At 39.1% G+C, this 57,671-nt stretch carries 60 protein-coding genes and 1 other annotated feature (2 of these 61 cut by a window edge); of the genes, 54 read left to right on the forward strand and 6 right to left on the reverse strand.

Translation table 11 applies throughout. From position 1 onward, the window contains the following. The 3 genes from EM808_RS06250 to dtd form a co-directional block, all read left to right on the forward strand. Positions 1–192: the final stretch of an adenine phosphoribosyltransferase gene (locus EM808_RS06250; protein WP_127737330.1), read on the forward strand. Its footprint begins 321 nt before the window's first position; the window shows 192 of its 513 coding nt (coding positions 322–513); the start codon falls outside the window, past its left edge; its stop codon occupies positions 190–192. A gap of 300 nt (positions 193–492) precedes the next feature. Continuing rightward, positions 493–2,688 carry a RelA/SpoT family protein gene (locus tag EM808_RS06255; protein ID WP_127737331.1) on the forward strand — a complete coding sequence of 732 codons (2,196 nt, stop codon included), beginning with the start codon at positions 493–495 and terminating at the stop codon, positions 2,686–2,688. Between the two features lie 11 nt (positions 2,689–2,699). Then, the gene (dtd, locus tag EM808_RS06260; RefSeq protein WP_127737332.1) at positions 2,700–3,140 is read left to right on the forward strand and encodes a D-aminoacyl-tRNA deacylase; all 441 of its coding nucleotides are present in this window, start codon (positions 2,700–2,702) and stop codon (positions 3,138–3,140) included. A gap of 33 nt (positions 3,141–3,173) precedes the next feature. On the opposite strand, the gene EM808_RS06265 is transcribed toward dtd, so the two are convergent. Further along, on the reverse strand, positions 3,174–4,709 hold the full coding sequence (locus EM808_RS06265) for an N-acetylmuramoyl-L-alanine amidase (RefSeq protein ID WP_127737333.1): 1,536 nt from the start codon (positions 4,707–4,709) through the stop codon (positions 3,174–3,176). Positions 4,710–4,907: 198 nt separating this feature from the next. On the opposite strand from EM808_RS06265, the gene EM808_RS28500 reads away from it, so the two are divergent. From EM808_RS28500 to EM808_RS06420, 32 genes are all read left to right on the forward strand, one after another. Continuing rightward, entirely contained in the window at positions 4,908–5,084 is a 177-nt protein-coding gene (locus EM808_RS28500; RefSeq protein WP_164849586.1) for a hypothetical protein, read from the forward strand. A gap of 76 nt (positions 5,085–5,160) precedes the next feature. Further along, positions 5,161–5,413: a binding site (T-box leader), on the forward strand. Between the two features lie 100 nt (positions 5,414–5,513). Beyond that, entirely contained in the window at positions 5,514–6,788 is a 1,275-nt protein-coding gene (gene hisS, locus EM808_RS06270) for a histidine--tRNA ligase (protein WP_127737334.1), read from the forward strand. A 30-nt stretch (positions 6,789–6,818) separates the two neighbouring features. Further along, the gene (gene aspS / locus EM808_RS06275) at positions 6,819–8,597 is read left to right on the forward strand and encodes an aspartate--tRNA ligase (protein ID WP_127737335.1); all 1,779 of its coding nucleotides are present in this window, start codon (positions 6,819–6,821) and stop codon (positions 8,595–8,597) included. 521 nt (positions 8,598–9,118) lie between these two features. Continuing rightward, positions 9,119–9,880, forward strand: a complete 762-nt coding sequence (locus tag EM808_RS06280) for a tRNA threonylcarbamoyladenosine dehydratase (RefSeq protein ID WP_127737336.1) — start codon at positions 9,119–9,121, stop codon at positions 9,878–9,880. Positions 9,881–10,024: 144 nt separating this feature from the next. After that, positions 10,025–10,789, forward strand: coding sequence for a hypothetical protein (locus EM808_RS06285; RefSeq protein ID WP_127737337.1), 765 nt, complete (start codon positions 10,025–10,027; stop codon positions 10,787–10,789). A 5-nt stretch (positions 10,790–10,794) separates the two neighbouring features. Continuing rightward, on the forward strand, positions 10,795–11,175 hold the full coding sequence (locus EM808_RS06290; protein ID WP_127737338.1) for a GntR family transcriptional regulator: 381 nt from the start codon (positions 10,795–10,797) through the stop codon (positions 11,173–11,175). Beyond that, a complete protein-coding gene (locus EM808_RS06295) occupies positions 11,172–11,867 on the forward strand; it encodes an ABC transporter ATP-binding protein (RefSeq protein ID WP_127737339.1) in 696 nt (231 codons plus the stop codon). The genes EM808_RS06290 and EM808_RS06295 overlap by 4 nt, the downstream gene beginning before the upstream one ends. 14 nt (positions 11,868–11,881) lie before the next feature. Then, on the forward strand, positions 11,882–12,799 hold the full coding sequence (locus EM808_RS06300; RefSeq protein WP_127737340.1) for an ABC transporter ATP-binding protein: 918 nt from the start codon (positions 11,882–11,884) through the stop codon (positions 12,797–12,799). Beyond that, positions 12,799–13,752, forward strand: coding sequence for an ABC transporter permease (locus EM808_RS06305; RefSeq protein ID WP_127737341.1), 954 nt, complete (start codon positions 12,799–12,801; stop codon positions 13,750–13,752). Before EM808_RS06300 ends, EM808_RS06305 begins: the two co-directional genes overlap by 1 nt. A 123-nt stretch (positions 13,753–13,875) precedes the next feature. Further along, positions 13,876–15,171 carry a replication-associated recombination protein A gene (locus EM808_RS06310; RefSeq protein ID WP_127737342.1) on the forward strand — a complete coding sequence of 432 codons (1,296 nt, stop codon included), beginning with the start codon at positions 13,876–13,878 and terminating at the stop codon, positions 15,169–15,171. Positions 15,172–15,187: 16 nt separating this feature from the next. Further along, positions 15,188–16,306, forward strand: coding sequence for an o-succinylbenzoate synthase (gene menC / locus EM808_RS06315; protein WP_127737343.1), 1,119 nt, complete (start codon positions 15,188–15,190; stop codon positions 16,304–16,306). Between the two features lie 114 nt (positions 16,307–16,420). Further along, positions 16,421–17,563, forward strand: a complete 1,143-nt coding sequence (locus EM808_RS06320; RefSeq protein ID WP_127737344.1) for a M20 peptidase aminoacylase family protein — start codon at positions 16,421–16,423, stop codon at positions 17,561–17,563. A 255-nt stretch (positions 17,564–17,818) separates the two neighbouring features. Then, positions 17,819–18,505 carry a YczE/YyaS/YitT family protein gene (locus tag EM808_RS06325; RefSeq protein WP_127737345.1) on the forward strand — a complete coding sequence of 229 codons (687 nt, stop codon included), beginning with the start codon at positions 17,819–17,821 and terminating at the stop codon, positions 18,503–18,505. Beyond that, positions 18,502–18,921 carry a cysteine metabolism transcriptional regulator CymR gene (cymR, locus tag EM808_RS06330; RefSeq protein ID WP_127737346.1) on the forward strand — a complete coding sequence of 140 codons (420 nt, stop codon included), beginning with the start codon at positions 18,502–18,504 and terminating at the stop codon, positions 18,919–18,921. The genes EM808_RS06325 and cymR overlap by 4 nt, the downstream gene beginning before the upstream one ends. A 103-nt stretch (positions 18,922–19,024) precedes the next feature. Next, a complete protein-coding gene (locus tag EM808_RS06335) occupies positions 19,025–20,170 on the forward strand; it encodes a cysteine desulfurase family protein (protein ID WP_127737903.1) in 1,146 nt (381 codons plus the stop codon). 63 nt (positions 20,171–20,233) lie between these two features. Then, positions 20,234–21,349: a tRNA 2-thiouridine(34) synthase MnmA gene (gene mnmA / locus EM808_RS06340; RefSeq protein WP_127737347.1), complete on the forward strand. Its 1,116-nt coding sequence runs from the start codon at positions 20,234–20,236 to the stop codon at positions 21,347–21,349. Positions 21,350–21,506: 157 nt separating this feature from the next. Beyond that, positions 21,507–22,154 carry a tetratricopeptide repeat protein gene (locus tag EM808_RS06345; RefSeq protein ID WP_127737348.1) on the forward strand — a complete coding sequence of 216 codons (648 nt, stop codon included), beginning with the start codon at positions 21,507–21,509 and terminating at the stop codon, positions 22,152–22,154. A 35-nt stretch (positions 22,155–22,189) separates the two neighbouring features. Then, positions 22,190–24,604 carry an SF1B family DNA helicase RecD2 gene (gene recD2 / locus EM808_RS06350; RefSeq protein WP_127737349.1) on the forward strand — a complete coding sequence of 805 codons (2,415 nt, stop codon included), beginning with the start codon at positions 22,190–22,192 and terminating at the stop codon, positions 24,602–24,604. 234 nt (positions 24,605–24,838) lie between these two features. Next, on the forward strand, positions 24,839–25,027 hold the full coding sequence (locus EM808_RS06355; RefSeq protein WP_127737350.1) for a hypothetical protein: 189 nt from the start codon (positions 24,839–24,841) through the stop codon (positions 25,025–25,027). Positions 25,028–25,126: 99 nt separating this feature from the next. Then, on the forward strand, positions 25,127–26,206 hold the full coding sequence (locus EM808_RS06360; protein ID WP_127737351.1) for an AI-2E family transporter: 1,080 nt from the start codon (positions 25,127–25,129) through the stop codon (positions 26,204–26,206). Between the two features lie 360 nt (positions 26,207–26,566). Continuing rightward, positions 26,567–29,200, forward strand: coding sequence for an alanine--tRNA ligase (gene alaS, locus EM808_RS06365; RefSeq protein ID WP_127737352.1), 2,634 nt, complete (start codon positions 26,567–26,569; stop codon positions 29,198–29,200). 70 nt (positions 29,201–29,270) lie between these two features. Continuing rightward, on the forward strand, positions 29,271–29,537 hold the full coding sequence (locus EM808_RS06370; protein ID WP_127737353.1) for an IreB family regulatory phosphoprotein: 267 nt from the start codon (positions 29,271–29,273) through the stop codon (positions 29,535–29,537). Positions 29,538–29,542: 5 nt separating this feature from the next. Continuing rightward, positions 29,543–29,959 carry a Holliday junction resolvase RuvX gene (ruvX, locus tag EM808_RS06375; protein ID WP_127737354.1) on the forward strand — a complete coding sequence of 139 codons (417 nt, stop codon included), beginning with the start codon at positions 29,543–29,545 and terminating at the stop codon, positions 29,957–29,959. 13 nt (positions 29,960–29,972) lie between these two features. After that, complete coding sequence (locus tag EM808_RS06380) at positions 29,973–30,266, forward strand: DUF1292 domain-containing protein (protein ID WP_127737355.1); 294 nt, start codon at positions 29,973–29,975, stop codon at positions 30,264–30,266. A gap of 436 nt (positions 30,267–30,702) precedes the next feature. Then, positions 30,703–31,803: an endolytic transglycosylase MltG gene (gene mltG, locus EM808_RS06385; protein WP_127737904.1), complete on the forward strand. Its 1,101-nt coding sequence runs from the start codon at positions 30,703–30,705 to the stop codon at positions 31,801–31,803. Between the two features lie 238 nt (positions 31,804–32,041). Then, positions 32,042–32,686, forward strand: coding sequence for an O-methyltransferase (locus tag EM808_RS06390; RefSeq protein ID WP_285849495.1), 645 nt, complete (start codon positions 32,042–32,044; stop codon positions 32,684–32,686). 3 nt (positions 32,687–32,689) lie between these two features. Then, positions 32,690–33,619 carry a peptidase U32 family protein gene (locus tag EM808_RS06395; protein WP_127737357.1) on the forward strand — a complete coding sequence of 310 codons (930 nt, stop codon included), beginning with the start codon at positions 32,690–32,692 and terminating at the stop codon, positions 33,617–33,619. A 21-nt stretch (positions 33,620–33,640) separates the two neighbouring features. Next, positions 33,641–34,909, forward strand: coding sequence for a peptidase U32 family protein (locus EM808_RS06400; RefSeq protein WP_127737358.1), 1,269 nt, complete (start codon positions 33,641–33,643; stop codon positions 34,907–34,909). A 3-nt stretch (positions 34,910–34,912) separates the two neighbouring features. Next, positions 34,913–35,548: a uridine kinase gene (udk, locus tag EM808_RS06405; RefSeq protein ID WP_127737359.1), complete on the forward strand. Its 636-nt coding sequence runs from the start codon at positions 34,913–34,915 to the stop codon at positions 35,546–35,548. 299 nt (positions 35,549–35,847) lie between these two features. After that, positions 35,848–36,324 carry a transcription elongation factor GreA gene (gene greA / locus EM808_RS06410; RefSeq protein WP_127737360.1) on the forward strand — a complete coding sequence of 159 codons (477 nt, stop codon included), beginning with the start codon at positions 35,848–35,850 and terminating at the stop codon, positions 36,322–36,324. Positions 36,325–36,388: 64 nt separating this feature from the next. Beyond that, positions 36,389–38,158 carry a peptidoglycan D,D-transpeptidase FtsI family protein gene (locus EM808_RS06415; RefSeq protein WP_127737361.1) on the forward strand — a complete coding sequence of 590 codons (1,770 nt, stop codon included), beginning with the start codon at positions 36,389–36,391 and terminating at the stop codon, positions 38,156–38,158. Between the two features lie 132 nt (positions 38,159–38,290). Continuing rightward, complete coding sequence (locus EM808_RS06420) at positions 38,291–38,932, forward strand: YrrS family protein (RefSeq protein WP_127737362.1); 642 nt, start codon at positions 38,291–38,293, stop codon at positions 38,930–38,932. A gap of 56 nt (positions 38,933–38,988) precedes the next feature. Here EM808_RS06420 and EM808_RS06425 read toward each other — a convergent pair whose 3' ends face one another. Continuing rightward, positions 38,989–39,195, reverse strand: coding sequence for a DUF2536 family protein (locus EM808_RS06425; RefSeq protein WP_127737363.1), 207 nt, complete (start codon positions 39,193–39,195; stop codon positions 38,989–38,991). 183 nt (positions 39,196–39,378) lie between these two features. Between EM808_RS06425 and EM808_RS06430 the strand changes: the two genes are divergently transcribed. The 7 genes from EM808_RS06430 (at position 39,379) to EM808_RS06460 (ending at position 44,538) form a co-directional block, all read left to right on the forward strand. Next, a complete protein-coding gene (locus EM808_RS06430; RefSeq protein WP_127737364.1) occupies positions 39,379–40,017 on the forward strand; it encodes a class I SAM-dependent DNA methyltransferase in 639 nt (212 codons plus the stop codon). A gap of 16 nt (positions 40,018–40,033) precedes the next feature. Then, positions 40,034–40,729: a 5'-methylthioadenosine/S-adenosylhomocysteine nucleosidase gene (gene mtnN / locus EM808_RS06435; protein WP_127737365.1), complete on the forward strand. Its 696-nt coding sequence runs from the start codon at positions 40,034–40,036 to the stop codon at positions 40,727–40,729. Between the two features lie 156 nt (positions 40,730–40,885). Next, positions 40,886–41,809 carry a PLP-dependent cysteine synthase family protein gene (locus tag EM808_RS06440; protein WP_127737905.1) on the forward strand — a complete coding sequence of 308 codons (924 nt, stop codon included), beginning with the start codon at positions 40,886–40,888 and terminating at the stop codon, positions 41,807–41,809. Further along, the gene (locus tag EM808_RS06445) at positions 41,810–42,943 is read left to right on the forward strand and encodes a bifunctional cystathionine gamma-lyase/homocysteine desulfhydrase (protein ID WP_127737366.1); all 1,134 of its coding nucleotides are present in this window, start codon (positions 41,810–41,812) and stop codon (positions 42,941–42,943) included. Positions 42,944–43,504: 561 nt separating this feature from the next. Then, positions 43,505–43,750 carry a YrhC family protein gene (locus EM808_RS06450; RefSeq protein WP_127737367.1) on the forward strand — a complete coding sequence of 82 codons (246 nt, stop codon included), beginning with the start codon at positions 43,505–43,507 and terminating at the stop codon, positions 43,748–43,750. A 458-nt stretch (positions 43,751–44,208) separates the two neighbouring features. After that, the gene (locus EM808_RS06455) at positions 44,209–44,361 is read left to right on the forward strand and encodes a YrzI family small protein (RefSeq protein ID WP_127737906.1); all 153 of its coding nucleotides are present in this window, start codon (positions 44,209–44,211) and stop codon (positions 44,359–44,361) included. A 36-nt stretch (positions 44,362–44,397) separates the two neighbouring features. Continuing rightward, a complete protein-coding gene (locus EM808_RS06460) occupies positions 44,398–44,538 on the forward strand; it encodes a YrzI family small protein (RefSeq protein WP_127737368.1) in 141 nt (46 codons plus the stop codon). Between the two features lie 240 nt (positions 44,539–44,778). Here EM808_RS06460 and EM808_RS06465 read toward each other — a convergent pair whose 3' ends face one another. Further along, positions 44,779–46,716, reverse strand: a complete 1,938-nt coding sequence (locus EM808_RS06465; RefSeq protein ID WP_127737369.1) for a fructose-1,6-bisphosphatase — start codon at positions 46,714–46,716, stop codon at positions 44,779–44,781. A 297-nt stretch (positions 46,717–47,013) separates the two neighbouring features. Between EM808_RS06465 and sigK the strand changes: the two genes are divergently transcribed. Next, positions 47,014–47,736: an RNA polymerase sporulation sigma factor SigK gene (gene sigK, locus EM808_RS06470; RefSeq protein ID WP_127737370.1), complete on the forward strand. Its 723-nt coding sequence runs from the start codon at positions 47,014–47,016 to the stop codon at positions 47,734–47,736. A 58-nt stretch (positions 47,737–47,794) separates the two neighbouring features. On the opposite strand, the gene EM808_RS06475 is transcribed toward sigK, so the two are convergent. Further along, the gene (locus EM808_RS06475; RefSeq protein WP_127737371.1) at positions 47,795–48,106 is read right to left on the reverse strand and encodes a hypothetical protein; all 312 of its coding nucleotides are present in this window, start codon (positions 48,104–48,106) and stop codon (positions 47,795–47,797) included. 277 nt (positions 48,107–48,383) lie between these two features. Here EM808_RS06475 and EM808_RS06480 point away from each other — a divergent pair, with 277 nt between their 5' ends. From EM808_RS06480 to EM808_RS06495, 4 genes are all read left to right on the forward strand, one after another. Further along, entirely contained in the window at positions 48,384–48,842 is a 459-nt protein-coding gene (locus EM808_RS06480; RefSeq protein ID WP_127737372.1) for a hypothetical protein, read from the forward strand. A 75-nt stretch (positions 48,843–48,917) separates the two neighbouring features. Then, positions 48,918–49,694: an N-acetylmuramoyl-L-alanine amidase gene (locus EM808_RS06485; protein WP_127737373.1), complete on the forward strand. Its 777-nt coding sequence runs from the start codon at positions 48,918–48,920 to the stop codon at positions 49,692–49,694. A gap of 138 nt (positions 49,695–49,832) precedes the next feature. Continuing rightward, a complete protein-coding gene (locus tag EM808_RS06490) occupies positions 49,833–50,027 on the forward strand; it encodes a sporulation protein YjcZ (RefSeq protein WP_127737374.1) in 195 nt (64 codons plus the stop codon). Between the two features lie 167 nt (positions 50,028–50,194). Beyond that, the gene (locus EM808_RS06495) at positions 50,195–51,988 is read left to right on the forward strand and encodes a M3 family oligoendopeptidase (RefSeq protein ID WP_127737375.1); all 1,794 of its coding nucleotides are present in this window, start codon (positions 50,195–50,197) and stop codon (positions 51,986–51,988) included. 39 nt (positions 51,989–52,027) lie between these two features. On the opposite strand, the gene pssA is transcribed toward EM808_RS06495, so the two are convergent. Further along, positions 52,028–52,567 (reverse strand): CDP-diacylglycerol--serine O-phosphatidyltransferase, encoded by a 540-nt coding sequence (pssA, locus tag EM808_RS06500; protein WP_127737376.1) that lies wholly within the window; start codon positions 52,565–52,567, stop codon positions 52,028–52,030. A gap of 123 nt (positions 52,568–52,690) precedes the next feature. On the opposite strand from pssA, the gene EM808_RS06505 reads away from it, so the two are divergent. Then, on the forward strand, positions 52,691–53,476 hold the full coding sequence (locus EM808_RS06505) for a phosphatidylserine decarboxylase (protein WP_127737377.1): 786 nt from the start codon (positions 52,691–52,693) through the stop codon (positions 53,474–53,476). 40 nt (positions 53,477–53,516) lie between these two features. Here EM808_RS06505 and EM808_RS06510 read toward each other — a convergent pair whose 3' ends face one another. Continuing rightward, the gene (locus EM808_RS06510; RefSeq protein ID WP_127737378.1) at positions 53,517–53,657 is read right to left on the reverse strand and encodes a sporulation histidine kinase inhibitor Sda; all 141 of its coding nucleotides are present in this window, start codon (positions 53,655–53,657) and stop codon (positions 53,517–53,519) included. A 424-nt stretch (positions 53,658–54,081) separates the two neighbouring features. On the opposite strand from EM808_RS06510, the gene EM808_RS06515 reads away from it, so the two are divergent. The 6 genes in view from EM808_RS06515 to yqeK are tightly spaced (at most 28 nt apart) and all read left to right on the forward strand, a layout consistent with a single transcriptional unit that may run on beyond the window. After that, positions 54,082–54,597, forward strand: coding sequence for a YqeG family HAD IIIA-type phosphatase (locus EM808_RS06515; protein ID WP_127737379.1), 516 nt, complete (start codon positions 54,082–54,084; stop codon positions 54,595–54,597). 3 nt (positions 54,598–54,600) lie between these two features. Next, positions 54,601–55,704, forward strand: coding sequence for a ribosome biogenesis GTPase YqeH (gene yqeH / locus EM808_RS06520; RefSeq protein ID WP_127737380.1), 1,104 nt, complete (start codon positions 54,601–54,603; stop codon positions 55,702–55,704). Positions 55,705–55,732: 28 nt separating this feature from the next. Then, complete coding sequence (gene aroE / locus EM808_RS06525) at positions 55,733–56,563, forward strand: shikimate dehydrogenase (protein WP_127737381.1); 831 nt, start codon at positions 55,733–55,735, stop codon at positions 56,561–56,563. Next, positions 56,564–56,857 (forward strand): ribosome assembly RNA-binding protein YhbY, encoded by a 294-nt coding sequence (gene yhbY, locus EM808_RS06530; RefSeq protein WP_127737382.1) that lies wholly within the window; start codon positions 56,564–56,566, stop codon positions 56,855–56,857. Between the two features lie 27 nt (positions 56,858–56,884). Beyond that, on the forward strand, positions 56,885–57,457 hold the full coding sequence (locus tag EM808_RS06535) for a nicotinate-nucleotide adenylyltransferase (protein ID WP_127737383.1): 573 nt from the start codon (positions 56,885–56,887) through the stop codon (positions 57,455–57,457). Continuing rightward, positions 57,447–57,671 carry the beginning of a bis(5'-nucleosyl)-tetraphosphatase (symmetrical) YqeK gene (gene yqeK / locus EM808_RS06540; protein WP_127737384.1) on the forward strand. 345 nt of this gene lie beyond the right edge of the window, so the window shows 225 of its 570 coding nt (coding positions 1–225); its start codon is at positions 57,447–57,449; its stop codon lies beyond the right edge, outside the window. Before EM808_RS06535 ends, yqeK begins: the two co-directional genes overlap by 11 nt.

A 57,671-nucleotide genomic window follows, 5' to 3' on the forward strand; every position in this document is an offset into this window, starting at 1 on the left:
ATTAAACCAGGTCAAAGAGTGCTTATTACAGATGATTTGCTAGCAACAGGAGGAACAATTGATGCTACAATTAAGCTTGTAGAAGAACTTGGCGGTGTTGTAGCGGGAATTGCCTTCTTGATTGAATTGTCTTACCTGGAAGGACGCAAGAACCTTGACGGCTACGATATTTTAACATTAATGGAATATTGATGAATGACAAAGAGCGCTGAAAATGCGCTCTTTTTTTGTTTCTGTTTCTTTTGGGAAAAGAGTACATAGCGTGATTCGACTGCTTTCGACAAAAATTCTCTCTTTTTGCAAAAAAATTACATGGATTCTCTTTACATTCTTGCGCTTTTTTTTAATAATAGAAATAATCATTCTAAAATTGTTTTAATTCTATATATAAATTGCATGATGCAATATAAGGAAAAACATATAGCGGGATAGATAAATAGTCGGAATTATGATAAATTCTAAGAATACACTCGGAATATGAAAGGTGATTACATGGCGAATGATCAAGTGTTAACCGCCGAACAAGTCATCGATAAGACAAGAGGATATTTAAACGAAGAGCATACGGAGTTCATACAAAAAGCCTATGAATTTGCCCAAAACTCTCATCGTGAACAATATAGAAAATCTGGTGAGCCATATATCATCCATCCTATTCAAGTGGCTGGAATTCTTGCTGATTTGCAAATGGATCCGGCTACAGTAGCTGCAGGTTTTCTCCATGATGTTGTTGAAGATACAGATATCACATTAGATGATATTAGTGATAGCTTTAGCAATGAAGTGGCCATGCTCGTTGACGGCGTTACAAAACTAGGGAAGATCAAATACAAATCCCACGAAGAACAGCAAGCAGAAAATCATCGAAAAATGTTTGTAGCAATGGCGCAGGATATTAGGGTCATCCTAATCAAGCTTGCGGACAGGCTTCATAACATGCGCACATTAAAGCATCTACCTGCTGAAAAGCAGCGCCGCATTTCAAATGAAACGCTTGAAATTTTCGCACCTTTAGCCCACAGACTAGGGATATCTACAATTAAATGGGAGCTGGAAGATACAGCTCTGCGTTATATGAATCCACAGCAATATTATCGAATTGTTAACTTAATGAAAAAGAAGCGTGCAGAACGTGAACAATATTTGGAAGAAGTTGTTTCCGAAATACGTGAAGGCACTGGTGAAGTGAAGATCCAGTCAGATATCTCGGGCAGACCAAAGCATATTTACAGCATCTATCGAAAAATGGTGCTGCAGAATAAGCAATTTAATGAGATATATGATTTACTGGCAGTACGTATTGTCGTTAACAGCATTAAGGACTGTTATGCAGTACTTGGAATCATTCATACACGCTGGAAGCCTATGCCAGGCCGTTTCAAAGACTATATAGCTATGCCTAAGGCGAATATGTACCAATCCTTGCATACAACAGTTATCGGTCCGAAAGGGGACCCACTTGAAGTTCAAATACGCACAACAGAGATGCACCGCATAGCAGAGTTCGGGATTGCGGCTCACTGGGCGTATAAAGAAGGAAAAACAGTCGATGAAGGCTCCTCCTTTGAAGAAAAGCTGTCATGGTTCAGGGAAATACTTGATTTCCAAGAAGACAGTATTAATGCAGAGGAATTTATGGAAAGTCTGAAAATCGATTTGTTCTCTGACATGGTATTTGTGTTCACACCAAAAGGCGATGTATTTGAACTGCCTTCAGGCTCTGTTCCAATTGATTTCGCCTACCGGATTCACTCCGAAATCGGCAATAAAACAATTGGTGCGAAGGTTAATGGAAAGATGGTTACGCTTGATTACAAGTTGAAGACTGGTGATATAGTCGAAATCCATACGAGCAAGCATTCCTACGGACCTAGCCAAGACTGGATCAAGATCGCTCAGACCTCACAAGCAAAAAATAAAATCAGACAGTTCTTCAAAAAGCAGCGTAAAGAAGAAAATGTGGAAAAGGGCAAGGAGCTTGTCGAGAAAGAAATCCGCAATATGGAATTCGATCTGAAGGAAATCCTTACACCTGAAAATATTAAAACAGTGCTTGAAAAGTTCAATTTTGTTGGGGAAGAGGATATGTATGCCGCTGTTGGATACAACGGTATTACCGCACTTCAAGTAGCGAATCGCCTAACGGAAAAATGGCGCAGGAAACGGGATGCAGAGCAATCGGCAACTATTTCGAACGCTGTTGCTGAGCTTAAATCATTCCCAAGCACGAAAAAACGTGCTTCAGGTGTTCGTGTTACCGGAATTGACAACCTGTTAATCAGGCTGTCACGTTGCTGTAATCCTGTCCCAGGTGATGAAATCGTCGGATTTATCACAAAAGGGCGAGGTGTTTCTGTTCACCGCTCTGACTGTACGAATATTGATACAGAGGATGCTAAGGCGAGATTAATTCCTGTTGAGTGGGAAACAGCTTTAAATGACCGTAAGGAATATAATGTGGAAATTGAGATAAGCGGATATGACCGAAGAGGACTTCTAAATGAAGTGCTTCAAGCTGTCAATGAATCGCAAACAAATATCTCTGCTGTATCAGGCAAGTCGGACCGCAATAAGATGGCTACCATCACGATGTCAATTCTAATTCTTAACGTGAACCACCTGCATAAAGTGGTAGAAAGAATTAAACAAATACCTGATGTCTATTCTGTCCGTAGAATTATGAATTAAGGAGAAAAACCGTGCGTATTGTTTTGCAAAGAGTGAAAGAAGCAAAAGTGGAAGTGGAAGGGAAAACGGTAGGACAAATCCAGAAGGGCTATATGCTGCTTGTTGGTATCACTCATGATGACACACAGGAGGATGCTGCCAAGCTTGCAGATAAGATTGCCCATCTGCGCATTTTTGAGGATGCAGACGGAAAAATGAATCATAGTATTCAAGATGTCGAAGGCTCCATTCTGTCCGTTTCCCAGTTTACCCTGTATGGAGATACCCGGAAAGGGAGACGGCCAAACTTTATGAATGCTGCCAAACCGGATTATGCAAAAGATTTATACGATCAATTTAATGTATTGCTCGGTCAGAAGGGTTTGCACGTCGAAACAGGCATTTTTGGGGCAATGATGGATGTTTCCTTGATTAATGATGGACCTGTAACCCTTATCCTTGAGAATCAATAAAAAAAATCCGTTCCAATGAGGAACGGATTTTTTTTATTGGAAATAGTTTTCAAGACCTTCATAAATGGCTGCAGAAACTGTTTCTTGATATTTTTGGGAGGATACAAGCTGCTCCTCTTGTTTGTTGCTTAAATAGCCAAGCTCAAGAAGTGTTGCTGGCTGATTATTTTCCCTTAATACAAAGTAATTGTTTTGCCTTACACCACGGTCTTTTAATTCTGTTGATTCGATAATACTTTCATGCAGCACATTAGCAAGTTCCTTTTGGGAAGAGCTGTAATAATAGCTGGTCATCCCTCTGACACTGCTGTCTTTAATGCTGTCATAATGGATGCTGATAAATGCATCTGCATTGTTAAGATTGCTGATATTAACTCTCTCCTGCAGTGTAATGAAAATATCGTTTTGTCTTGTGATAATCACATTACTCCCTGCAGCCCGTAACTTGTCTGCAAGAAGGTTGGCAGTGCGAATTGTCAGTGTTTTTTCCAGTGTGCCAATAGCTCCAATTGTTCCGCTGTCTTTACCGCCATGACCTGGATCAATGACAATTGTTTTCCCTTTTAAGTCACCAGTTTCATCACGATTCCTTTTTTGTTTGGTGGTGGATGCTTGTCCACTGCCAGATTCCTGCACAATCCAGTTAGCTACATAGCCTGTGTCGCCGCTATCTAGCTCAATCTTATACCAATCTCCTACCTCTTCTGTTGCCTGATAGGATTCCCCTTTTGCTGCAACAAACAGCACAGAGGCATTAACAGATGCATCACTGCGAATGTTTGTCCCATCGTGCAGAATGGTGACAGACGTATCAATTGTTTGTTTCGAGGTCGAGGTGCTTTCAGCCTTGCTTTCATCCTGAAGCAAACTTTTATAAACCCAGCCAGTATTGCCTGAAAATTGGATTTTAACCCAATCCCCATTCTCTGCAACTATATGTATGACAGTACCTTCTGCCAATTTTCCGATGACTTCTCCATTCAAGGAAGCCGTGTCCCGAACGTTAATATCGTTCTCACTAACAACAGCTGTTGTGTCATCTTGTGAGATCTCTGTTGGGGCTTGAGTTGTTGCTGATGAAATATATTCACTGTTTACCCAGCCTGTTCCTGATTGTGACTGTATCTTTGTCCAATTCCCTTCATTTGAAAGGATTGTAACAGTCATATCCTTATTAAGTGTCGTAATAACCTGATAATCAGTGCCTGGTCCTTTACGAAGTCTAATACCACCCTCTGTTATCGTTCCGCTACTGCCTTCACTTACATTGGATACAGCCTGCTCGTCCATATCATTAGAACCATCAGATTTAGTGACTAAATAGGCTGCCACCCAGCCAACTTGCCCATTTCCCATATCAATCTTTAACCAATCTCCATTGTCTGTTACGACCTTGTAGTTTGTGCCTCTTTCCATTTTTCCTTTAATCGCGTCTTCAAGACTTGGGCCTTCTCTTATATTAAGGACTGTCGCCGATTGAACGGTTTGACTGCTTTCTGCATGAGCTTCTAATGCAGGCAGGAGCATAAGCAGCAAAATGGGAATAATCCACTGTCGTTTCTTTATCATCTGGAAGCTTATTCCTCCTTTCCAATTTAAAGAGCTATTTCATTTGCATTTTAATACATTTCTCTGTAAGGTGACAATCTCCTTTGATAACTTTTCTCTTTTTCTTTTCAATTTTAGACAATAAATATAACATATAATGAAAATTTTTTTTACTCATGGGGATAATAATAGAAATTACGAAGAAAAAGGGTGAAAACGATGAGATTTGGTGAAAAAAGCCTAAAAACGCATGATGTTAACTCGAAATTACTCGGTATTGATTTTCATGATTTTATTGAAAAGGAAGCATATTCTACTGCTGTTGAGCTTGCTTCTGAATTTGGCTTATCTGTGGGAGATGCAAAAAAACTGAAGAAGCAGGTTGGCAGATATTAAGAAAGTGCACAGTAATTGACTATTGACAATCAATTGAACTCTTATTATTATTAATTAAATAATAAGGGATAAATAAAAAAAGCCAATGAGGGAGAAAAGTAGTTAGGATTCACATGGAAAGAGAGGAAATGCCACAGGCTGGGAGCATTTCTGCATGCTGACTTAATGAATGAACACTCCGTAGGTTTTCTTCTGAACATGTTTTTAATAGACATTATTAGGTATGAAACGTTAGCAGGCGTTAACTGCAAAGTGGAAGATGCATTTCTTTATTGCAATGTATTTCTTCAATTAGGGTGGCACCACGGGATACAAATCTCGTCCCTTGTATATGTTTTGATATACAAGGGGCGGGATTTTTTTGTTTGTTTTTTTCCTAGAGTGTGCCCCGATAATCCTATACATAGGCTATAACAGGAGGGTAAAACCATGCAAATAAATATTCCAAGAGGTACGCAAGATATTCTGCCAGGCACAGTAGAAAAATGGCAATATATCGAAAATCGTATTAAAGATCTTTGCGATCGTTTTCAGTATAACGAAATAAGAACACCAATCTTTGAACATACTGAGCTGTTTTTGCGCAGTGTTGGAGATACAACAGATATTGTGACAAAGGAAATGTACACATTTGAGGACAGAGGCGAAAGAAGCCTGACTTTAAGACCAGAAGGAACAGCTTCTGTAGTCCGCTCATTTGTAGAAAATAAAATGTTTGGTTTGCCATCACAGCCAGTTAAGCTTTTCTATTTAGGGCAAATGTTCCGTTATGAACGCCCACAGGCAGGCAGATTCCGCCAATTCGTTCAGTTTGGAGTAGAAGCAATCGGTAGTAAAGATCCAGCGATCGATGCGGAAGTAATGGCACTAGCCTATTCCGTTTATGAATCACTTGGGCTGTCAAAATTGAAGCTTGTTGTTAACAGCCTTGGAGACAAGGAAAGCAGGCTTGCACACAGAGAAGCGCTGATGGGCCACTTTAGCCCAAGCATCGGTGAATTCTGTAAGGATTGCCAAAGTCGTCTTGAAAAGAACCCGATGAGAATCCTTGATTGTAAAAAAGACCATGATCATCCGTTAATGAAGTCGGCTCCATCCATTCTTGAATATTTAAATGAGGATTCCAAGCAATACTTTGAAAAAGTACAAGCTTATTTAACTGCCTTGAATATTCCTTATGAAGTGGATTCTAATCTTGTCAGAGGACTAGATTACTATAACCACACTGCATTTGAAATTATGAGTGAAGCAGAAGGATTTGGAGCGATTACGACATTATGCGGAGGCGGTCGCTACAATGGGCTAACAGAAGAGCTTGGCGGTCCGGAAGCACCTGGTATCGGCTTTGCGATGAGCTTAGAAAGATTACTTGCTGCATTACAGGCAGAAGGAATTGAATTGCCAATCGAAAAGAAAATTGATTGCTATCTTGTTGCATTAGGTGAGGAAGCGAAGGATTATACAGTCGGGCTTCTAAATGAATTGCGCAAAGCAGGATTTTCTGCAGAAAGAGATTACTTGGACAGAAAAGTAAAAGGGCAATTTAAAGCAGCAGATCGCTTGCAAGCTAAGTTTGTCGCAATATTAGGGGAAGATGAGCTGAAAGAAAACAAAATCAATGTGAAGAGCCAGGAGACTGGTGAACAAAAACAAGTAAATCTGGATCATTTAGCGGCGGCTTTAAAGGATTTTCAGAGCTATTAATAGATAAGGGAAACTTAAAGGAGGATAAATATGTTTGGTAGAACGTATTATTGTGGTGAAGTACCAGAAAAGGCTATTGGCGAAAAAGTTAGTTTAAAGGGCTGGGTTCAAAAAAGACGTGATTTAGGTGGATTGATTTTCATTGATTTACGTGACCGTACGGGCGTCGTGCAAATTGTGTTTAACCCTGAAATAAATAAAGAAGCGCTTGAGGTTGCAGAAAAAGTAAGAAACGAGTTTGTTTTAGATATTAAAGGAACTGTTGTTGCAAGGCAGGAAGGAACTATTAATGAAAACCTGTCAACAGGAAAAGTAGAAATCGTAGTTGATGAGATTTCGATTCTTAATGAAGCAAAAACACCTCCATTCACTATTTCTGACAAAACAGATGTGGCAGAGGAAGTTCGCTTAAAGTATCGCTACTTGGATTTCAGAAGACCAGTTATGTTTGAAACATTGAAAATGCGTCATCAAGTAACAAAAATCATGAGAGACTTTTTAGATAGCGAAGGATTCTTGGACATTGAAACACCAATTCTGACGAAGAGTACTCCAGAGGGAGCAAGAGATTATCTTGTGCCAAGCCGTGTGCATCCAAATGAATTCTACGCATTACCGCAATCGCCGCAGCTTTTCAAGCAGCTGTTGATGGTTGGCGGAATTGAGCGCTACTACCAAATTGCTCGCTGCTTCCGTGATGAGGATTTACGTGCAGATCGTCAGCCAGAATTCACACAGCTGGACATTGAAACTAGCTTTGTGAGTCAGGAAGACATCATGAATATGATGGAAAATATGATGGTAACAATTATGCGTGAAGTAAAAGGAATCGATGTTCCTGCACCATTCCCAAGAATGCCTTACGATGAAGCAATGGCAAGATACGGTTCTGATAAGCCTGACACAAGATTTGACATGGAGCTAACAGACCTTTCTGAAATCGTGAAAGACTCTAGCTTTAAGGTTTTTGCAGCAGCTGTTGAATCAGGCGGCCAAGTGAAAGCAATCAATGTAAAACAAGCGAGTGATAAATACTCTCGTAAGGACATCGACGCTTTAACAGATTTCGTGAAGGTTTATGGTGCAAAAGGATTAGCTTGGTTGAAGGCAGAGGAAGACGGTTTGAAAGGACCTATCTCTAAATTCATTTCTGAGGAAGAGCAAAAAGCATTTGAAGCAGCACTTTCCATTGAAAGTGGAGATTTATTGCTGTTTGTAGCAGATAAAGCAAATGTTGTCGCAGATTCATTAGGTGCACTTCGTCAAAAATTGGCGAAAGAACTGAACCTAATTGACCCAGACAAGTTCAATTTCCTATGGGTGACAGATTGGCCGTTGTTCGAATATGATGAAGAAGAAAATCGTTTCTATGCGGCACACCATCCATTCACAATGCCAAAAAGAGAGGATATCGAACTGCTTGATTCTAATCCTAAGGCTGTCAAAGCACAAGCATATGATATCGTATTGAATGGTTATGAGCTTGGTGGTGGATCACTTCGTATTTTCGAAAAGGATATCCAAGAAAAAATGTTCAGTATGCTAGGCTTCTCAAAAGAAGAGGCTTATGAGCAATTTGGCTTCTTGTTAGAAGCATTTGAATACGGGACACCACCACATGGCGGAATCGCAATTGGCTTAGACAGACTTATCATGCTGCTGTCTGGCAGAACGAATCTTCGTGACACAATTGCATTCCCGAAAACAGCAAGCGCAAGCTGCTTACTTACAGATGCACCTGGCGAAGTTTCTCAAAGCCAGCTTGATGATTTGCATCTTGCCCTTAAAGCACCGAAACAAAACGACTGATTGAAAAGAGGCTGGGTCATAAGTATGTGAATCAGCGTAAAGACCGAACTACTTAATCAACTATTGATTAGATAGTTCGGTTTTTTGTTTTTAGTTTAAATACAAAAAATTAGAAAATTTTAGTGGAATGGAGCGGAGGCCACTCGACTACTAAGGGAAATAGAGGACGCTTTAGACCCCACAGGCGAAGACGAGGAGGCTCCATTCCTCCCCGCGGAAAGCGCAAGGACGAGCGCGCAATGAAACGAACTAACTTTAACTCAGCATTCTATTTAGACACAACCTTCATTTTTCAAATTTAGTTGTAATTCTATTATTCGTGTTTAGAAAGCTTATCTTTTGTTTGGTCTCAGCCTCTTTTTCCTTTATACTCAAATCGGTCTAGGGCTAGAACCTGTCTACATTTTATGTTATAGTACAAAAGGGTTTAAGAGTAGATAATACTAGAAATCATAAATAGATATAAAGGAATTGCCAATTCCTGTTTGACGGTAAATCTAATAATGGAGTTGAAGAAATAGATGTTGCACCAATTTTCAAGAAATGAATTAGCAATTGGCACTGAGGGATTAGAAAAGTTAAAAAACAGCACTGTTGCAGTACTGGGCATAGGGGGAGTAGGCTCCTTTTCTGCGGAGGCTTTAGCTCGTTCCGGTGTCGGCAAATTGATTTTGATTGATAAGGATGATGTTGATATCACGAATGTCAATCGCCAAGTAATTGCACTATTATCAACTGTAGGACGCCCGAAAGTAGATATAATGAAGGAACGTATTGCTGATATTAATCCAGAGTGCGAAGTGATTGCGTTGAAAATGTTTTATACGGAAGAAACGTATGAAGAAATTTTTGCATACGGTTTAGACTATGTTGTTGATGCGTCTGATACAATTTCCTATAAAATTCATTTGATGAAGGAATGCTTAACAAGAAATATTCCCATCATTTCCAGCATGGGTGCAGCAAATAAAATGGACCCAACTCGTTTCCAGATTGCTGACATCAGCAAGACGCATACAGATCCAATTGCTAAAGTAGTTCGTCTTCGTTTGCGAAAAGAAGGCATACGCAAAGGAATTAAAGTGGTATTCTCTGATGAGAGCCCGATTGTTATTAGGGAGGATGTTCGTAAAGTGGTCGGCAAAGATAATGCACCAATTCGTAAGGCAAAAATGCCTCCATCTTCGAATGCATTTGTCCCTTCTGTTGCTGGCTTGATTATGGCAAGTCACGTTGTAAAAGAATTGTTAGGCGATATTAAAATAGTACGTGTTAACGACTAATAAGTGAAAAGCCCAGGCTGGGAGCAGCCTGGGTTTTTGTATGTTAAATAGCTGGCTTAAATTGACAAATTACCTATTGCTTATGGAAATGTATTAGTGTACTATTTTGATAGTACACTAATACATTTATTCGGGGAGATATATATGAACGCTTTTAAGGGCTTATTGAGAAAGGATATAAAGATTTCTATCGGCTATTTTTACACGATTATGATTTTTATGGTCATAGCTTTTGCTGCAGGTTGGCTATTTTCCAACTATTACGATACCCGCATGCTTGTTGGAGTGATTTCGTTTGCTTTAATCATTGCACATGTTATTTATTTACCTGGATCGCTGTTGACATCTCTTAATATGGAAGGGAAAACACAATTATGGCTTCATAATCCGCAAAGCAGTGCGAAATTATTGCTGTCAAAGCTGACAGCCTGTTCCTTGCTGTCTGTGTGCTCGACTATCCTCATCACGATTATTACGATTATCAGTATTGCTTCGTTAGCAGAGTTCAACGAGATGTTCTCTACTGGTGATATTGTCATGATTGCTGTTGCAATTTGGGTGCTATCGTTTTATATCAGCATTTGGGTCCTATTTTATTGGACTGTTTATCATAGTATCGCGAGAGTTCAAGCTTTAAAAAAACTCCGCTGGCTTGTTCTTATTGCAATCTGGTATTTATGGGAAATGTTAACTGGGTTATTCGGGAAAATTAGTTTTGTTCAAGCTTTAAAAGACAAATGGATGTTGAATATAGGAAACGTATTTCATATGGAAACAGGGGCAAATTCCTTCCAAGCCAGCTTTGAAATGATGGATATATCCATATTTGTTCTTGCTGGCTATTGTTTGACAGCAATTCTGCTCTTCTGGCTTTCTTCTTGGGCTTTAGACAAGAAAGTGGAGGTGTAAGGTGAATGTCTGATGACTTTAAAGCATCAAGGCCAATATATATGCAAATTGTTGATAAAATCATGCAGCAAATTGCAAGACAGGAGCTGAAAGAGGGGCAAAAGCTTCCTTCTGTTAGAGAAATGGCCATTGAGTCAGGAGTAAATCCAAATACAATCCAAAGAACCTACAGTGAGTTGGAGAGGATGCATATTGTGGAAACGAAAAGAGGACAGGGGACATTCATCACGGATAAAAGGGAAGTGCTGGAGGAAGTGAAGAAAAAACTGCAGTTTGATATTGTCGACAGGTTTATTGCGAATATGAAGGAGCTTGGCATGTCTGAGGAAGAACTGATAGCAGAACTGACGCAGCATTTGAACAGAAGAAAGGAGGGAAAGTCTTGATTTTATTTCAAAAAGTCACCAAAAAATACGGGAAAGAAACAGCCTTACAAGACATTGATTTCACCTTCGAACAAGGCAAGATATACGGACTGGTCGGAGCTAATGGGAGTGGGAAATCAACTACCCTGAAAATGATTGCAGGACTTGTCCAGCCAACCTCAGGAAGTGTAAGTGTCAACGGCAAAAAAGCGAATCGGAAAATCGCTGCTGACGTTTCTTATTTAACCGAATTAGATATGTTTTACGAAGGTTTTACTGTATTAGATATGCTTGAGTTTTCCGCCTCGCAATTTCAGGATTTAAATATGGAAACAGCTTATGAACTTATAAGCTATATGGCGCTCGATAAAGATAAAAAAATCAAAGAGCTGTCTAAAGGAAACAGAGGAAGATTAAAGCTTGTTATCAGCTTAAGCAGGAAGGTGCCTGTGTTATTGCTTGATGAACCATTTTCAGGGTTAGATCCGATGGTTAGAGAGTCAATTGTAAAGGGCTTGCTTCATTATATTGATTTTGACAGACAAACTGTCATCATTGCCACACATGAGATTGCCGAGATTGAACCGCTTTTGGATGATGTGGTTGTCATAAATCAAGGTCATTTCGCAGCACATTTTCATGTGGAAACACTTAGAGAACAATATGGACTTTCTGTTGTTGAGTGGATGAGAGAAAATATTAAGCAGTTATAGAGAGGGGAGCTAGTATGGCAAGTGTTGTAGAACTGAAAGATGTTTCAAAAATCATTAAAGGCAGGAAAATCATCGACCGTTTAAGCTTCAATGTCGAAGAGGGAGAAGTGTTTGGCTTTCTTGGCCCAAATGGTGCAGGGAAAACGACAACAATCCGTATGATTGTAGGACTTATCAGCATGTCTGACGGAGATATTTTTATTTGTGGCAATAGTGTCAAAAAAGATTTCGAAAAGGCAGTTCAGCATGTTGGTGCAATCGTGGAGAATCCGGAAATGTATAAATTTCTGTCTGGCTATGATAATTTGGTGCACTATGGGCGGATGATAAAAGGAGTTAGTAAAGCAAAGATAGCAGAGGTTGTCGAGCTTGTTGGCCTTACCGACAGAATCAATGACAAGGTCAAAACGTATTCACTTGGTATGAGACAAAGGCTAGGGCTTGCCCAAAGCTTATTGCATGACCCTAAAGTCCTTATCCTTGATGAGCCGACGAACGGCCTTGATCCTGCAGGAATAAGAGAGATTCGTGATCATTTAAGAATGCTTGCAAGAGACAGAGGAATGGCTGTTATTGTTTCCAGTCATCTGTTATCAGAAATGGAAATGATGTGTGACAGAATCGGTATTATCCAGCAAGGCAAGCTTGTGGATGTTCAGCTTGTGAAGGATTTTGTCAGCAATGCAGAAAAGCTGTATGAGCTGGAACTGGACCGTTTGGATGATGCGATCAATTTAATCACCGAGCATTTGCCAGGTATAAACCTTACAAAAAGTGATTCTTGCCTGGAGGTACCGGTTAAAAAAGAGCAAGTTCCTGAACTGGTCAAACTACTTGCGAGCCATGATATTTCTATATTTGGAATAAGAGAGATATCGAAAACACTCGAAGATAGATTCTTAGAAGTGACCAATGAGAAGGGGGAGTTATAATGCTGCAGCTGCTTCAGAATGAATGGATGAAAATATGGAAGCGCACTGCCACACATGTAATGGTCGTATTATTGCTGCTGAGTTCAATAGCGATCGGTGCTATAACTAAATATCAGGAGTATGGCTTGTCAGTCCCTGATAATGAAAATTGGAAGCAGGGCCTCGAGCTTGAGACCAAGGAATATCAAAAACAGCTTGATGATGGAACAGTTGACCCAACTTCCATTGACTACACTAGACAACAGATTGCTATTAACAAATACAGGATAGAGCATAATATCTCAACGAATGTAGATTATTCGGCATGGGACTTTGTGTCAGATACTACAGAGCTTATTTCCTTTGCAGGCTTGTTTACCATTATCATTGCTGCAGGAATTGTCGCAAATGAGTTTACATGGGGGACGGTGAAGCTGCTGCTTATCCGCCCGATAAGCAGAGCAAAAATATTATTGTCTAAATATTTGACAGTATTGCTGTTTGGTATTTGCCTGCTTTTCATTTTGTTTGTTTTTTCTATACTACTTGGAGGAATATTATTCGGTTTCCCTGACACTCATACTCCTTATTTGAATTATCATGATGGAGCTGTTACAGAACAAAACATGATTGTGCATTTGTTAATATCATACGGACTCAACTCTATTAGTTTATTAATGATAACAACAATGGCATTTATGATTTCAAGTGTCTTCCGAAACAGCTCCCTTGCTGTTGGAATCTCGATTTTTCTTATGTTTATGGGCAGCACGGTCACATTTATGCTTGCAACAAAGTTTGAATGGGCAAAGTACATCTTATTTGCCAATACAGATCTAAGCCAATATTTTGAAGGTGCACCAATAGTTCAAGGAATGACGATGACATTCTCCATTATTATGCTTTGCGTGTATTTTTTGATTTTCCATCTTCTTGCATTTTTAGTGTTCAAGAAAAGAGATGTAGCTGCATAAGTAGTCTAAGAGCGGATGGCTGATGCCATTCCGCTTTTTTGTTTTAAAGTCTAAACTTTTCGTTTCCGCATGAGATTGCGATATAATAGTTAATAAAGAAGTGCGACAAAAGGTGTGAGTACAGTGAATGGAGAACCATTAGCATATCGAATGAGACCAACGACAATTGATGAGGTTGTCGGGCAACAGGATATAATCGGTAACCAAACAAGCTTATATAAAATGATTAAAAACGGCTATGTACCATCCATGCTTTTATATGGTGAGCCTGGTATAGGAAAAACCTCCATTGCCTTTGCGATTGCGGGTACAACAAGCTTGCCCTTTATTGCTTTAAATGCAACGACTGCAGGCAAAAAAGATGTGGAAGCAGTTGTGGACGAAGCAAGGCTGACAGGCAAGGTGCTGCTTTTTCTTGATGAGATTCATCGTTTTAATAAAGCCCAGCAGGATTATTTGCTTCCACATGTGGAAAGAGGAGATATCGTTTTGATTGGGGCAACAACAGAAAACCCTTATCACGATGTGAATCCCGCGATCAGAAGCCGATGTGGCCAGATCAAGCAGCTAAAAAGATTGACAGATTCAGATATTGAGGAGCTGCTCACACGAGCAATCAAGGAAGAACGCGGCCTTGGCAGTTTTGCTATTGAGATTACGGATGAACAAATTAAAAAAATTGCACAAGGGACAAATGGGGACGCAAGAAAATCTCTCACCCTTTTAGAATCAATCGTCTACTCTTCTGACAAGAAAGATGGCAAATTTATTATAAAAGACGAGATGGTTGAGTCGATGATTGAAAAAGTCGGTGTGTATGGAGATAAGAAGGGCTCCCATTTCTACAATTTACTGTCAAGCCTGCAAAAAAGCATTCGTGGCAGCGATGTTGATGCTGCTCTTTATTATTTGGCCCATTTGCTCGAAACTGGTGATCTTGTGGCAGTCAACAGAAGACTGCTTGTTATCGCCTACGAGGATATTGGACTAGCCAAAACGTCTGTCGGCAATAATGTCCTTGCTGCTGTTACAGCCAGCGAACGGCTTGGCCTTCCTGAAGCAAGAATTCCATTATCTGTTGCTGTTGTGGAAATGTGCTTGTCCTCTAAATCAAATGCCGCATACAAAGCACTTGATGCAGCAATAGCTGATGTAAGAAGCGGCAATGTCGGGGATATCCCGATGCATCTTCGTGACGGTCATTATGCCGGGAGTAAGGTGCTAGGACATGTAGGATATGTATATCCCCATGATTATCCAATCGGTACGTTCGGCGGCTGGGTTAATCAGGACTATTTACCAGATAAGCTAAAGGGAACAAAGTATTATGAGCCGACAGAGGCAGGAGAAGAGAAAAAGCTTAAGGCTATTTATGAACGGTTAGCAGGATTCCGGACAGATAGCGGGAAAAAACAATAAGGGAAGTGCAGCAGTATTGAAGATGGACAAAATAGAGCTTCTTCACTTAAAGATGCCTTTGCTTCATCCGTTTGAGACAAGCTTCGGCAGACTGACAGAAAAGGATTTCTATCTAATAAAAATGTTCAGTGGCGAGCATATTGGCTATGGAGAGTCTGTTGCTATGCCTAATCCAGGGTATACAGAAGAAACTACGGGGACTTCCGCCTATATGATGGAGGAATTTTTAATTCCGCTCCTTTTTAAAAATAAGATAAATCATCCGGACGATGTTTCTGCCATTTTTTCGCCAATCAGAAGAAATAATATGGCAAAAGCCGCATTAGAAGGTGCGGTTTGGGACCTTTATAGCAAAAAAAGAAAAATATCACTTGCACATGCTCTTGGGGGAACAAGAGAGAGTATTGATGTTGGTGTGAGCATCGGTATCCAAAAGTCAATCGATGATCTTCTTCTCAAAATAGAAGGGTACTTATCAGAGGGCTATAAAAAAATCAAAGTTAAGATTAAGCCAGGCTATGATTTGGAGCCATTGACTAAAATCAGAGAAAAATTCGGGATTAATATTCCGCTTATGGCGGATGCGAACTCGGCTTATTCTCTCGAGGATTTGGACCATTTAAAGAAATTGGATCCCTTAAAGCTATTGATGATCGAACAGCCCTTGGCATTTGATGATATGCTTGACCACGCAGTCTTGCAAAAACAGCTGGACACACCCATCTGTTTGGATGAAAGCATCTGTTCAGCAGAAGATGCTCGTAAAGCGATTGAGCTTGATAGCTGCAGAATCATCAATTTAAAAATTGGCCGTGTCGGTGGTTTGACAGAAGCAAAAAAAATTCATGATTTATGCCAAAAAAACAATATCCCTGTCTGGTGTGGCGGGATGCTTGAAGCAGGTGTCGGCAGAGCGCATAATATTGCCATAACCTCTCTTTCAAACTTTACGATTGCCGGTGATACATCGGCATCAGACCGTTATTGGCAGGAGGATATTATCCAGCCTGAGGTACAAATGTCTGCCCCAGGAAAAATAGCTGTTCCGACAAGTGCCGGAATCGGTTATGAATTAAACGAGCAAGTAATTAAAAAGTACATGATTGGAAAAAAGATATATACTAATGACATATAATACTTTTAGGTTAGCAGGAAATAACACAATCTTTTCTTTTAGAAGATTGTGCACGTTTAAAATACAGAATATTCGGTACATGCAGCATCGAACAAGGAGACGGAGGATAAATAGTTGAAAGAGAAAGTACATGAATGGGTTGACAAAAAAGCAGCAGAAATGAAAAAAATGTATCATTATTTGCATGAGCATGCAGAAATCAGCTGGGAGGAGAAGGAAACAACTACATTTATTTGTAAGCAGCTTGATGCACTCGACATACCGTATAAGACATTTTCTGACCAGACAGGAGCAGTCGGTTTATGGGGAAATGGCAAAGGTCCGACAATTGGTGTGCGTACAGATATGGATGCATTATGGCAAAATGTGAACGGTACATGGAAAGCGAACCATTCCTGCGGACATGATGCACATATGACAATCGTGCTTTTTACCCTTAAGTGCTTAAAGGAATTAGGCGTTGAGCCAAAGGGAATGATTAAAAGCTTCTTCCAGCCGGCAGAGGAAAAAGGAGCTGGAGCACTTTCATTCGTACATAAAAACCTTTTGGATGATGTTGATTATTTATTGGGACTTCATCTGCGACCAATTCAAGAAATGAGGTTTAATGAAGCATCACCTGCCATTTATCACGGAGCAGCTGCTTCCTTTAAAGGGCGAATTTACGGATTGCAGGCACATGCTGCACGTTATCATTTGGGGATAAATGTTATTGACAGTCTAACTTCCATCAATATGGCAATACGTTCTATTCCGCTAAATCCAATCATACCTGCATCTGCAAAAATGACGTTTGTTCAAGGTGGAGGGAAAAGCTTTAATATTATCCCTGATTATGCAGAGTTTGGTATTGATGTGCGTGCGCAAACGAATGAAGCAATGGATCAGCTTATCGATCAATTAAAGAGAAGTATTTATCATGCAGGAGAAGCGAATGGTGCAAAGGTGGAGCTTGAGCTTCTGTCAGAAATGCCTGCTGCAAGTAATAATGCGCTGATGGAAGAAGTAGTGTCAGCAAGCATAAAAGAAGTGCTTGGAGAAAAAGGGTTAGTTTCTCCTCCAGTCACACCAGGTGGAGAGGATTTTCATTTTTATCCGAAAAGCATGAAGCATCTTAAAGCGACAATGATTGGACTAGGAACAGACCTTAAGCCAGGGCTCCATCACCCTAATATGTCATTTGAGCTGGACAGCTTAGTGAATGGGGTAAAAATAATGGCATTAAGCGTATTAAGGCTGAATGGAGATATAGAATAATACAATTGGCAGCTTACAAATGGAGGCTGCCTTTTTGCCATACAAGAGAAATAATTTTAAAAGAAATGCACATAAAGGCATGGATTATCAAAAAAAAATGCAGAAATATGATATCCTATTGAATAGATAGGATATAACATAATTATAATGGAAAGTATCTAACTTGTGATGCAAGCGGCATACAGACAAAAATATGTTATAATGAATGTTCGAATTGCTGCGGATTAACGTAAATATGTAAAGGTGGATAATAATATGGGTGCCTTATTGAAAGCAAGAAAGCTCACATGGCGAACGGTAATATTTATTGTCGGCCTGCTTATTATGTCATTTGGAATTGTCCTTTTAATTAAAGCAGATTTAGGATCTGCACCATGGGATGTACTAAACATCGGCTTATTTTACCAACTTGGGTTAACGATCGGAAGCTGGACGATAATAGTCGGCTTTTTTGTCCTTTTTGTCAGTGCTGTTCTGTCTAAAACAATCCCGAAAGCCGGCGCATTTCTTAATATGCTGCTAGTGGGGCTTTTTATTGATTTGTTTTTGCTTATGCCGTTTATGAAGACACCAGAAGCACTATTTGGTAGAGGTGTAATGTTTTTACTAGGCTTAGTCATTATGGCGTATGGCATGGGCTTATATATTTCCGCTAAACTCGGAGCAGGTCCGAGGGACAGTCTAATGCTTGTTTTATCACAAAGGCTTGGGATGAGTATTTCCACGACAAGATTTATTATGGAGGCAATTGTGCTTTTTTCAGGATGGCTGATGGGCGGACCTGTTTTTTGGGGCACAGTGGTTTATGCCATTATCATTGGAAAAATAGCTGGCATTAGTATCCCGCAATGCCAAAGCTGGACAGATATGCTGTTGGCGAAAGTTCAAAAATCACATCAATTAAATAAAAAAATTGTAAATAATAGGAGTGCAGATATATGAAAATCTCAACAAAGGGCCGTTACGGCTTAACAATTATGATGGAATTAGCAAAAAAGCATGGAGAAGGCCCAATTTCTTTGAAGTCAATTGCCCAAACGAATGATTTGTCTGAACATTATTTAGAGCAGCTTGTCGCGCCGCTTCGAAACGCAGGCTATGTTCGCAGCATTAGAGGAGCATATGGAGGGTATGTGCTTGGCGATGATCCAAAAAACATCACTGCCGGAGATATCATTCGTACATTAGAAGGGCCAATTAGCCCTGTTGAAGGAATCGAGGATGAGGAGCCTGCCAAAAAAGCTCTTTGGATGAAAATCCGTGATGCGGTCAAGGACGTGCTTGATTCTACTACAATAGAGGATTTGGCGAACCATAAAGAAGAAGGCGATTCTGAATCCTACATGTTCTATATTTAAGTGGTGCTAAAAGCTAAAAGCAAATAGTTGGCAAGTATTTGACTATCCTATTACTATAAGGTAGTTGGATTTTTAGAATAATAAATTTCAGTAGGTGAAGATGTTGGAACATATATATGTGGATCATGCGGCAACATCGCCGATGCATCCAAAAGTTATTGAAAAAATGCATGAAGTAATGCAGCAAGCTTATGGTAACCCTTCAAGTATCCATACATTCGGACGACAAGCCCGAAAAATTATTGATAATGCGAGAAACAGTCTTGCTGCGAGCATCGGGGCACAAGAAACGGAAATTATTATTACAAGCGGCGGGACCGAAGCAGACAATCATGCAATATTCGGTGTAGCAGACAGCTACCAGCATAAGGGCAAGCATATTATTACAACTGAAATTGAGCATCATGCCGTACTAATTGCCTGTCAGGAGCTGGAGAAGAAGGGCTTTGATGTCACATATCTACCAGTTAATGAATTTGGTGTTATTGATCTTGATGTGTTGAAAAGGGAATTAAGAGACGATACTATTCTTGTAACAATTATGTATGGAAACAATGAGGTCGGAGCAATCCAGCCTATCACAGAAATAGGGGAGTTGCTAGTAAACCATCAAGCACTTTTCCATACAGATGCAGTCCAAGCATATGGTGTAGAGGATATTGATGTGAAGAAGCAGCATATTAATCTGTTGTCCGTCTCCTCGCACAAAATCAACGGACCAAAAGGGATTGGCTTTCTCTATTTAGAGAACGGCATCCAGCTTTCACCGCGTTTATTTGGCGGTGAACAGGAAAGAAAACGTAGAGCTGGAACGGAAAATGTTCCAGCATTAGCAGCCTTCCAGCTCGCAGCAGAGATTGCTATTTCTGAGAGACTGGAAAAAAGGCAAAAGTACGAAGCATATAAAAATATACTCGTTCAAATCTTGAAGGAACACAAAATTGAGTTCCAGCAAAACGGATTAGTTGAAAATACACTGCCACATGTTTTAAACTTAAGCTTTCCTGGAACAAATGTAGAGGCCTTGCTCGTCAATCTTGACTTGGCTGGAATTGCCGCATCAAGCGGTTCTGCTTGTACAGCAGGCTCCATCGATCCTTCTCATGTGCTTGTGAGCATGTATGGGGAGAATTCGGAAAGGACGAAAAACTCTATTCGATTTAGCTTCGGGTTATACAATACAGAAGAACAGATCAAGCATGTCGGAAGCGAGCTGTCAAAAATCGTGCAAAGGTTGACAGCCAAATAAATCCGTTTATTTGAACTGTACTCTTCTTAGATAGATGGACTTAGAAATACTGGGGGGAATGAAATGGAAAAAGCACCAAAAGATACACGCGTAGTTGTCGGCATGTCAGGAGGAGTTGATTCCTCTGTTGCTGCATTGCTTCTTAAAGAGCAAGGCTATGACGTTATCGGAATATTTATGAAGAACTGGGACGATACGGACGAATTCGGTGTTTGTACAGCGACAGAGGATTATGAAGATGTTATTCGTGTCTGCAATCAGTTGGGCATTCCGTATTATGCCGTTAACTTCGAAAAGCAGTATTGGGATAAAGTTTTCACTTATTTCCTTGATGAATATAAGGCTGGCAGAACACCAAATCCTGATGTAATGTGCAACAAAGAAATTAAGTTTAAGGCATTTTTAGAGCATGCCATGAATCTTGGCGCAGACTATTTGGCTACAGGTCATTATGCACAAGTTGTGCGCGAGGACGGTAAAGTTCGCATGTTAAGAGGTAAGGACGATAATAAGGACCAAACTTATTTTCTTAACCAATTAACAGAAGAGCAGTTAAGTAAGGTAATGTTCCCAATTGGCGGTATGGAAAAGTCAAAGGTACGTGAGCTTGCTGCTGCAGCGAACCTGGCAACTGCAACGAAAAAGGACAGTACAGGTATTTGCTTTATTGGTGAACGTAACTTCAAAGAATTTTTAAGTGGATATTTGCCTGCACAAAAAGGCAATATGGAAACATTTGATGGCAAGGTTGTCGGCAAACATGATGGGTTAATGTACTATACAATCGGGCAAAGACATGGATTAGGTATCGGTGGAAGCGGAGACCCATGGTTTGTTATTGGCAAGGACTTAGCAAGAAATGTATTATATGTTGGCCAAGGCTTCCATCACGAAATGCTCTATTCAGACAGCATTATCGCTGACAATGTAAGCTGGGTTTCAACAGATGAAACTTCAAAAACATTTGAATGTACAGCTAAATTCCGTTATCGCCAACCAGATAATAAAGTGACAGTCGAAATATTAGACGGTTCAAAAGTGAAAGTAACCTTCCATGAGCCAATTCGTGCGGTTACTCCAGGACAAGCTGTTGTCTTCTATCAAGGAGAGGAATGCCTTGGCGGAGGAACAATTGACAAAGTGTTCCGTAACAACGAACAGTTGACATATGTAGGCTAAAGAAACAGAGAAACTAAATAACGCACAACTTTCGTTAAGAGGTGGTGCGTTGAGTTAGTTTCTCTTTTTTTTAGAAAGAGTGAGGCTGGTGAATTGGAAGATTTCCATAGGGCCAAAATATGCTATACTTTTAGTGAAGAAACGGAGTGTGTTAATTGTGGAGACAAATCAATTAGGTATTAAATATATGCAAGAGGGTAAATGGGAAGAAGCAGCAAAAATCTTCATGGAAGAAATCGAGAAAGATCCGGGCAATGCTGTATCCTATGTGAATTTTGGCAATGTGCTGTCCGCATTAGGCGATTTAGATAGAGCGATAACATTTTACAAAAAAGCAATGGAAATAGATCCTGAAATGGCTGCTGCTTACTATAGTGCAGGAACTGTTTATTTTGAACAAGACGAGCTTGAGTCAGCTAAAGCAATGTTTGAGGAAGCATTAGCAAAAGGACTTGAATCAAGCGATAATTATTTCATGCTTGGCATGGTTTATATCGGGATGGAAAAACCGGTGCTTGCCATCCCATTTTTGCAGCGTGCTGTTGAATTGAACGGTGAAGATGCAGAGGCTTTGTTCCAGCTTGGCTTATGTCTTGCACAAGGTCAATATTTAGACGAAGCGACAGAAAAGTTTTTAAGCTGTATTGAGCTGGACCCAGAGCATGCTGATGCCTATTACAATCTCGGTGTTGCATACGGGTTTAAGGAACAGGAAGAAAAGGCCTTGGAGATGTTTAATAAAGCCTTAGAAATCCAGCCTGATCACCAGCTTGCACTAATGGGTAAGCAAATCATCGGAGGCTAAAAAATTACGAAAATTCAAGGAAGGGGGGAGAATAATTGGAAGAGCAAAATTCACTGGATCTGTTCGCAGAACAAGGCAAATACGTGAAAGGACGTCATCTTGTTACAATATTTCATAATGAAGAAAACCTTTATACTGTGCTTAGAATAAGGGTGGATGAAACAAATGATAATTATGAAGATAAGGAAGCGGTTGTCACTGGGTATTTGCCAAAGATGCATGAGAATGATACATACACATTCTTTGGTGAATTTAAAGACCATCCTCGATTTGGACTGCAGTTCCAGGTTTCCTCTTTTCGTAAAGAGATGCCACAGACTAAACAAGGTGTTATTACTTATTTGTCCAGTGAGCTGTTTAAAGGAATCGGCCAAAAAACAGCAGAAAATATTGTCGAGTCTTTAGGAGAAAATGCCATTGCAAAAATCTTAAATGAACCATCCCTGTTAGACTCTGTTCCAAAACTTCCTCCGGACAAGGCAAAAGCACTTTATGATACGCTTATGCAAAACCAAGGGCTGGAGCAAGCGATGATTTCATTAAACCAATATGGCTTTGGGCCACAGCTTTCCATGAAGATTTATCAGACATATAAGGACAATACGCTGGAAATTATCCAGTCTAATCCATATAAATTGGTCGAGGATGTGGAAGGGATTGGTTTTGGCAGAGCAGATGATTTAGGGTCACAAATCGGGCTTGTCGGGGGCCATCCTGACAGAATTAAAGCAGGCTGTTTATATGTATTGGAGCTTGGTAGCAGCCAGGAAGGTCATGTTTATCTAGAAGCAGAATATGTGCTAAACAGGGTTAAGGATCTTTTGGAGGAAAATAAGCAAGAGCAGATTGAGTTTTCCGCCATTGCCAATCAGATTGTTTTGCTGGAGGAAGAAAAGAAAATCATTGTCGAGGATAAGAAAATTTTCCTGCCATCACTCTATTATTCGGAAAAAGGCGTTGTTCGCCATATCAAAAGGATTATGGAGCAAAAGGAATATGAAGACCAATTTCCGGAATCTGAATTTTTGCTTGCTTTAGGAAATTTAGAGGACAGGCTTGGCGTTCAATATGCTCCCTCGCAAAGAGAAGCAATTCAGACTGCTCTCATGTCGCCAATGCTTATGCTGACTGGTGGACCAGGGACAGGGAAAACAACTGTTATTAAAGGGATTGTAGAGCTTTACGGTGAGCTGCATGGCTGCAGTCTTGATCCGAAAGAGTATAAAAAGGAGGAGCCTTTTCCATTCATCCTAGCGGCGCCGACAGGAAGAGCTGCTAAACGGATGGCAGAGTCGACAGGTCTCCCTGCTGTTACGATTCACCGTCTTTTAGGCTGGAATGGCAGTGGGGGCTTTGATAAGGATGAGGAAAATCCTCTTGATGGAAAGATAATCATTGTTGATGAAACCTCAATGGTAGACATTTGGCTCGCCTTTCAGCTGTTTAAAGCATTGCCCTCTAATATACAAGTAATCCTTGTTGGAGATGAAGACCAGCTTCCGTCCGTAGGACCGGGACAAGTTCTAAAGGACTTGCTTGCATCAGCCTGCATTCCGACCGTTCGACTTTCAGATATATACAGACAAAGTGAAGGCTCCTCTATCATTGAACTTGCTCATGAAATAAAAACCGGCAGACTTCCTGCTAATTTAATGCAGCAGCAAAAGGACAGATCCTTTATTAAGTGTTCTTCAGGACAAATAGCTCAAGCAATTGAAAAGGTCGTCCTTAATGCAAAGAATAAGGGTTATGCGCCAATGGATATTCAAGTTCTTGCTCCCATGTACAGAGGACCTGCTGGAATTGACCGTCTCAATGTGATTCTTCAGGAAATATTGAATCCGAATCCAGACGGAACAAGGAAGGAACTGAAATTCGGAGACGTTAAATACCGGATTGGTGATAAAGTGCTTCAGCTAGTCAATCAGCCTGAAAACAATGTTTATAATGGGGACATGGGAGAAATCGTCTCGATTTTTTATGCGAAGGAAAATACGGAAAAACAGGACATGGTTATCGTTTCCTTTGATGGAATTGAAGCAACGTACACAAGGCAGGATTTAAACCAAATAACCCATGCTTACTGCTGTTCTGTTCATAAGTCACAAGGAAGCGAATTTCCGATTGTAATAATGCCGATTGTTAAAAGCTACTATAGAATGCTGCGCAGAAATCTGATCTATACAGGCATTACAAGAAGTAAACAATTTTTGATTTTGCTTGGCGAAGTGGACGCGATGGAAATTGGCGTTGGCCGCAATGATGAGTTAAACAGGCAGACCTCCTTGCAGGAAAAACTGAAAGAGATTTTTTCAGCGGATATAACTACAGGTGAGGAAGATGCTGAGGTTTCGCTTTTCTACAGTGAGCGAATTACAGAAATTGACCCGCTTATCGGCATGGAAAATATATCTCCTTATGATTTTATGGAGCAAACAGACACGAAATAATAGAGGAAAAGTTTGTTATACATTGTTCTGTTTTTGTAGCATAACCTAAAGATGTCATCCTTAATGGCCAAGGATGACATCTGTTTTTTTGTAAAAAATTAGCCGACTCCTATAAAACTTAATAAAATGATGTTTATTTATTGTGTAAGTTGGACAGAATGGAAACACCAGTGACATTATCTTCCGTTCGTTTTGTGATGATGTCGTAAACTTAAATTTTTGAGGTGTTTTCAGATGTTAATCTGTCCTAATTGCCAAAGCAAAGATATCGGAAAAATTGGAATCAGCCAGTATTATTGCTGGAGCTGTTTTATTGAGCTTTCATTAGTAAAAGGTATCATTCATACACATCAGGTGGAAGAGGATGGAAGCCTTAGCTCCTTAGATGATTTGTTTGAGGAAGATAATCGCAGATATAGCTGACAAAATAATAATGTATGAACAGAGGAGGCGTAATTTCGCCTCCTCTGTTTCGTATAAATAATCACCTTTTCACACAAATTATGGGTGGAGGGGTTTTGTATGGAAATAAGGGTCAAATGGTATTATCGGTTAGCTTTTACACTATTACTATTTATCGTATTGTTTATATTCTTTAAATTATCTCCTATTTGGACTCCGATTGTGCAGCTCGTAATGAAGGTGGTTCTCCCCTTTATTCTTGGTGCATTTATTACGTATTTGCTTCATCCAGTTGTTGAAAAAATCCATGAAAAAGGCCTGCACCGCGGTCTTGCGGTAGCGTTAATATACATCCTCTTTTTTGGAGGTGTCGGGTACGGTCTTTACAAGTGTATACCGATTTTCATTATTCAAATGAGAGAGTTGACAGATAGTGCTCCAGAGCTTGCCAATCAGTATAGAAGCTGGGTTGACTTCATTCAGGAAAGAACAGAAGCGTGGCCAGATAACATGCAGACTAAAGTAGATAATGGAATAGAATCGTTTGAAGTGAAAATGGACGGGTTGCTGACAAAGCTTTTAAAGGGTGCAATGAACTTTGTGAATTCCTTTGTTATTTTCATGCTGATTCCATTCATTACTTTTTATATGCTGAAGGATTTCGAAGCAGTAAAAAAGGCAGCATGGCAATTGACTCCAAGCAAATGGCGGGAAAGCAGTGTACTGTTTTTGAAGGATGTGAACCTTTCATTAGGAAGCTACATAAGGGGACAGCTGCTCGTTTGCTTAATCATTGGCAGTATTTCGTCTATCTCCTTTTATTTCTTCGGCATGAAATATCCACTTGTGTTAGGAATTGTTATTGGTATTACAAATGTTATCCCGTACTTTGGACCAATCATTGGAGCCGTTCCTGCAGTGATTATTGCCAGTACAATGTCTGTCAAAATGCTCCTTATTGTCATCATTATCATTGTTGTGCTCCAGTTTTTAGAGGGTAATGTTCTATCGCCCTTCATTGTTGGGAAAAGCCTGCATATGCATCCTCTTTTTATTATGTTTGCTTTATTGCTTGGCGGAGAGATTGGTGGAATAGTCGGAATGGTCATAGCTGTTCCCCTTTTGTCTATTTTGAAAGTAGCAATTATTCATTTGCGTGTTCATTTTGGCAAAAGCAATAAACTAGACGCTTTGAAGTGAATGCATGTTGACAATAGCAACGAAAAATCAGTATAATTCGAGAGAAGAACATATTGGTAAAATGACGATAGAATCAAGTAGATTATAGCCCACTTTAAGCAAATGCTGCAGAGAGGAATTCCCATGGCTGAGAGGAATCCAAGTGAAGGATAATTGAAAGCTAGTTCTTGAATGCAGCTAATACCTGCCGTTCATCCGCGTTAAGGATATTGAGAGATGGCGGCATTATGCTGCCATAAATCAGGGTGGTACCACGAGCATACTTTCGTCCCTGTCCAGGGATGGGAGTTTTTTTTATGCTGAAAAACTTACTTCTCCCATATATGAGAGGTCATACATAGAAGGAGGCAAAACCTAATTATGAAAGTATTAACAGGAGCAGAAATCAGAAGAAAGTTTCTCGATTTTTTCCAGGAAAAAGGCCATAATGTTGAGCCAAGTGCATCATTAGTTCCCCATGAGGATCCATCTTTGCTTTGGATTAACAGCGGTGTTGCAACATTGAAGAAATATTTTGACGGTCGTGTTATTCCGGAAAATCCAAGAATCACAAATGCACAAAAATCAATTCGTACAAACGATATTGAAAATGTCGGAAAAACAGCAAGACACCAAACATTCTTTGAAATGCTAGGTAACTTCTCCATTGGAGATTATTTCAAAGAGGAAGCTATTGACTGGGCTTGGGAGTTTTTGACGGACGAAAAATGGATTGGTTTTGATAAAGAGAAACTATCTGTTACCGTTCACCCAGAGGATGAAGAGGCTTACGTATTATGGCGTGACAAAATTGGAATTCCAGAAAGCCGCATTATTCGTCTTGAAGGGAACTTCTGGGATATCGGTGAAGGACCAAGTGGACCAAACACAGAGATTTTCTATGACCGCGGACCAGAATACGGCAATGATTTAAATGATCCTGAATTATATCCAGGCGGCGAAAATGACCGTTACTTAGAAGTATGGAACCTTGTATTCTCTGAATTCAACCACAATCCAGACGGCACATACACTCCGCTTCCGAAGAAAAACATTGATACAGGAATGGGACTTGAGCGTATGGCTTCTGTTGTGCAAAATGTTCCTACTAATTTTGACACAGACCTGTTCACACCAATTATTGCAGCAACAGAACAAATTGCTGACGTGAAATATGGTGCTGCTAAGGATACAGATGAAGCGTTTAAAGTAATCGCTGACCATATTCGTACAGTAGCATTTGCGGTAGGTGACGGGGCATTACCGTCCAATGAAGGAAGAGGGTATGTTCTAAGACGTTTGCTGCGCAGAGCTGTTCGTTACGCGAAAAAAATCAACATTAACCGTCCGTTTATGTTTGAGCTTGTTCCTGTTGTGGGAGAAATCATGTTTGATTATTATCCAACAGTTAAGGAAAAATCAGAGTTTATTCAAAAAGTTATGAAGAGTGAGGAAGAACGTTTCCATGAAACGCTAAACGAAGGCTTGTCTATTCTTGGTGAGGTAATGGAAAAGGAAAAAGCGTCAGGAAATCTAATTATTTCTGGTGAAGACGTATTCCGCCTATATGACACTTATGGCTTCCCAGTTGAATTAACGGAGGAATATGCAGAAGAGCAAGGCATGAAAATTGACCATGAGGGCTTTGAGAAGGAAATGGAAAGCCAGCGTGAAAGAGCTCGCAAAGCACGCCAAGATGTTGGAAGCATGCAAGTTCAATCAAGTGTTCTTGGTGAAATAAAAGTGGAAAGTGAATTTGTCGGCTACCAATCATTGTCTACAACAGCAACAGTTGCTGCGCTTTTAGTTGATGGTGAAATCGTAGACAAAGCAGAAGAAGGACAGGAAATCCAGTTTATTTTGGACAAGACACCTTTTTATGCAGAAAGCGGCGGTCAAATCGCAGATGCAGGAGCAGTTTCATCAGATTCAGTTGTGATCCTAGTTCAAGATGTACAAAAAGCGCCAAACGGGCAAAACCTGCATCGAGGTGTTGTTCAATCAGGTGTGGTAACAGTTAATGATCAAGTGGAAGCTGCTGTTGACAGAAGCAACCGTTCGAAAATAATTAAAAACCATACGGCAACACATTTGCTTCACCAAGCACTGAAGGATGTCCTTGGAACGCATGTTAACCAAGCGGGTTCTCTTGTACAGACAGATCGTTTACGTTTTGACTTCTCACATTTCGGTCAAATTACAGCAGAAGAGCTGGAGAAAATTGAAAAAATCGTTAATGAAAAAATTTGGGACAGCATTCCTGTTCAAATCGACTATAAAGATATCGAAGAAGCGAAAGCAATGGGTGCAATGGCGTTGTTTGGCGAAAAGTATGGGAAAATTGTTCGTGTTGTTCAAGTGGGCGATTTCAGCCTTGAGCTTTGCGGTGGTATCCATGTTGATAATACTTCTACAATCGGCCTATTTAAGATTGTTACAGAAGCTGGTATTGGTGCAGGCACAAGAAGGATTGAAGCAGTTACAGGACAAGCAGCATATCAGCAGCTGACTGAGCAGCTTAATATTCTTAAAGATGCAGCAGGCAAGCTTAAAACGAATCCAAAAGATGTGGGAACAAGAATTGATACGATTCAAGCAGAACTAAAACAGTTGCAGCGTGAAAACGAGTCTCTTGCTGCGAAACTAAGCAATATTGAAGCAGGCAATTTAGTTGACCAAGTGAAGGATGTTGATGGCATCAACGTACTTACAGCAAATATTAAAGGTGTTGACATGAACAATCTGCGCACAATGGCAGATGACTTGAAGCAAAAGCTAGAGTCTGGCATCATTGTTCTTGGTAGTGCAAATGATGATAAAGTCAACTTAATTGCAGCAGTTACAAAAGACTTGATGGATAAAGGCTATCATGCTGGTAAAATCATCAAAGAAGTGGCAACTCGCTGTGGCGGTGGCGGTGGTGGCCGTCCAGATATGGCTCAAGCTGGCGGTAAAGACCCATCCAAACTGCAAGAAGCATTAAATCATGTTGAAGAATATATCAAATCCATTTGATAATATGGGCAAGTAGTGTAAAATGTAGGTATCAATTAACAGAATCTGTCTGAAAATAGAGGTGTTGTATATGAGCTCATTTGACAAAACAATGAGATTCAATTTTCCTGAAGAACCATATGAACATGACGTAAAAGAAGTATTAAATCAAGTGTATGATGCTCTTCAAGAAAAAGGCTATAACCCAATTAACCAAATTGTCGGCTATCTACTTTCAGGAGACCCTGCATATATACCGCGCCATATGGATGCACGAAATATTATGCGCAAACTAGAGCGAGATGAGATCATAGAAGAGCTTGTCAAATTCTATTTAAAACAGCAACGAGAGGATTAACAAAAATGCGGACAATGGGCTTGGATGTAGGCTCAAAAACGGTAGGCGTTGCCATTAGTGATGCCTTGGGCTGGACAGCCCAAGGCATTGAAACGGTAAAAATCGACGAAGAGAAAGAAGAATTCGGATTAGACCGTTTAGGAGTATTGATTGTTGAGCATGATGTAAGTAAAATAGTGGTTGGCCTCCCAAAAAACATGAATGGCAGTATTGGCTTTCGCGGAGAAGCGAGTCAGCATTATGGTAAGCTTCTTGAGGAAAGATTCGGTCTTCCAGTTGTGTTTTGGGATGAGCGGCTGACAACGATGGCTGCTGAAAGAGTGCTGCTTGAAGCAGATGTAAGCAGAAAAAAAAGGAAAAAAGTAATTGATAAGATGGCAGCATCTATGATATTACAAGGCTATATGGATAGCCAGAAATGATGAGGTGGAAATAATGGAACACGGAGAAACAAATACAATTACAGTAGTAGACGAGCAAGGAAACGAACAATTATGCGAAATTTTGTTCACATTTGAATCAGATGAATTCGGTAAATCATATGTCCTTTATTACCCAATTGGTGAAGATGACAGTGAAGATGACGAAATCGATATTCATGCATCATCTTTCATTCCAAATGAAGAAACTGGCGATGGTGAGCTTTCACCAATCGAAACAGATGAAGAGTGGGATTTAGTAGAGGAAATGCTTAACACTTTCCTTGCTAAAGAAGAGGAAGAAGAATAAGAGAAACGTTAGGGGACAGCGAATAGCTGTCCCCTTTGTTTTACCCTTTAAAAATAGAGTAATTGGTGTTTTTGGCTAAAAAACAATTAGTATAAAACTTAGAGGAATAAAGCGGAGGCACCATACCTCCCTACGGAAAGCACAAGGACACGCGTGTACTGAAACGAACTGAAATTTAAGTCATATCTGCTTACACAGCTAAGCTAAGCTGCATTGTTACAAATTTATCCTTCCTGTAATGCACGGAGTATTATTGCCATACACTATTCTTGGATAACAAAAATGCCGCGTTTCGCTATTTTTTGCACTTTCTTTGTTAGAATATAGTATAATTAGTCGAGATATGGTGTAGATAGATAATACATACCCGGATTTTAGGAGGGAAATATAATTGTCAACAACAGAGGGGAATAATGATAGAAAAGATAAGAAGGAAATGTTTTTTGAAAAAATCGCTGAAAGGCGAAATGAAGCAAAAACAATAAGAAAAATTGTCGGCATGACCATCCTTGTACTGGCGGTTTTAATAGTTGCAGTATCACTTACAAGCTATTTTTACATTAAGTCGAGTTTGAAGCCTGTCGATGCTGACAGCAAAAAAGAAATTGTTGTCGATATACCTATTGGCTCCAGTGTAACGTATATCGCTCAGACGTTACAGGACAACGGACTTGTCAAAAATGCCAGGGTGTTTAAATATTATGTGAAGTTTAAAAATGAGTCCGAATTCATGGCAGGAGAATATCATATGAATCCTTCCATGACAATACAAGAAATCATTGACAGCTTAAAGACAGGTAAAATTATGCAAGAGCCAATTTTCACGATGACGATACCTGAAGGCAGACAGCTTGATGAAATTGCCGCCGTCATAGCGGACAAAACAAAACAACCGAAAGATAAAGTGTTTAAAAGTCTTAATGATGAGAAATTTATTCAGTCATTGATGGACAAGTACCCAACAATTCTTACGACAGAGGTATGGGCGAAGGATATTAAATATCCATTAGAAGGGTATCTTTTCCCTGCGACATATGCCTTTTATAAAGAATCTCCAAGCCTTGAAGAAATTGTATCTGTGATGCTCGACAAAACCCAAAGTGTTGTTGATAAGTACAGACAGGATATCGAACGGGAAGATTTAACCGTACACCAATTTCTGACGATGTCCTCACTTATTGAGGAAGAAGCAACAGAGAAGGCAGATCGAGATAAGATTGCAAGCGTATTTTATAACCGCATCAAGGAAGATATGCCATTGCAAACAGATCCGACTGTGCTGTACGCACAAGGTAAGCATAAGGAAAGAGTCACATATAAGGATTTAGAAGTGGATTCACCATACAACACTTATAAGAATAAGGGACTTACACCAGGTCCGATTTCTAATGCTGGAACCATGTCAATGGAAGCTGCTCTTCATCCTGCGAAAACGGATTATCTGTATTTCTTAGCAGCTGGTGATGGCACTGTTTATTTTTCTAGTACTTTAGAAGAACATAATTCCTTAAAGGCTAAGTATATTACCAATAAATAAAGTGGTGGGGGAAGCAGTATTAATTAGCTTTCCCCCGCATTTTATGTTAAAATAGTACAAGTGTTTTTGAACAGGTACTTATTATGGCAATAACTAATTTGGCATATATACAAAAGTTAGGTTCTTTATAAAAGAAGCTAACATTTTTCAGGTGGAGGGGGAACTTTCCCCCGAAAAAACAGGTAAACAAAAAAACTATTAATTATCGTCTGGCAAATGTAAATAGAGGTGAATTCTGTTGCAGAATGAAGAGCAAGTGCTGAAATATATCGAGAATTTAATTCCAGATAGAAGTGAAGCCTTTAAAGAGATTGAACAGTATGCAGTTGAGCATGATGTGCCGATTATGGAGCTTGTGGGAATAGAAACATTACTTCAGCTGCTAAGGATGCACCAACCGAAAAAAATCCTTGAAATCGGGACAGCAATTGGCTACTCTGCACTGCGGATGGCTGAAGCTTTGCCTGAATGCAAGGTAGTTTCGGTTGAGCGGGATGAGCAACGTCACAATAAGGCATTAGAAAATGTAGAAACAATGAACATGAGCTCACAAGTTTTCTTAATAAAAGGTGATGCATTAGAAGTAGAGCATTTAGTGAGAGAGCATGGCCCTTTTGATGTATTATTTATTGACGCTGCCAAAAGCCAATATCGGAAATTCTTTGATATATATTCGAAAATGCTTTCTCCTAACGGTGTAATATTTACGGATAATATATTATTCCATGGGCTTGTTGCCGAAGAGAAAATCGAGAGCCGGAATTTAAGACAGCTTATCCGAAAGATAAAAGAATTTAATATTTGGCTAATGGAACATCCAGATTACCATACAGCAATAATGCCTGTTGGTGACGGGTTAGCGATTAGTAAAAAGAGGGGATAAAAGATGAAAAAACCTGAATTGCTTGTTACACCAATTACAGTTGAAGACATTATCCCACTGATCAATTGCGGAGCAGATGCCTTTGTGGTCGGTGAACAGAAATTTGGATTGCGTTTAGCAGGTGAATTTAAACGCGATGATCTAAAAAAAGCGGTTGAGCTTGCACACTCAAAGGATAAAAAGGTTTATGTGGCAATCAACGGAGTTTTTCACAATGACAAGATTGATGAGCTTTATGACTATATTGCATTCTTAAAGGATGTAAAGGCAGACGCCATTATATTTGGTGACCCGGCTTTGCTAATGGTGGCTCGTGAAGTTGCTCCTGACATTAAATTGCATTGGAATACGGAAACTACTGGAACTAACTGGTATACATGTAATTACTGGGGCAGAAAAGGCGCTAAGCGTGCAGTGCTAGCAAGGGAATTAAGCATGGATGCTGTCATTGAAATAAAGGAAAATGCAGAAGTTGAAATAGAAGTGCAGGTGCATGGAATGACAACGATGTTCCAATCAAAACGAACTCTGTTAGGACATTACTTCCAACATCAAGGAAAAGACGAAGAAATGGCTGATAGACAGCGCGATAAAGACTATTTCCTTCATGATAAAGAAAGAGAAAACAAATATCCTATTTTTGAAGACGAAAATGGAACACATATTATGAGTCCTAATGATATTTGTATCGTGGATGAGCTTCAGGAATTAATGGATGCAGGAATTGACTCCTTCAAGATTGATGGAATTTTAAAAGACTCTGCTTATATTCAAAAGGTGACAAGCATTTATCATCGTGCCATCATGATGTATATAAATGACCCAAACCAATATGAGGAAGAGAAGGACAGCCTTTTAGCAGAAATTGAACAAATACAGCCGGCAAACAGACAATTGGACACAGGATTTTTCTTTAAGGAAACAGTGTATTAACGATTAGGAGGAGTTTAGACGATGACAGCAGTGAAAACACCTATCTCTGAAATACGAGACGGTAAAAGAATCATTGTCAAAAAACCGGAGCTTTTAGCGCCTGCAGGTAATCTTGAAAAGCTGAAGATAGCTGTTGCTTATGGGGCTGATGCGGTTTTTATCGGGGGACAGGAATACGGACTCCGCTCAAATGCTGGAAATTTCACTTTTGAAGAAATGAAAGAGGGAGTGGAATTTGCAAAGGGCTATAATGCAAAAATTTATGTAACAACAAATATTTTTGCTCATAATGAAAATATCGATGGACTTGAAGATTACCTGCTTGGTCTAAAGGAAGCAGGAATTCATGGTATTATCGTGGCTGATCCATTGATTATTGAAACATGCCGCAGAGTTGCACCTGAAATAGAGGTTCATTTAAGCACACAGCAATCTCTTTCAAACTGGAAAGCAGTACAGTATTGGAAAGAGGAAGGCTTAGAACGAGTTGTTCTTGCCCGTGAAACCAGTGCTGAGGAAATTCAGGAAATGAAAGAAAAAGTTGATATTGAAATTGAGACATTTATACATGGCGCAATGTGTATCGCTTATTCTGGAAGATGTACATTAAGCAACCATATGACTGCAAGGGATTCCAACAGAGGCGGCTGCTGCCAATCATGCCGCTGGGATTATGATTTATACAGACTTGAGGGCGAACAAGAAAACCCGCTATTCTCTGAAGAAGACGCACCTTTTGCGATGAGTCCGAAAGATTTAAAGCTGATTGAATCGATTCCTCGCATGATTGAAATAGGCATTGACAGCTTGAAGGTTGAAGGACGTATGAAATCCATTCATTACGTGGCAACTGTTGTCAGCGTGTACCGTAAAGTAATTGATGCATACTGTGCAGACCCAGATAATTTCGTGATTGACCCAGAATGGTTGAAGGAACTTGATAAATGTGCAAACAGAGAGACAGCTCCAGCCTTCTTTGAAGGACAGCCAGGGTATAAAGAGCAAATGTTTGGTAATCATAGCAAAAAGACAAGCTTTGATTTCGCCGGTCTTGTCCTTGACTATGATAAGGAAGAAAAGATAGTGACGCTACAGCAGCGTAACTTCTTTAAACCAGGACAGGAAGTGGAGTTCTTCGGTCCAGAAATATCTAATTTTACGACAGTTGTTGAGACAATATGGGATGAAAAAGGCAATGTGCTTGAAGCAGCTCGCCATCCGCTGCAAATTGTTAAATTTAAAGTGGATCACCCTGTATTTCCAAATAACATGATGAGAAAGGAGCTCTAAAGCATGCAGCGCAAACCAGTTGTAATTGGTGTCGCAGGTGGCTCCGGATCAGGAAAAACAAGCGTGACCAAGGCTATATTTGAGCATTTTCAAGGACATTCCATTCTGATGATAGAACAGGATTATTATTATAAGGATCAATCACATCTTCCATTCGAAGAAAGACTAGCAACAAACTATGACCACCCGCTTGCATTTGATACAGACTTATTGATTAAACATATTCAAACATTGCTTCAATATGAAAAAATCGAAAAGCCTGTCTATAATTATGCAATGCATACTAGATCAGATGAGACGATTGTTGTCGAACCAAGAGATGTTATTATTGTCGAAGGTATTTTGATCCTAGAGGATGAAAGACTGCGTAATTTAATGGATATGAAGCTGTACGTTGATACGGATGCTGATTTACGCATTATTAGAAGACTAGTAAGAGATATTCAAGACAGAGGCAGAACAATGGACTCTGTTATTGATCAGTATGTTAATGTTGTCAGACCAATGCATAATCAATTCATTGAACCGACAAAACGCTATGCAGATATCATCATCCCTGAAGGCGGGCAAAATCATGTTGCTATTGATTTAATGGTAACGAAAATACAGACAATCCTTGAACAGAAGTCTTTGTTATAAATTCAAAGAATAAACTGGAAAAAAAGAATAAAAAGCAGCTAGTATTCAAAAACTTGGATATAGCCTTTTAAACCCTTTTGTAATAGGATTTTTAAAAGAATTATTTCCCTAAAATAATTCATTTTAGGGAATAATTATTCTTTTTCTAAAAGAAAATGCTTTCTTTTTTTCGGATTACGTATTAAACTCATCCTATTAGTAATTAAGCTAAAGATTACCATCTGCAATATTTAATACATATCATAAACCAACAATCAACTTATATAGATTGTGCTGGATACTTTAAGGAGTGAACATTTTTGGCTATCGAAAAAGAATTTCCAATGACATTGGCTGGTAAAGAGAAGTTAGAACAAGAACTTGAACAATTAAAGACGGTAAAACGTAAAGAAGTAGTGGAACGTATAAAAATAGCTCGTAGCTTTGGAGACTTATCAGAGAATTCAGAGTATGATTCAGCGAAGGAAGAACAAGCTTTTGTGGAAGGGCGTATCACAACGCTTGAAAACATGATTCGCAATGCAAAAATCATTTCTGAGGATGAGCTTGACCGTGACACTGTTTCACTAGGCAGCTCTGTTACTTTCATCGAGCTTCCAGATGGTGACGAAGAAACTTACACTATCGTTGGTAGTGCTGAAGCAGACCCGTTTGAAGGAAAAATCTCCAATGATTCACCGATTGCAAAAAGCCTTATTGGCAAAAAGGTCGGCGATAAAGTGGTTGTTCAAACACCAGGCGGAGAAATGAACGTAGAAATCGTTACAATTAAATAACAAATTCAAACAGATTGTTTGAAATTCTAACACCTCGTCAACACTTTTGATGAGGTGTTTATTTATGTGGAGAAACAGGGCAATTTTTATCGGAGTGTTTTTTATATGCATGCTTGCCGTACTTCTGGCAAGACTAGTTCAAATTCAGCTTATCGAAACAGAGCATTTTACAAAGCATAATATTAACCTAGTTGAAGCAAGTGTCAAGCAACGATCACAAGAAATGGTATTGGATAACGGCAGAGGCGGTTTTTTAGACAGAGATGGGGAGTCGCTTACACAACAAACAAAAACAGTTCTGATTCTATTTCCGTTCTTAAAAAACATGGAATGGGATAGCAAAAAAATTGCGGATATTATTGGCACAACAGAATATACTTTAACGAAAACAATTGCAGAGGCAAAAGAGCCGGTTGTGCTTGGGGGAAGCAAACCTGTTGAATTGTCTTCCGAACAAATGACGAATATTAATAGTCTTAAAATTCCTGGTGTGTTTGCCGTAAATAAAAAATACAGGGTCCAAAACGATTTAGCAGAGCAGCTCTTAGGGATAACAGGACAAAATGAAGAACAGCTTGCCGCCAGATATCCTGATAAAAAGCTTTCCTATGATACATTAATGGGTCTGACTGGATTAGAAAAAAGCTTTGATGAATTTCTCCTTCCAGATGGAGAATCAAAGCTTGTCTATCATGTAGATGCAACAGGCGGTCCCTTATTCGGCGTAAATGTAAAATATGTGGAGCCGGGAAATCCTTTTTATCCAGTGAATATTAAAACAACCATAGATAAAGAGCTACAAGAAAATGCAGAGCAATTGGCGGACAAGCATGGAATTAAAAAGGGCGGACTCGTGCTTTTAGATATAGAGACAAATACTGTCGCTGCCATGGTATCACGTCCAAATATAAACTCAAGCAGTCCTTATGAAACAGAAGGAATTAATAACTTTATGCTAAAACAGCAAATTGTCGGCTCTGTATTTAAGACTGTTGTTGCTGCAGCGGCAATTGATAATAAATTGGATAATAATGATGCTGTTTACAACTGCAGTCAAAAGATAAATGGAGATCCTGATCCAGTATATCAGCATGGCATGCTTAACTTTACAGATAGCTTTGCTGTCAGCTGTAATAATACATTTGCGACGATTGCAAAGGATCTGCAAAACATGGATGAGCATATGCTAGAGGATTATGCCAACAAGCTTTCTTTAACGGCTTCTGTTGGCTGGCAAGGATCTATTTTTCATTCGAGCGATTTTAAGCAAATACAGGATGAGGAAAAGGGTCGAGTGTTTTTGTCAGAGGAGGCAAGAAAGGATAAAAATTATGTTGCATTGACAGGCATCGGTCAAAACGAAGTGAGAGTTACCCCTCTCGCTGTTGCGAACATGATGGCGACAATTGCCAGAGGCGGGGAAAAACAGGCAGTTAGAGTTGCATCAGAAATAGAATATAAAAATGGCAGCACATTGCTTACATTTGATCAAAAAAAACTGGCTGGAGACACGATTAAACCATATACAGCAGAGCGCCTTCAAAAGCTTTTAAGAGAAGTTGTCGAGAATAAAGAAGGCACTGGCAGATGGTTTCAAGACCTGCCTTATGAAGTGGCTGGGAAATCCGGAACGGCAGAAACAGGCATATACAAAGGAAAAGAGCAGCTTCACAATAAATGGTTTGCAGGTTATTTTCCGTATGATAATCCGAAGTATGCCCTTGTTACCGTTAATCTTGAAGTATTTGCTGACGAAGGAGGAGTCAATCCGCTGTTTGCAGATATGGTTAAAATGGTATATGAGCATGATCATAATGAGAACAAGCAGGAGTAGTAAAATACCCATTTTCCTTTTCACTCAGCAAAAGTCATGATAGAATATGTACAGCCTTAATTGGTGAAAAAAATAATGGCGATAATAAAGAAACATAATACAAATGTTTGGATATAGGGAGGAGAAACAGTTTTGAGCACAGACACTAATAATAATGTTCGAAGCAGATCGGAAAATCGATCAAAGAGGAAAAAGACGAATATTATTCTTAATGGCTTGATCATTCTTGTCATAGCATTAATTGTTTTTGTCTCATATTCTATTTTCAAGACAAAAGATGACAACAATGCAGAAAAGCAAAATAACACAAACACAGCTAAAACGGAAGAGACTGCTGCGAGTGGGGATACTGCTGCCCAAACAGACGATGACAAAGCTTCTAACACGGACGACGCAGAGGAAGATTCTACAGAGCAAAAAGACGGGGATGAAGTCATCACAGATGGAGGCAGTGATTCGAACGTTATTAAAACAATCGAAAATTCTTCATGGGAGTCTGTTGGCACAGCGCAAACTGGTGAACATACTGCTACCTACTCTGAAGGCGTTGATTGGAATGAGCAGGTTAAAGCATTGGCATATGGAACAGGAATTGATGAAAGTAATATGACTGTCTGGTTTTTAGGTAACAACAATCACGATCCTAATAAATCGATTGGCACTGTATCCACAAAAGATAAAAGCCAAAAATATCGGGTATATATTGAATGGGTAGACGGCAGCGGCTGGAAGCCAACAAAGGTAGAAGAAATTAAAGATTTAAATATCCGTTAATCAATAGAAGCATAGAAGCGGCATATGATTATTCATATGCCGCCATCCTTTTGTTCTTATTTTTTTATTTTAAAATGCACCATAACTGTGTGGTACGGTCTGCCGTTTTCTTGAAGTGTTGTCTGATGATTAACAGAATGCACGGAAAGCAAAATACCTTTGTTTATTTCGATTTGCTCAGAAATTCTTTTTTCAATCGTTTTTAGGCTTTCTCCTTCAAAAAATTCTACTTTGTCTTGTATAATATCAAGCTGAAAATTCATAGGTTACTTCCTTTCTAGGGATCTCTGTATGTATTTTAGCATAAATAGTGTAAAACAAGGAGACTGGTGATAAATGCAATTTACCAGAAAGTAGAGTGGAGTCTTTAGTAAATGATGAACATGACTCTTGTCCAAATCATAGTATGTTTATGGGAATTGTTTGCTATGGAAGGGGAATGAGAAATGGGAAAGGAATTCATTGAAATCTTTGAAAAATGGGCGGACACGTACGATAGCAGCTTAACAAAAGATATCGAGTACAAAGAAGTGTTTCGCGGCTATGACCAAATATTAGATAGTGTTGCAAATAAAGCCTTCGGCGAAGTTGTTGAATTTGGACCAGGAACAGGTAATCTTACTGTAAAGCTGTTAGAGCTAGGGTTGTCTGTGACAGGTATAGAACCTTCCCCGGCAATGCGGAAATTAGCGGATGAAAAGCTAAAAGGGAAAGCAGTTGTGAAGGACGGTGACTTTCTTTCCTTTACTGTAGAGAAAAAACCAGATGTTTTTGTCAGCACGTATGCTTTTCATCATTTAACAGATAAAGAAAAGGCAGAAGCCATTACTCTTTATAGTAATTTACTGTCGTCATCTGGTAAAATAGTTTTTGCGGATACAATGTTTCGTTCCGAAGAAGAATATGAAAAAGCAAAAGCAGCCGCTTCACAAAGCGGATTTCATAACCTTGCAGCAGACTTAGCACGTGAATACTATTCCACCATCCCGAAGCTTAAGGGGATGTTAGAGGAAAATGGCTTCACTGCCACATTTACTCGCTTAAATGAGTTTGTCTGGATCATGGAAGGAATAAAATTGCAGTAAGAAAGAGGGAAATACATTGAAAATAGCAATCATCGGAGCAATGGAAGAAGAAGTTTCTATACTAAGGGAACAGATGGAAAATAAAAAGGAGCAGACAATCGCTGGTTTTCAGTTTATTGAAGGTAATTTGGCTGACAAGGAAGTAGTTCTGCTTCGTTCAGGCATCGGCAAGGTCAATGCTGCAATGAGCACAACAATCCTAATGCAGGCTTATAAACCGGATTATCTTATTAATACAGGTTCAGCAGGTGGTTTAAATCCTGATTTGAATGTTGGAGATGTTGTAATCTCTAGTGAAGTGAGACATCATGATGTAGATGCAACTATCTTCGGCTATGAATATGGTCAAGTGCCACAAATGCCTGCAAGCTTTGCAGCAGACAATAGTTTAATTCAAATAGCCGAGGAAAGTGCTAAGGAAGTTGGCGAATATGCAGTTGTGAGAGGCCTTATCACAACAGGAGATTCCTTTATTAACGATCCTGAGAGGGCTGACTTTATTAAATCAAAATTTACTGGGCTTCAAGCAGTTGAAATGGAAGCAGCTGCAATAGCACAGGTTGCATTTAAGCATGAAATACCATTTGTGATTATCCGTTCCTTGTCTGATATTGCCGGCAAAGAGTCGCATCTGTCCTTTGATCAATACTTGGAGAAGGCAGCAGTGCATTCAGCAAACTTAGTAGTTGGAATTGTGAAGAAAATGAAGTAAACAGGTGCGGGAAGACTTGTTAAAGACTTCCCCCCTTTTTTACCGATTAAATCTGACTATTCGAATGGGAATATTAGTAATAGAGCAATCGGTATATTTTGCAAACGAAATTAAGTGCAAAACAGGCAATGATATATAGAAGGAGGGAAATGATTGATGAGAGTTTACAACAATGTACATCAACTTATTGGCAATACGCCAATGGTTGAGATAACCCATTTTCCTTTGCCGAATCATGTTCGTATATTTGCGAAGCTAGAGTTTTATAACCCGGGCGGAAGCATTAAAGACAGACTTGGGCTTGAATTAGTCAAGGATGCCATTGAGAGTGGAAAGCTGACAAAAGGTGGAACAATCATTGAACCAACTGCAGGAAACACAGGAATAGGTTTAGCTCTTGCTGCATTAAATCAAGATATAAACGTAATTGTGTGTGTGCCGGAAAAGTTCAGCATCGAGAAACAGCAAATTATGAAGGCTTTAGGTGCGGAAATTATCCATACGCCAACGCATATGGGCATGGCTGGGGCGATTGCAAAGGCAAAAGAGCTGCAAAAAAGCATTCCAGGCTCGTTCCTGCCAGGTCAATTTGAAAATCCAGCAAATCCAGATACTTATTACAAAACACTAGGACCGGAAATTTGGGAGCAGCTTGATGGAGATATAGATATCTTTGTTGCTGGTGCTGGCACTGGTGGTACCTTTATGGGAACAGCCAGATACTTAAAAGATAAAAAAAGCACAATAAAAACAGTTATCGTAGAGCCAGAAGGATCTATCCTGAATGGCGGAATTGCTGGGTCACATAAAACAGAAGGCATTGGAATGGAATTTCTGCCTACCTATATGGACACTTCGTATTTTGATGCAATTCATACAGTAAGTGATGCTGATGCCTTTCAAAAGGTAAAGGCTGCGGCTAAAAAAGAAGGGTTGCTAGTGGGCAGTTCCTCAGGTGCAGCCTTGCATGCTGCCTTATTGGAGGCAAAGGCTGCTACGCCAGGAACAAATATTGTTGTTGTGTTTCCAGACAGCAGCGACCGGTATATAAGCAAGAGGATCTTTGAAGGAGGAATATAAATGAAACGTAAAACGAGACTTATCCATGGAGGAATACCAGGAGACCCACATACAGGTGCCGTCAACGTCCCAATATATCAGGTTAGTACTTATAAGCAGAATGGAATTGGAAATCATCAAGGCTTTGAATATTCCCGAACAGGAAACCCTACTCGTCACGCGCTAGAAGAGCTTATAAAGGATTTAGAGCATGGAACGAGAGGATTTGCCTTTAGCTCTGGAATGGCAGCCATTACAGCTGTTATCATGCTGTTTAAACAAGGTGATCACCTGTTAATAACAGATGATGTATACGGAGGAACATTCCGTGTTATAACAAAGGTGCTAAATAAATTTGGAATCGAAGCAACCTTTATAGACACAAGCAATATCGACAATATAAAAGAAGCAGTTCAAGAAAATACAGTTGCTCTTTATATTGAAACGCCGACAAACCCGCTGTTGAAAATCACAGATATTTCAGCAGCTTCCTTTGCAGCGAAGGAACTAGGCCTATTAACGATTGTGGACAATACGTTCTCAACACCATACTGGCAAACTCCATTAACACTTGGAGCTGATATTGTTCTGCATAGTGCCACAAAATATTTAGGCGGACATAGTGATGTAGTATCAGGGCTTGTAGCCGTAACAAATGAAAAATTAGGCGAAGATCTGCACTTTATCCAAAACTCAACAGGAGGAGTGCTTGGACCACAAGATTCTTGGTTGTTGATTCGCGGAATTAAGACATTAGGAATCAGAATGGAGGAGCACGAAAAAAGCGCAAAAGAGATTGTTGCTTTTTTAGAAAAGCACCCAGCTGTATCAAAGGTTTATTATCCAGGGCTTGAATCACATCCAAATCATGAAATCAGTAAAAAACAAGCACTTGGATTCGGCGGCATGATCAGTTTTGATGTCGGCAGTGAAGCAAATGCAGATAAGCTTCTCAAGCAAGTGAAGTATTTTACTTTAGCAGAAAGCCTTGGCGCAGTCGAAAGCTTAATATCTGTTCCAGCAAAAATGACACATGCATCCATACCGAAGGAAAGAAGAGCAGAGCTCGGTATTACCGATGGACTTGTCCGCATTTCCGTTGGACTTGAGGATATAGAGGATTTGTTGGAGGACTTGGAACAGGCTTTAAGATAAACTAGCTAAGAGGCTGGGACATAAGTATGTAAACCAGCGTAAAGACCGAACTACTTAATCAATTATTGATTGAATAGTCCGGTTTTTGTTTATAGTTTAAATACAAAAAATTAGAAATTTTAGTGCAGCGCAATGAAACGAACTAACTTTAACTCAACATTCTATTTAGACACAACCTTCATTTTTCAAATTTAATTGTAATTCTATTATTCGTGTTTAGAAAGCTTATCTTTTGTTTTGTCCCAGCCTCTTTATTTAATGGGTATGAGTCTATGCAGTGAAATAACCTCAGTGGAAGGATTAAATATTTGCTGTAAGTTGAAGAAAGGCTAAAGCCCCCGCATAAGACCTTAGGAGGCAAAGCTTCCTGGCTACAAAAAGCGAGAGTAGCAGCAGCTTTATTTGATGGCTCAACACTTATTTAAGTAACAAAGTTGTCTAAAGGGATTTTCCGTCCGAAAAAAATCCTATAATTTTCCTGACATGCTATCAATTGCTAAAGAAAAGTTAGCTAAGCTTATGTTAAAGTAGAGTTATAGAAAAGTAGAAAGCAGGGATAGCTTGGAAAAGACGTTGAAGGATTTGTCGGGGAAATTGGCGGATTACAAACGATTTGCGATTGTTTTGTTGGCTGTTGGAGTCTTTTTTTATTTAGGAGTCATTATTCCAGCTGTGCATCAAGTTAAATGGCATGATGAAGCAATGACAATAACATCAGCACTTACTTTATCAGCATCCATTTTCTTCTTTGCAAAAGTGAAGAAGTTCAGAAAAATGATCAGCGACATGACAGATGACGATATGTAAATGAATAGATTGATAAGTAAAGAGGATGAGAAATTCATCTTCTTTTTTTATGCCCTTTTCTTAATAGAGGTAAACCACTTTTCCGAAAAAAATAAGTAAAATCTCTATTTTTAGAAAAAGTGGTTTACAAAATTGGAAATGGAGGATATAATTGCCAATGTAAAAACTAATTCTAAAGGAGGTTGAATGTTATGAAAAACGTATTAATGCAAGCAGTGAGCAATATGACAACATTATATGGATTATGCACGAATTCAACCGCTGAGGAATGGAAATTCTAGTTTTTCTAAAATTACCTATTCAACCGCAGGTGAGTCGTGTCCTGCGGTTTTTATATGCCTTCATTTAGAAGTGATATGCCGCAGGTGCTTTCGACCTGTGGTTTTTTTGTGCCTTTTTAATTAAAATATCCCATTTTAGTTAATAAGTGGTAATAAGTGATGAGAGGAGGTGATATGATGACACTTAATATTCTTTTTATGACCATAACGATTAAGAGGAAACAACAAACTTATGAGCAATTTATGCATGATGAGCTTATGAAGCAAATAATCGAAGAAAGCAAACAAAAGCAAGTAAGCTTAGGAGACTTTACAAGAAATACGTTTTAAGAAGAGAGCATTTTGAAGATAAAGGGGGTGAGGAATATGACACTGAATCTACTGTTCTTTACAGTTATTATCCGTAAACGAGAAATCAGCACAAAAGAATATTTACATCAGCAAAGAATTGAAAAATTAATGGATGAACATAAAAACAGACAAATTACACATCAGCGTTTTCTGTAAGCTGCCAGAAAAAAATAAAAAGAAAGGTGTGAAGAATCATGATAATCATTTTGCAAAGACGTCAATCAATCCTGTGGGTGGAGAAGGATTCCACCTAACGTAATGAAAGGCTAGTGAGAATGCTATGCATATGTATATATTCTGAATCAGTTGAATGCTAATGGTGGGTGGAGAGAATGGGAAAGACAATGTCTCGGTGATGAAAAAAGCTCATGCATCTTTTGATGCATGAGCTCCTAATTATCTCACTTTATATTTGTATTCAAGAAGATGCTGCAAATCATCTCTTTGCTCTAGCAATTTTTCGCCTATGTTTGTTTCCATTACTCTTTTTCGTTGCAGTTCACGATCAACAACTCTTTTGACAGATAAGACATCTGTTCCTGTTTGAAGAACATCCTCTTTGCTTATAAAGCGTTTATGGGCAACGAGCTGCATTCCGTATGAGTTAAAGAGAAGCGTATACCCTGCAATGCCAGTTTTCGACTGATAAGCCTTTGAGAAGCCACCGTCAATAACTATCATCTTGCCGTTCGCCTTAATCGGATTTTCTCCATTAATTTCTTCTACTGGCGTGTGTCCGTTGATAATATGACCATGATCAGGATTCATATCAAATTCCTGTAGTATGGATCTGCAGGTTTCTTCTTCTTCCCGCAATTTATAATACGGATTTTTTTGCTCCTTATGTACTGCTTTGTCCTTAATAAAATAACGTTCAAATGTAGTCATGTCCTTTTTGCCAAATAGGGAGGAGTTCTCTCCAGTCCATAAATACCAAATCATATCTGTTGCAAGGTCATCTGATATTTCTGGATGAGAAAAACTCTCGCGTAAATATTGCTCAAATACGTCAAGCAGCTTCTTCCCGCTGTAGCTCTTGCCGTTCAGCTCCATTGTTTTCATGCTGCCATCCTCATTTAATGGAATACATCCATGGATAAGTAAATTGCCATTGTATTTTAAGTAAAGATTGCCTTTTTTCATTAAGAAGGTCATATGTCTTGCCAGCTTCTCTGAATGCTGAATAGAGAACAGCAGCTTTTCCAATACTTGCTCCTCCTCAGGCAAAAGCTTCGCTGGATCATTTGGATCAAGCGTTGCGAAGCAGGTATTTTCAAGCTGATAGGTGTTTCCATGCAAAAGAATAGTATTAGAATCAAAATCAATTTTATCGAGAATCAGGCGATGCTCCATCTTAAAATCAGGTCTTCTTTTAATAATAGGCTGTTCAAGCTTAAATTGAATCATGCTGATTGCTTGATGGATTTTAGTGATTTGCAGGATATTCTCTTCACCAATTTCCTCTCTTTTAGCATTTAGCTTAGGGCGAAAAGCAGGATTATCATCATAATATTTCTCTGCTAAATTTAGCAATGGCCGTAAATTAATGCCATATGCATCCTCAATGATATCCAGATTATCGTAGCGGGCGCAAATACGGATGATATTTGCAAGGCATACCTTAGAGCCAGCGTATGCACCAATCCACAATACATCATGATTTCCCCATTGAATGTCGACGGAATGGTAGTCCATCAATGTTTCCATAATTTTATCAGGATGGGGTCCCCTGTCATAAATATCGCCGACTACATGCAAATGATCCACGACAAGTCTTTGAATCGTATAAGCCAACCCTGTTATAAGCTTACTCGCTTGACCAAGGGAAATGATTCTTTGCAGGATTTTTGAATAGTAATCTTTTTTGTTGTCTAGCTCGTCCTTTTTATACAGCAGCTCTTCAATAATGTAGACAAATTGTTTAGGCAGTTCCTTACGCACCTTAGAGCGAGTATATTTGGAGGAAGCGTAGGAAACTAACCGGATCATTTTCTCAATTGTATTCGCATACCATTTATACAATAATTGGTTATTCTCGAATGTGTTAATCACAAGCTGCAGCTTTTCTTCCGGATAATAAACAAGTGTTGCAAACTCGTCCATTTCTTTTTTTGAAAGCTCCTCATGAAACAGCTCTTTGATTTTTTCCTTAACATTCCCAGATCCATTTCTTAAAACGTGCTGAAAGGCATGAAATTCCCCGTGCAAATCACTAACAAAATGCTCCGTTCCTTTCGGCAGGTTTAAAATGGCATCCAAGTTTATTATCTCGGTTACAACCTTTTCTTCACTAGTGTATTTTTCTGTTAGCAGGTCTAAATATTTTGTGTCCATCTGTACCTCTCCTATCGAAAAATTGTCCAATTATTGCTAATGATGTGGCATAAGCCCATTTTATTCCTATTTTACATACAAGGGAAGTGGAAACCTTTCTTAATATGTCTTTTTTCGTTAAAGAGAATACCGTTATTCCTTTTTCCCCTCTTTTAACCGCGTGTCCCCTATACCCAATGAATTTTAACTGTAAACGTAATTAAAGGATATTTTCCAATTATTATTCGAGAAAGGACATGCAAGACATCCTACACCTTCACATAGTAATAAAGTATAGGCTAAAGTGGAGGTGGAACAATGTCTGGGATTTTTTATTCACTCGGGCTTTTAGTAAAAGAACTGTTGTTTCTTGTTTCTTATGTAAAAAATAATGCGTTTCCCCAGCCTTTATCTGCATCAGACGAAAAAAAGTATTTAAGGCTGATGGCAGAAGGAGATTCGCATGCGCGAAATATGCTGATAGAACATAACTTACGGCTTGTTGCACATATTGTGAAGAAGTTTGAAAACACTGGTGAGGACTCGGAGGATTTAATATCTATCGGAACAATTGGTTTGATTAAGGGAATAGAAAGCTTCTCAGAAGGTAAAGGGACGAAGCTTGCCACATATGCAGCAAGATGTATTGAGAATGAAATACTTATGCATTTAAGAGCATTGAAAAAAACCAAAAAAGATGTCTCCCTTCATGACCCAATCGGTCAGGATAAAGAGGGCAATGAAATAAGCTTAATTGATGTGCTGAAGTCAGAATCAGAGGATGTAGTCAATACGATTCAGTTAAATATGGAGCTGGAAAAGGTGAAGGAATATATCGATGTATTAGATGAAAGGGAAAAGGAAGTTATTGTCGGCAGGTTTGGGCTTGATTTGAAAAAAGAGAAGACCCAAAGAGAAATCGCAAAGGAACTTGGCATCTCAAGAAGCTATGTTTCTCGCATTGAAAAAAGAGCGCTGATGAAAATGTTTCACGAATTTTACAGAGCAGAAAAGGAAAAGCGTAAAAAGGGGCAGGATTAGCTTCAAAAAGGAAAAGGGCTGTGCTGTGCAGCCCTCTTTGTCATAACAGCAATTTTTATTATTGTTTGTATCGTAAATATTCCCGATTAGAGGTAGGAACATTTTTGACAACTTCGCCTGCACGATTTTTGTATATTTCATACTCTCTGTAAGTCTCCAATACGAATCCGTCCTCAACCGTCGTATCTTCCAATTTATATTCTAATTCTGGCGCTCCGTACACTTCCTCAGATGTGCTTGCCGGCTCGCTTTCTGTTGTTTCACCATAATAATAAACATAGTCTTCATTAATTTTCGCAGTTGGTGTTTCCACATAGGCAATGAATGCAAGCAAAACAATCACGATTAGTAAAGCAAGGCGTTTCTTCATGCTCTCTCCTCCTTCCATACATAATATGCATGTCCAGCCTACATATTCGGCAATCTTAAAGGAATAGTAGGATAGAATGGTAAAAAGGAAAATATTATCATTTTATGCTTAGAAGGAACATATTCATAAAAAAGTACATGCCCTCATTTATGGCTTCGCTCATAATAAAAAAAGTTCGCGCTTTGTAAATAAAATATAATATTAGTAATCTAATTGAAATATATATAACGATATAGAGTGAATATGCATGATAAGCAGGTAGGAGGATGAAAGTCAAATGCTATTGAAACAGCTGCTTTTTTTATCCGTGTTCGTTACTGCTCTTGTTTGGCCTTCACATCAGGAATATGACCGAGCAGGAGCAAACGATGACAAAACATGTGAACGAAGTGATTCAGAATGGAAATCGGCAATAAAAAACCTAAAGGATAAAGATGAAGTGGATGCAGTGCTTGGAACGATGCATAAGGAAATGACTGACGCGATGAGCGGCACTGATGTGTGGCGCTTTGACATATGTACGGCTGCCAATTACAGCTTTTCAGACCAATCTGACGCTGTTGATATTAGCAGCATTACTGATGATATAGTAGAGAAAATCATCTTTATCAGTTTTTCGGAAGATGGCAGCACCATACAGAGAAAATCCTTGTATTATAAAGGAAGTGATGAGAATATAATGGAAGCAGTCTATTATTCGGATGGACAAGAAAAAGAACAACTATTAGAACAATAAATATCTTTAAATTGAGATATTCGTACAAGCGATTATCAACCATCTTACTATAATAGTAGCAAGGTGGTGAAAATAATGGCAAAAATATTTATTGATCCAGGCCATGGCGGCACTGATTCAGGAGCAGTCGGGAATGGAATTCGAGAAAAGGATATTACATTACGCATTGGGACAATGGTCAGAGATATGCTTGTCAGTGAATATGAAGGTGTAACAGTTAGGATGAGCAGAACCTCTGATGAAACAGTAAGCCTTTCACAAAGGTCAAATGCTGCAAACAGCTGGGGAGCAGACTATTTTGTATCAATCCACGTTAATGCAGGTGGTGGTACAGGGTTTGAAAGCTTTGTCTACACTGGAACAGGAGCACCAACAACAACCTATCAAACAGCGGTTCATAATCGAGTAATCAATCTTACTAATTGGGGCGACCGTGGTAAAAAACAGGCGAACTTCCATGTTGTAAGAGAAACGAATATGCCAGCTATTTTAACTGAAAACGGGTTTATTGATAATGCATCTGATGCAAATAAACTAAAAAACGCTTCTTTCCTTTCCACATTAGCTAGAGGACATGCAGAAGGCATAGCAGATGCTTTCAATTTGAAAAGAAAAGAAACAACTGAAGATGATACACTTTATAAAGTGCAAATAGGTGCTTTTAGAAATAAAACAAATGCAGACAGCCTTGCAGCACAAGCAAGGCGTGATGGTTTTGATGCAGCAGTGCTGTTAAGAGATAACCTCTATAAAGTCCAAATCGGCGCATTTGCAAACCGTGCAAATGCAGAAGCAATGGAAGACAGGGCTAAAGAAGAAGGTTACTCTACAATCGTATTATCAGAATCCTAACATTCATGAGAATATAGGTCGGGTTCTTTTGATTCTTGTTAGTAAAAGGCATAAAAAGAAAACTACCTATAAGCAGGACCCCTGCCTAACCAACTTCGGCATTTGCAGAATAGGTTAATAGGGAGGGGAGGTTTTGTTATGACGGCATTTGGTAATCCATACCAATCGGTGCCAGGTAATCCTTATTTAGCAGGAGGATATCCGCAAGGTTATGGCTACGGCTATGGACAACAGCAAGGCTATGGAGCGTGGTATGCTTTATTGATTGTACTTTTCATCATTATCATCCTGTTTTGGGGTATTTGGGCATTTAGCAACTGTTTTTATTATTAACATTTATCGTAATCATTTGCCTGTCACTATGGCAAATGATTTTTTTTAGGAGAAATAAGCAGATTATTATTCTTTCATCCTTTTTATTTTGTTTTATTTTGATAAATAGAAATTTTTACATAATAAAACTATAATGATATAAGAACAAAAAAAGGAGGGGTATCATTTTGACTAACAAAATGTATGCAGATGTTTGGGATTTAGAGGTTTTTTTCCCTGGAGGAAGCAGTTCACCCGAATTCACCAAGCATCTAGAGGAGACAGGTGTAAAAATTGAAGAGTTTACGAAAACAGTAAAGGAGTATGCTCCTTCAGACGGCATCACTGATCGGAAAACAGTGCGAAATTTAATCAATATGTTTGAAGGTACCGTGCAAAAAATTCGTCAGGCAGGTGCGTTTGTCAGCTGTCTACAGGCACAAAACATGCATGATAAGGATGCAGATGCTCTAAGAGGGAAAGTAACCGAATTGAGTGCAAGCTTTCAGAACGGGCTGACGATCTTTGATGGGAAACTATCTCAATATGAAAATGACCAATGGAAGCTGCTACTTGAGGATGAAAAGCTTCATGAATTATCCTTTGTTCTGACAGAAAGACGAACTAATGCAGTTCAAAGGCTGTCTGAAAAAGAGGAAATGCTGATCAACAAGCTGAGCGTTGACGGGTATCATGGTTGGGGCCAAATGTACGATACAGTTGTCGGCAGCATGCAAATTCCGTTTGAGGAAAATGGTCATGTGAGCTATTTGTCTGTTGGGCAAGCAGCCAATAAGTTCTCACATCCAAATCGTGAAGTTCGTCAAAAGGTTTTTGCGGAATGGGAAAAGGCATGGAACGAAAAGGGTGCATTATTATCTAAGACGTTAAACCATCTTGCTGGATTTCGTTTAAATACATATGAGATGAGAAATTGGGATAATGTGCTGAAAGAGCCGCTCGAATATAATAGAATGGACGAAAAGACACTTACAGCAATGTGGCGGGTAATCAGCAATAATAAAAAGCCGCTTGTTGAGTTCTTGAACAGAAAAGCAAAATTGCTTGGTTTAGAAAAGCTGAGCTGGTTTGATGTTGATGCGCCAATTGGCAAAACAGAAACAAAAATGACCTACCAGGAGGGAGCAGAATTCATTCTCGATCATTTTGCGAAATTCGGGGAGGAAATGACGTCCTTTGCTAAAACGGCATTTGAAAACAATTGGATTGAGGCAGAAGACAGACAAGGAAAAAGACCAGGCGGCTTTCACACTTATTTTCCTGAAAGTGCGCAATCAAGAATTTTTATGACATATTCAGGAACGCCGTCCAATGTATCGACATTAGCACATGAGCTTGGTCACGGCTTCCATACTTATGCAATGAAAGACATGCATACACTTAACCGCAATTATGCAATGAATGTCGCTGAAACAGCTTCTACACTTGCAGAGATGATTGTTTCAGACGCTGCAGTGAAAAACGCTTCCTCTGAGGAAGAGAAACTCGTTTTGTTAGAGGATAAAATTCAGCGTTCTGTTGCTCTGTTGATGAATATCCATGCTCGTTTTATTTTTGAAACAAGCTTCTATGAGGAAAGACGCAAAGGTCTTGTTAGTAAAGAGAGATTAAATGAGCTGATGGTTACGGCACAAAAAGAGGCTTTTGGAGATGCTTTAGAAGAATATCATCCGTCCTTCTGGGGATCAAAGCTGCATTTTTATATAACTGGTGTGCCTTTTTATAATTTTCCATATACATTCGGATACTTATTTTCTCTTGGCATTTATGCAAAGGCCATTCAAGAAGGCAAAGGCTATGAAGAAAAATATATTGCCCTCTTAAAAGACACTGCCAGCATGACTGTTGAAGAGCTGGCGAAAAAGCATCTTGATGTGGATTTGACAGATGACGCATTCTGGGAAAGTGCCATTAAGGTATGTATAGAGGATGTGGAAGAGTTTTTAGCTTTAACAAAGTAATGAAACGAAGAAATGGATGCCTTGTGGGCATCCATTTTCTTATATTTTTTTCCATTTGAAATTGCCTATCATCAAGACAGATAGGATTAAAAGAAGAAACAAGTACATGTGTGGCGCAATAAAGCTGGCTCCAAGACTGCAGAAAGTAATAATACATCCTGCTGCAGTAATAGGAAGGCCTGTGAAAAATCCGCTGTTTTCTGTAATGTTAAATCTCGCCAGACGAAACGCCCCGCAGCAAATATATAAGACGGTAAAGAAGGAACCTACTGTATTGAATTCAAATAAAACGGCCTGGTATAGCAACAGGGCCGGAGCCACCCCGAAGGATATAATGTCGCTCATAGAGTCCAGTTGTTTGCCTAACTCTGATTCAATGTTGAACTTGCGTGCTGCCATCCCGTCCAACCTATCAGCAAGTGCAGCAATAAAAATTAATAAAAGGCTGAGCTGAATATGGCCCTTAAGGCTATAAATAATGGAAAATCCGCCAAGGCCTAAATTGGTCAGTGTAAGGAAGTTGGCAATTTGAGCTTTTAGCTTTTTAGCGGTTTGTTCTAGCACTTCATGTAGAAACATCCCATTCACTCCCCGTATGAAATTTCTTCATACAAACTTTTTTGTTATATAATAATATATAATTTTAATGTAATATATGATTGTTCGTAAAGAAAAATTTACAATTTACTGGAGGATTATTAGTTGAAACAATTTTTTTACCGTTTTTTGATAGAACTGACTAACAGCAAGTGGAGTTCTTTACTAATAAAAAAATTCGCTAACTCAAATTTCAGTACTAAGATTATTCCCTCCTTTTCCAAGGTGTATGAAATTAATTTAGAGGAAGCAGAAAAAAAGACGGACAATTTTGCAAGCCTGCATGATTTTTTTGTCAGAAAGCTAAAATCTGGAGCAAGAGAAATACAGCATATAAGCAATGGTGTTATCAGTCCTGTTGATGCTGTTATAGAAGATATCGGCACAATAAAAAAAGACAAAACGATAATTGTGAAAGGGAAAACTTACTCTATTGAGGAGATGCTGGGAACTCAGGATACATTAGGGCAATATGATGGTGGTACATACTTGATTTTCTATTTAAGTCCAAAGGATTACCATCGCATTCATAGTCCAATTGCCGGAGAAATAATGAAGCAGTGGACACTTGGTGGAAAATCCTATCCAGTAAATAAATATGGCTTAAAGTATGGAAAAAGCCCGCTTTCCAAAAACTATCGGACGATTTCTGAGGTAAGAACAGCAAGTGGACAGCATGTAGCAGTTGTTAAGGTAGGTGCCATGTTCATCAATTCTATTATTTTAAGCCACGGTAACGAAACAGTAAGTGCGGGAGAGGAAATTGCTTATTTTTCCTTCGGATCAACTGTCGTTCTTCTTTTTGAAAAGGATGCTCTAAAAATGAAAGAAAACATTAAAGCACCTTATCATGTTAAAATGGGAGAGTTAATTGGAGAATTCATGGACTAATAATTATATGGATGAAAAAAAACCCGCTCATCAGCGGGTTTTAAGAGGATACTTTCATTTTAATACTTAAGGAACGTCGGTGAATTTCTGTTTCAATGAGACGTATAAATTCGGGGCTTAAATCAAGCTCCCTAGCTTTATGATATGACTCAATCAACAATTCATCTGACAGTTTGCGCATGTCAGAACCCACCTCCAATCCATTTTTTGTAAACTTTGTTAACCGTTAGTGAATATATTATCTAGTAACCTAACTTTAACAAAAATAAACATTTAGAACAACTGTTCTCTTATCCACAATCTCCCGTGGATAACCTGTGGTTAAGTTGTTTGTAAGTATAAAGATGTTTATTATAACAAAGGGTATAATGTGTATAAGGTTATCCACATATGTAGAAATTTGCGTTTTTTGTCGAAAAATATTTTTAGAATATAAAAAAAAGTAGTCATTAACTTCTTTTCGCGGGTAGAAAAAGGTATAATATTACTTTCATTAAATTTGTTTTGCGGATATAAATTAATATAGTGTGACGTACATACAAACTGGAATGAACATATAATTAAAATTCTTCTGATCAACTAGTAGATAAAAGAGGTGTCCATCATTGTTAAATAATTTTTTGCCTGATCAGTTTGTTAAAAATATATTCCAAATTACGCCAGAGCTTCTGAAGGAAAAAGGAGTTAAGGGCATTATAACGGATCTTGACAATACACTTGTTGAATGGGACCGTCCGTTGGCAACGCCACAGATATTGGAATGGTTCGAAGATATGAAGAAAAACAATATAAAAGTTACAATCGTTTCAAATAATAAGGAAGGAAGAGTAAAATCCTTTTCTGATCCTTTAAACATCCCATTTATCTTTGCAGCAAGAAAACCAATGGGCAGAGCTTTTCGCAGAGCGCTTAAGGAAATGGAGCTCTCAAAAACGGAAGCAGTCGTAATTGGAGATCAGCTGCTTACAGATGTTCTCGGCGGAAACCGCAGCGGATTTCACACAATCCTCGTTGTGCCTGTAGCTCAAACAGATGGATTTGCGACACGGTTGAACAGAAAAATTGAAAGAAGAATATTAAATTGGTTCCGGAAAAAAGGAAAATTGACTTGGGAGGATTAATAAGTGACAGAAAGAATACATTGCTTTGGATGCGGAGTTGCCATTCAGACTGAAAATAAAGAGGAGCTTGGTTATGCACCTGCTTCTTCTTTAGAGAAGGAGACGGTAATTTGCCAGCGCTGCTTCCGCTTGAAGCATTATAATGAAGTACAGGATGTATCATTGACAGATGATGATTTCTTAAAGATACTGAATGAAATCGGCAGAAGTGACAGTCTTATTGTAAAGATTGTTGATATATTTGATTTTAATGGCAGCTGGCTTCCTGGGCTGCATCGCTTTACAGGCAAAAACAAAGTGTTGTTGATAGGAAATAAGGTTGACTTGCTTCCAAAGTCAGTTAACAAGCAAAAAGTAATCAATTGGATGAAAAAAGAAGCCAAGGATCTTGGCTTAAGACCTGCTGATGTCTTTTTAGTAAGTGCACAAAAGGGTCAAAGCATTAAAGAAGTGCTTGAGGCTATTGAGTATCACCGCGAAGGAAAAGATGTCTATGTAGTTGGATGTACGAATGTAGGGAAATCGACATTCATCAACTCTGTCCTTAAAGAGGTTTCTGGAGAGGAAAATATCATTACTACATCTCATTTTCCAGGAACTACGCTTGATATAATAGAAATCCCATTATCAGACGGTAAGGCGTTAGTAGATACACCAGGAATTATTAACCACCATCAAATGGCTCACTTTGTTGATAAGAGAGATTTAAAGGTTATTACTCCGAAAAAAGAAATAAAATCGAGAGTGTTTCAGCTGAATGAAGGACAAACATTGTTCTTTGGAGGTTTAGCACGCTTTGATTTTACTAGCGGTGACCGCCATTCATTCGTTTGCTATTTCTCTAATGAACTGGATATCCACCGCACTAAAACGGAAAATGCTGATGCACTTTATGAAAAGCATGCCGGGGAAATGCTGACACCTCCAAAGCGAGATGAAATGGAGCATTTTCCTAAGCTGATTAAGCATGAGTTCACGATAAAAGAACCGAAAACAGATATTGTTTTTTCAGGACTTGGCTGGATTACAGTAAATGAGCCAAATATTAAAGTTTCTGTGTATGTTCCACAAGGTGTTCATGCAATGATCAGAAAGTCGCTAATCTAAAGAGAGAGAATAAACAGGGAGAGTGGATATGAAAAGGTTTGCGGTTATTGGGGATCCAATTAAACATTCTATGTCACCATATATGCATAATGATTTGTTTCAGCACTATCAAATCGACGCTCGATATGATAGGGTTCATATTGAAAAGGGAATGCTAGAAACGGGACTGGAACTTTTGAAAAAAGACGGTTTGGCCGGATTTAACGTAACCGTTCCTCATAAAACAGACATCCTCCCTTTTTTGGATGAACTTGATCCTCTTTGCAAAGAGATTGGTGCTGTTAACACTGTTGTGAATGAAAATGGAAAATGGATTGGCTATAATACAGATGGGGCCGGTTATCTGGCAGGCATCCTTAAGGTGATGCCTGAATTAAAGGATAAAAAAACGTTAATGATTGGTGCTGGCGGTGCTGCTAGAGCCATTTATTTCACTTTAGCTCATCATGGTGTCGAAACGATTGATATAGTCAACCGTACAAAAGTGAGAGCGGAGCAATTAAAGGCAGCCTGTCCTTATCCAGTTCAAACCGCGATACTGTCTGCTGAAGCAGCAGAACAGCAGCTCGGAGAATATGACTTAATCATCCAGACAACATCTATCGGAATGTCACCTGAAATTGACGACTCTCCGTTAGATGTAACGAATATTAAAGAAAATGCCCTTATAAGCGATATTATCTATAATCCGCTCGAGCCAAAAATCCTGCAAGAAGGCAAAAGCCGTGGAGCAATTGTTCAAAATGGAATTGAGATGTTTGTATATCAAGGGGCATTAGCGTTTGAAAAGTGGCTTGGCCTGATGCCGGACACAGATAGAATGAGAAAAAATGTAAGGAAACAACTAGGAGGCAACTAAATGCTAAAGGGTAAACAAAAAAGATACTTGCGTGCAATGGCACACCATTTGAATCCGATTTTCCAAGTTGGAAAAGGCGGAGTGAATGAAAACATGATTAAGCAAATTGGCGAGGCACTTGAAGTAAGAGAGCTTTTAAAAGTAAGTGTGCTTCAAAACTGTGAAGAGGACAAAAGTGTTGTGGCAAGAGAGCTTGCTGAAGGAACTAAGGCAGAGCTTGTACAGTTAATTGGTTCAACAATTGTTCTTTACAAGGAATCAAAAGAGAACAAAAGCATTAACTTGCCATCATAATCATAATCGTTAGAAGAGGCGATATCTTTGAGAAAAAAGATTGGAATATTGGGAGGAACATTTGATCCTCCTCATATCGGTCATCTAATTATTGCGAATGAGGTCATGCATCATGAAAATTTGGACGAGATTTGGTTTATGCCAAATCAGGAGCCTCCGCATAAAATAAAATCAGGGAGCGCATCCAATGAAGATCGTTTAGCGATGCTGCGTCTAGCAATTAAGGATAAGGAAGGGTTTCATGTCCAGACGATTGAGCTTGACAGGGAAGGCAAATCCTATACTTTTGATACGATGACTATCTTAAAAGAAATGCATCCTGAATTTGAATTTCATTTCATCATTGGTGCCGATATGGTCGAGTACTTACCAAAATGGTACATGATTGATGAATTGCTTCAACTGGTCCATTTTATAAGCGTTAATAGGCCAAACTATAGCATTGATACAAGCTATCCCGTACAATTTGTCGAAGTACCGGATATTAACATATCCTCAAAGCTGATAAGAGGCAAGCTTATAAAGGGAGAAACTATATCGTTTCTAGTTAAAGAAGAAGTGGAACGATATATTAAGGAGAAGAGATTATATGAATCGTGAACAAGCGCTTCTCATCGTAAAAGAACAATTGACAGAACAGCGGTATGTTCACACGATTGGTGTCATGGGAACAGCCATTGAACTAGCGAAGCGATATGATGAAGATACGGAAAAAGCGGAATTGGCAGCCATTTTTCATGACTATGCAAAATTTCGTCCGAAAGAAGAAATGAAGCAAATCATTATTGATCAAAAAATGGATAAAACATTGTTA

Source organism: Niallia taxi (genome assembly GCF_004005475.1).
Lineage (GTDB): Bacteria > Bacillota > Bacilli > Bacillales > Cytobacillaceae > Niallia > Niallia taxi.

Bases quoted from the DNA above. Each gene is read 5' to 3' on its own strand.
- EM808_RS06325 (WP_127737345.1), top strand. From the start codon at position 17,819: ATGGGTGCCTTATTGAAAGCAAGAAAGCTCACATGGCGAACGGTAATA.
- alaS (WP_127737352.1), top strand. From the start codon at position 26,567: ATGAAAGTATTAACAGGAGCAGAAATCAGAAGAAAGTTTCTCGATTTT.
- hisS (WP_127737334.1), top strand. From the start codon at position 5,514: ATGCAAATAAATATTCCAAGAGGTACGCAAGATATTCTGCCAGGCACA.
- EM808_RS06425 (WP_127737363.1), bottom strand. From the start codon at position 39,195: ATGAATTTTCAGCTTGATATTATACAAGACAAAGTAGAATTTTTTGAA.
- EM808_RS06290 (WP_127737338.1), top strand. From the start codon at position 10,795: ATGTCTGATGACTTTAAAGCATCAAGGCCAATATATATGCAAATTGTT.
- EM808_RS06445 (WP_127737366.1), top strand. From the start codon at position 41,810: ATGAAACGTAAAACGAGACTTATCCATGGAGGAATACCAGGAGACCCA.
- EM808_RS06485 (WP_127737373.1), top strand. From the start codon at position 48,918: ATGGCAAAAATATTTATTGATCCAGGCCATGGCGGCACTGATTCAGGA.
- EM808_RS06460 (WP_127737368.1), top strand. From the start codon at position 44,398: ATGACACTGAATCTACTGTTCTTTACAGTTATTATCCGTAAACGAGAA.
- EM808_RS06285 (WP_127737337.1), top strand. From the start codon at position 10,025: ATGAACGCTTTTAAGGGCTTATTGAGAAAGGATATAAAGATTTCTATC.
- EM808_RS06415 (WP_127737361.1), top strand. From the start codon at position 36,389: ATGTGGAGAAACAGGGCAATTTTTATCGGAGTGTTTTTTATATGCATG.
- mltG (WP_127737904.1), top strand. From the start codon at position 30,703: ATGTTTTTTGAAAAAATCGCTGAAAGGCGAAATGAAGCAAAAACAATA.
- EM808_RS06360 (WP_127737351.1), top strand. From the start codon at position 25,127: ATGGAAATAAGGGTCAAATGGTATTATCGGTTAGCTTTTACACTATTA.
- EM808_RS06280 (WP_127737336.1), top strand. From the start codon at position 9,119: ATGTTGCACCAATTTTCAAGAAATGAATTAGCAATTGGCACTGAGGGA.
- EM808_RS06480 (WP_127737372.1), top strand. From the start codon at position 48,384: ATGCTATTGAAACAGCTGCTTTTTTTATCCGTGTTCGTTACTGCTCTT.
- EM808_RS28500 (WP_164849586.1), top strand. From the start codon at position 4,908: ATGAGATTTGGTGAAAAAAGCCTAAAAACGCATGATGTTAACTCGAAA.
- EM808_RS06380 (WP_127737355.1), top strand. From the start codon at position 29,973: ATGGAACACGGAGAAACAAATACAATTACAGTAGTAGACGAGCAAGGA.
- EM808_RS06395 (WP_127737357.1), top strand. From the start codon at position 32,690: ATGAAAAAACCTGAATTGCTTGTTACACCAATTACAGTTGAAGACATT.
- EM808_RS06475 (WP_127737371.1), bottom strand. From the start codon at position 48,106: ATGAAGAAACGCCTTGCTTTACTAATCGTGATTGTTTTGCTTGCATTC.
- EM808_RS06355 (WP_127737350.1), top strand. From the start codon at position 24,839: ATGTTAATCTGTCCTAATTGCCAAAGCAAAGATATCGGAAAAATTGGA.
- EM808_RS06300 (WP_127737340.1), top strand. From the start codon at position 11,882: ATGGCAAGTGTTGTAGAACTGAAAGATGTTTCAAAAATCATTAAAGGC.
- ruvX (WP_127737354.1), top strand. From the start codon at position 29,543: ATGCGGACAATGGGCTTGGATGTAGGCTCAAAAACGGTAGGCGTTGCC.
- EM808_RS06255 (WP_127737331.1), top strand. From the start codon at position 493: ATGGCGAATGATCAAGTGTTAACCGCCGAACAAGTCATCGATAAGACA.
- EM808_RS06305 (WP_127737341.1), top strand. From the start codon at position 12,799: ATGCTGCAGCTGCTTCAGAATGAATGGATGAAAATATGGAAGCGCACT.
- udk (WP_127737359.1), top strand. From the start codon at position 34,913: ATGCAGCGCAAACCAGTTGTAATTGGTGTCGCAGGTGGCTCCGGATCA.
- EM808_RS06430 (WP_127737364.1), top strand. From the start codon at position 39,379: ATGGGAAAGGAATTCATTGAAATCTTTGAAAAATGGGCGGACACGTAC.
- mnmA (WP_127737347.1), top strand. From the start codon at position 20,234: ATGGAAAAAGCACCAAAAGATACACGCGTAGTTGTCGGCATGTCAGGA.
- EM808_RS06370 (WP_127737353.1), top strand. From the start codon at position 29,271: ATGAGCTCATTTGACAAAACAATGAGATTCAATTTTCCTGAAGAACCA.
- pssA (WP_127737376.1), bottom strand. From the start codon at position 52,567: ATGTTTCTACATGAAGTGCTAGAACAAACCGCTAAAAAGCTAAAAGCT.
- aroE (WP_127737381.1), top strand. From the start codon at position 55,733: ATGAAAAGGTTTGCGGTTATTGGGGATCCAATTAAACATTCTATGTCA.
- cymR (WP_127737346.1), top strand. From the start codon at position 18,502: ATGAAAATCTCAACAAAGGGCCGTTACGGCTTAACAATTATGATGGAA.
- EM808_RS06490 (WP_127737374.1), top strand. From the start codon at position 49,833: ATGACGGCATTTGGTAATCCATACCAATCGGTGCCAGGTAATCCTTAT.
- sigK (WP_127737370.1), top strand. From the start codon at position 47,014: ATGTCTGGGATTTTTTATTCACTCGGGCTTTTAGTAAAAGAACTGTTG.
- aspS (WP_127737335.1), top strand. From the start codon at position 6,819: ATGTTTGGTAGAACGTATTATTGTGGTGAAGTACCAGAAAAGGCTATT.
- yhbY (WP_127737382.1), top strand. From the start codon at position 56,564: ATGCTAAAGGGTAAACAAAAAAGATACTTGCGTGCAATGGCACACCAT.
- EM808_RS06465 (WP_127737369.1), bottom strand. From the start codon at position 46,716: ATGGACACAAAATATTTAGACCTGCTAACAGAAAAATACACTAGTGAA.
- EM808_RS06455 (WP_127737906.1), top strand. From the start codon at position 44,209: ATGACACTTAATATTCTTTTTATGACCATAACGATTAAGAGGAAACAA.
- EM808_RS06265 (WP_127737333.1), bottom strand. From the start codon at position 4,709: ATGATAAAGAAACGACAGTGGATTATTCCCATTTTGCTGCTTATGCTC.
- EM808_RS06440 (WP_127737905.1), top strand. From the start codon at position 40,886: ATGAGAGTTTACAACAATGTACATCAACTTATTGGCAATACGCCAATG.
- EM808_RS06510 (WP_127737378.1), bottom strand. From the start codon at position 53,657: ATGCGCAAACTGTCAGATGAATTGTTGATTGAGTCATATCATAAAGCT.
- EM808_RS06400 (WP_127737358.1), top strand. From the start codon at position 33,641: ATGACAGCAGTGAAAACACCTATCTCTGAAATACGAGACGGTAAAAGA.